Raw genomic sequence first — 57671 nt, forward strand, 5'->3', positions numbered from 1 at the left:
CACCTAAAGCATTATTAAATCGATGATCGGTTGAACTCATTTGTTCTAAATTCCAGATTCTGTTTAAAAAATCAGTGAGTTCTAATTTACCTTCTATATTACCCTTAGAATATAGTGCATCCATAATATTTTTTCTGGTTAATTCACTAATAGTGTAAAGACCATTATATGTTACTTTATATAAAACATTTTTTAAAAAGTCTGCCTTTAGATAATAATCATCTAACAATCTCCTTGCAAGATCTAGTAAAAACAGTTGATTTTTGCTCTCAAGTCTCTTTTTTATATAGATATTTTTATTTTTTGATGCTTCTAATGTATCTCCTATATCCAAACCGTATCTTAAGCAAATATTTGGCAAATCCTCTATACTTTCTTCAATTAAAATAGATATTATTGCATCTATTAATTCATTTGTTTTTTCTATTTTTCTCACCTCTATAATTTTAAATTCATTTTATACTAATATGGATAAAATTAATAAAAAAAGTAACACTATTGGTATTTTAAAGTATAATATACAATAAAGTTAACTATATTACAGGGGGATTAAATTAATGGAAAAAAAACAAGAATTTGCTTTGAGATGTCACGATATTACGATAGGTTTAGGAAACAAAGAGGTTCCAGATTTTGAGGTTATTACTGAAGTTGGGCTAATGGTAAAACTAGCATTACATATTAGAGGTCTATCACGCATACCATACGAGACTTTAAAATTAGCAGCCTCTCATTTTTTGGGAATATCGACTTTAATTTGTAGAAATATAGTCCTTAGCTTAGCTGAAATCGAATTTGTCCAAATTATTTCAGAAGGATCGACTATAAAAGCTATTGTACCTACTGTTCCATTTTATGAAGATTTATATGACCAGGTAGGAGAATTCGCAAGTACTAAAAAAGTCAATGAAACAGAGGAACTTGCAATTACAATTTTAAAAAAATTGACACATTCTCCAATCCATTCTTCTTGGATATACGAATTAGGGGCTGAGAAGAGTCTAGTTCAAAGAAATCTTTCAATAGGAGAGCAGGGAAACTATATTATTAATAAGAGAAGTAGGGGTAAGGATATTCTATTAAGTCCAGTGTATTTCTCTGAAAATGCCGACTTATTTTCTGATCTTGTTGCAAAGTCTGGAGCTAAAACGGTTCAAAAAATTTTAACTCTAATCAAGCAAGCTCAAGGAATACCTTTACACATAGTTGAAACTAGAAAAGAGATAAATGGAGTCAAACTTACCGACCAAGAAATTACTTTGTTAAAAAGTTTAGCTCATGATAGTGTCATTAAACCACCTTCTATAAAAACATCACATTCTGGAGAAAATTATTTTTTATTTACTCCAAAACCAGGAGAAGCTAGATTAAGCGCTACAAAAAGAGAAATTTATGAGAGGGCAATGGCACTTGTTTCAGCGGTTAGACAGGGACAATACTTACCAAAGGAATATGCAATTAGAAGCCCATATGCAATTTTAAGAAAATTGAGTAATGATAATGAGATAGGCGCAAGTACAGAAGCTCTTGAACAGTATAAACAATTAACAGTACTTCGAGTAGGCAGATTAGTTAAGCAATATAATGGTTGGATGAAATTTGTATTAAATGATACTGAAGAGAATAGAGAAGCTGTAAAATTAGCTTTAGAATTGATAGAACTAGGAGAAGGCAAAGGGTTAGAAATCGATGATGATGCTAGATTAGCAATTGCTCAAGGTCAAACTTATATTGAGTCATTAATTAGCGCTAATAAACTAAAAGAAAAAGAAACAGTATCACTTTCTGAAGAGCATCAAGAAGAAGTAGATAACCTATTTTTAGGAGGCGTTTCAAATAATTAAAGATAAAGGATTGAAGTTGAAGTTAATTAGATATTATGTTGCTAACGAATGGTTTCCTCATATGGAAGCAGAAATTTTTTTTTCAGAAGGTATCTCTGTTAAAAGAAAGGTTGTAACAGACCTAGATACAATTGCTTTGATACCTACGAATTTTGGGGAAATGTCATTTATGATAGGAGATTGTAAAACATTAAGGAATCAATCACCGATTTCTCGTTCTTTTTGGCTCAGTGGATTGATGGGACTGTTAAAGGCAGATAAAGGCTTAATTCTATTAACTAAAGAAATTGAGCGTGATCATAAGCAATTATCTTCAAATATGAATATTTCATTAATGTCTGAAAATGATTTTGAATTATATGTAAGTAAAACATGTATTAACTATAAAAATGTAGATAGTGCTTTATGTAATGGAGAAATATGGGATAATTTTTTTGAATTACATAAAAAATATCCTTCACTTAATAATGCGATTAAATATGTTAAAGATGAATTTTGGAATATAAATGATAGTAAACTTAAGTTGCGAAAGACATTATTCATCATTAGAGATATTCGCCGCGAATTGAATCCTGATAATAAGGAGCATCTGGCTTTGTTATTAGATTTAATAGCTTTATTTTCTATCGCTCTAAACAGAGTTGTACTAGATATATTTAATCAATATCTTTTACCAGAAACAAAAGAACACTTATCTCGCGAACTAAAAATATGGATATGGGGAGGTATGGATCAATTTAACTATTGGAACAAGCTCTATCAATTAGCAAGTCAGAAAGGGAACGATAGTGAAATTGAGTTGCCAGAATGGGATAATTTTGTACAACTTATTCGTCAATTATTAGAAGAACCTTATGCTACATCACACGTTCCCTTGTTATTAAGAGAGTTAGCTTTTTCGTCTATGGATGAGGGCGTTATACAATACTCGTTGTCTAATCAATTAGCTAAGAAGTACCCTCAGTCAGCAAAGTTTGCATTTCTTATTAGTTCTTATGTATGTAAAGCCGCATTATTACCAAAAGATTTTAATTCTGTAATAACTAAAAAAATAATGGATACTCAAGTCTATTAAATATAAAAAAAGTGAATCACAATAAATATAAAACTAAGATTTTTAATAATAGTAACTTTTTTTTAAAATAAAATGGATTATTGTGATTTTTAATTACTTAATAACAAATTTTCGAAAAAATATAAGAGGTAGTCAAGACAGTAGTTACTTGTCTTGGCTACCTTTTAATTAATTATATTAAATAAATCATAGATAAACAGAAATACGTTGAGAATAGTGTATTTCTATTTTTTAAGAACGTTCCAACACTGTCGCCAATATCTGATGAATGACGTCATGATCACGGACGTCATGGACACGATAACTGCCGGGTAACGTATAGACGTCTATTGCTCCGACATAAGCAATCTTTAGTTCCAACGTCCCGTCCTCCTGACAGGTCGTCCGGAGTTCGAGTTCACCGCTGATGACACCAACTTCTTGCGTCATGACACCATGTGTGGCGGTAAAGGTAGAGGTTTTCGTTTCCATCGAATCGACTCCTTTTTAGTATGTACATGTGTTCAACATCGTTTGTAAGGCGGTTTTTTCACTCGACTGTAAGCTGAGGTTCCAGCGGCTCTTCGTATTGATCCACATCTTCGAGTAAGCGCAGCTCGCACCTGATCGTGTCGGCTTCCATGTCGACGGATCCTGATCCCCTTTTGAACGGTTCGAGCTTGCAGAGACAGCGATCAATTGCGGACCTGTCAAATCGTTTGCGAATGCTTGACGTGTCGTCGTCGTCCAGCTGCTTGCTCCTGAGCGCCATGCTTCCGCAAGCGGTACGACGTGATCGATGTCGAGGTCAGACGGGTTCGTGAATGTCAGTCCGTCATAGTAACTATACCAAGAACCGGATGTAACAGGGCACGATCCGACATATGAATCGGCGTCACGTTTTAAGACGACTTGTCGTGTATCACAGCCGCCTCCTTGACTGCTCCAGTGCGGAAACAAATCACGCGAATAACCGGTCATGCTGCCTTCTGTTTTAACCGTTAAAGCATCGAGTTGAGACTGGGCCGTCGCTTTCGATGAGATGCCCGATGGTAACGCGGAAACAGACGTCGTATCGAATTGGAAAGCGGTCAGACAGACGAGCGTAGTGATGACGATGGACTTGATGGCTTTGAACACGTGTCATTCCTCCTATGTATGAGACGAGATGATGTGAAGACACCCTTCACAATTTTTAGTATGGCATCACTTATTTAGGAAAAAATGAATATCGTGTAAATGTTATTAAAATTAAACTTTTGTCATTATATAGAAGGGTCTGATGTTAGGATTTAGGTGGAGAAGAAAGGAGACTACATCATGAACGAACGAATTAGAGGATGGTTGATCGTGTTCGGCGGATTTTTAGTCGTAAGTGGCACATTGACGGAAGCGCAACGTTATTTCAACACAAAAGAACTAGATAATTGCATCGCGCAAGCTCGCGCTGCCCACCAAGAATATGAATATGAGATCGCTAATCCTGTCACACGCGCCTATTCATTCCGTGCGCATTGATTTTCTAAAAGATGTCGGGTCATCTCGCATATGGTACGCTTTTCAGGAAGCAGGATTTTAATGATTCGAGGAGCTGGTATGCATGAATAAAAAAGACATCGCCGACATCCGTCGTCACTTCAAGATGGATGCCGATTTACTAAAAATCCATGAAATCTACAACGTCTATATCCGAAAAGAGACGAGCGAAATCTATCATGAGGAAGCCCGACCATTTCCATTGCTTGATCCGGAGCAACAGGAACTGTTCCTCGCGAACTTCAAGAAAGTACTAGGTGGAAAACTCGACGTCAAGCTGTTCGAGGTCAAGTTCACGCATCCGGAAGAAGGGGAGACGGGTCATACGCAGCAGCTTCTTTATGAAGGACTGTATGCGGAAGAGCCGGAGGACTGGGTCGAACAGATGCAGACGATGGCGTTGAAGATGGTCCAGGACGTCCAGTACGAGAACGACCTCGTCGTCACGTTCATTCGCGGACAATACTATAAAACGACGAAGCGCCAAGCGGATGAGACGGAGATCGATCCGAATGACGACGTCTATACGACACCATTCATCCTCGGTAGCCTGAACTTAACGGAGTTACCGAAACAATCGCTCGTCTTTGATTTCGTCGAACGGGAATTCAAGTCGAACTTATTCATCAATCCGGTCATCAAACTGGCGTCGCCAATCGGTGGATTCCTCTTCCCGACCTTCACCGACAATGCAGCAGACGTCAATCATGTCTTGTATGCGGCGGGCAAACCGAATAAACCAGATTTCGGCTTCCTTGAAAACGTCTTGAACGGTCAACCAATCGTTACGGCAGATGAGGATAAAGCGATCTTCGAGGAGATCGTCAAATCGGTCGTTGGTGAATCGATGGATACGAAGACGTTAGCCGGTGTCTATGAAAACATCAACCAGTTGATCGTCGTCGAAGAGGATCAAGATGAGGAAGAAGTACCAATGCTCGACGTTCAGGAAGTCGAACGTGTCCTCAAGGCAAGTGGTGTCGAAGACGTCAGCACGGAGCAGGTCGAACGGGCGTTCAAGACGGTCGTTGACGACCCGACATACGAGATGAAGGCGAGTAACATCGTTCCGAACTATGAAGCGAAATCGATTAAAATCAATACGAAGGTCGCGAACATCGCGATCAGTCCGCAAGACTTGAAGTATGTCAAACAAGTCAACTATCAAGGGAAACGCTGCCTGTTGATCGAGGTCGAGGAAGACACGGTCATCGATGGTTTTACGATCGTTTCACAAGAACAATTACGATGAGGATCAGCGCAGGCGACTGCGCTGATTTTTTTAGGTGAAACATTTGCTTCTCCTGTCAAAGACAGGTATATTGTGATGTAAGCGGTCTCTTTTTTTAAAAAGAGGCATTCGAAATTTTTTTAACGGTTATCGAAAGCGCTTTCGATAACCGTTTGACAAGAAAGGAAGCGATCCATTTGTCTACCGTATCGATGCAAGATTTGCTACGAACGTTACGAAATCGTTCATCCATCCATCAAGACGGTCTTGAAATCGTCGATAAGCCAATTCCTGACGTCTCGACTCCGGGAACACTCGATCCGCGTGTCCGTGAGGTTGTTCTCACGCAACGTCCATCGGTCTCGATTCCAGAAGGAGCGTCGCCAGTCGAATTGGCACGTGCCGGCATGGGGTGGGACAACGAAGACGTGACGACTCGGCAAATTTCAACGGATGTCCTCGCGATCCCAAGACCCGGTACCACGATCGAAGCACGGCTGTATCGTCCGGAAGCGGCACGTCCGCTCCCGCTCGTCGTCTATTTCCATGGCGGTGGTTTTTTCGGTGGTACGCTCGAGACGGTCGAGAACCCATGTAAGGCATTAGCCGATAAAGGGAACGTCGCCGTCTTGTCGGTCGGCTACCGATTGGCACCCGAGCATCCGTTTCCGACAGGGCTTATGGATTGTCATGCAGCGATCGATTGGGCAGTCGAGCACGCTGATCGACTTGGGATTGATCCAGGTGCAATCGCTGTCGCCGGTGATAGTGCCGGTGGGAACTTAGCGACGGTCTGTTGTTTGCTCGACCGCGAGCGTCCGATACCGTATATCCGCTATCAAGTCTTGTATTATCCAGTCGTCAACGTTGGGGAACATCCAAATTCGGAATATGACTGGACGCTTGAAGCGTATGACCGACAAACGGAACCGCAGTTACTCGAACGGATCATTTTGTCGCTGCAAGATGAAGAAGGTGTCCTCGAGCAATGGTACGTTCAAGCAAGTGATTCGACGGATCGACGGATCTCACCGTTGTTCGCGACGCTCGATGATCTACCAGAGGCACTCGTCATTACAGGAGAGTTTGATTACTTACGTCTTGAAGGGGAAGCGTATGCGAAAAAACTGGCGCGCGCCGGCGTCAAGACTCGTTATCTCCAGTACCGCGGGATGGAACATGCCTTTCTTGATAAACTCGGTCTGTATCCGCAAGCCGAAGACAGCTTAGACGAAATCGCGAAAGACTTAAAACGACTTTTTTCTCAAACTAACTAACAAAGGTGGATGACGCATGACATACACGCTCGATTGGCAAGCCTATACAAAACTCGCACGACAAACCGTCGCGGAAGGGGCGGTCCTCTTACAAAATGATGGTGTGCTCCCGTTGCAACCCGCATCGACGGTCGCTGTCTTCGGACGTAATCAGTTCAACTACTATAAAAGTGGCACAGGATCAGGCGGGATGGTCAACGTCACGAACGTCGTCAGTCCGCTCGACATGCTACGCGAAGACGTAACGCTGAATGCAGACGTCCTCAAGGCGTACGAAAACTGGCTTGAAGACCATCCGTTTGACCAAGGTGAAGGTTGGGCAGCCGAGCCGTGGTCGCAAGAAGAGATGCCGCTTGACGCGACACTCGTTCAGCAAGCAGCGCTTGACTCCGATGTTGCCTTGATCATGATTGGTCGTACGGCTGGGGAAGACCGCGACAATACAGCGGATCCAGGGAGTTATTTTTTAACGGAGACGGAACAGGAGATGCTCCGACTCGTGACGACACACTTCAAACAAACCGTCGTCGTCTTGAACGTCGGGAATATCATCGATATGCGCTGGGTCGAAGAGACGGCGCCAAGTGCCATTCTTTACGCGTGGCAAGGAGGAATGGAAGGCGGAACTGGACTGAGTGATCTCTTGCTCGGACGTGTCTCGCCGTCAGGGAAACTACCGGATACGATCGTTCGTTCACTCGATGATTATCCGTCAACACCACACTTCGGTCATGCTGATCGCGCGTTGTATCAAGAAGACATCTATGTCGGGTACCGTTATTTCGAGACGTTCGCACCGGAAGCGGTCTTGTATCCGTTCGGTTATGGATTATCGTATACGTCGTTCGACCTTACGACAGACGTGACGACGTCAGCTGATGCTTGGACGGTGACGGCGACGGTGACGAATACCGGTCAGACGAGCGGGAAGGAAGTCGTACAAGGTTATCTCGAGAAACCACAAGGACAACTCGGGAACCCGACGCGTCAACTCGTTACGTTCGGTAAGACAAAAGAACTCGCACCAGGCGAGCAAGAATCTCTCACACTCGTCGTACCGTTCGCCTCGTTTGCGAGTTATGACGATAGTGGCGTTACCGGGCATAAGTCGTCTTATGTCGTCGAACCCGGCACGTATCAGTTGTATCTCGGAACGAACGTCCGGTCGGCGGTTCCAGTCGCAAGCCATTCCGTCGAGACGCTTGACGTCACGGACGTCTTAACGGAGAACATGGCACCGGTGACGGCGTTTGAACGCATCAAACCACAAGCGACCGAAACGGGATATACGGTGACGTATGAAGCGACACCACTACGGACAATCGATCCGGAACAACGTCGTCAACAGGAGCGTCCTGTTGAACGGACGCAGACGGAAGATGCCGGTTGGAAGTTACGCGACGTCAAAGAAGGACGGGTCACGCTCGAGACGTTTCTCGATCAATTGACGGATGCGGATCTCGCAGCAATCGTCCGGGGCGAAGGGATGAACTCACCGCGCGTCACACCGGGAACGGCGGGCGCCTTCGGTGGCGTGACGACAGAACTCGAAGCACTTGGCATTCCAGCAGGCTGTTGTGCGGATGGTCCGTCTGGGATCCGGATGGATATCGGAACGAAAGCCTTCTCGTTACCGAATGGAACGTTGCTTGCCTCGACGTTTAATACGACGTTGATTGCCGATTTATTTGAGATGACAGGTCTTGAGTTACGGAAAAACGAGATTGATACGTTGCTTGGACCCGGGATGAACCTCCACCGTCATCCACTCAACGGACGGAACTTCGAGTATTTCTCGGAAGATTCGTATCTGACTGGAAAAATGGCCGTGGCACAGCTCGACGGGATGCACCGGGTTGGTGTGACGGGAACGTTGAAACACTTCAGTGCCAACAACCAAGAGTTCCACCGACACGATCTGGATTCAATCGTATCAGAACGGGCGTTGCGTGAGTTGTACCTGAAAGGGTTCGAGATGGCCGTCAAGGACGGGAAAGCCTACTCGATCATGACGACGTATGGTGCCGTCAATGGGATCTGGACTGCCGGCTTATATGATCAGAACACACGTATTTTGCGCGATGAGTGGGGCTTTGACGGAATCATCATGACCGACTGGTGGGCGAAGATCAATGCGGAAGGAACGGAAGCAAATCGTCAGCAAACGGCGACGATGGTCCGTTCGCAAAACGATCTCTATATGGTCGTCGGTGAACCGGGAACGAATCCGTTTGAGGATGACACGTTGACGGCTCTCGCTGACGGAACACTTCGACGTTCCGAGTTACTGCGGAGTGCTGCGAACATCTGTCAGTTCCTGTTACGCTCACCAGTCATGGACCGTGTGATGGGAACAGGATCACCGGTCGAAGTTCTCGGAGCTCCGATTGAAGAAGAGACGCTTGAAGAGCAAGCGGTCTCGCACCAACGCCTCGTCAGTGGAGATGCGTTCCCGTTAACGGACGTCACGACGACAACAGGCAGCAGTCATGTCTTCGCTGTCACGGCGGAAGAGACAGGGATGTATCAGGTCACGTTGACGGCACGTTCGAATGCTGGTGAACTGGCGCAGATGCCAGTGACGTTGTTTGCGAACAACATGCCGGTCGCGACCTTTACCTTCAACGGAACGAACGGCGAGTGGGTCAGTCAGACGAAGGACGTCTTCGTCTTCAACCCACACAACTATCTGAAACTCTACTTTGCACTCGGTGGTCTCGAGTTAAAAGAGTTGACGTTTATGCTTGCGGAATCGTTTCATATGAAGAACGGCTGATTAGATTAGCCGGACGGAAAGGACGGATTGCGTGCAGTTTTCCATCATCAAAAAACGGGTCGAGCAACTGCTCGCCCCGTCGCTACAGGGACGGATTGCTTTTCATGCAGCTGTCTACCGGATTCAAGATAGTCCTAGTCGCGTTTGGATGACGTTTGACGGAGAAGAGATTCTCGGAGCAGACGACTTTCACTTCGAGCGGGAAGTCGAGCGGCGTTATGCATTACAAGCTGCACAGTTACCGGAAAAACCAGCCGGATCGTTATGGCAGTCCGACTGGTTGAAGCAGTCGCATGCGTTATCCGCTGAGATCGAACGACAGGTCAAACAAGACGGGTACATGGAGAACTACGAGATGCAACAGGACTTGTTGCAGTACCCGAACCTTGCGTTTGAACAAGCGATTGTTCATCCACATCCTTTCATTCGTGGTATCGCACGGCTCGATCGGCGACTCGGCAAACGGCGCTTCCTGTTGCTGACGCATCAGTCTGACTTTGAACAATGGTGTGCAGATACGCGGCAAACCGTCGAACACTGGTGATACGAAAAAAGCACGCTTCCTCAAGACGAGGAGGCGTGCTTTGCTGTTAAATTGAAAACGAGTTGACCTCGTGAATTCCTTCTTCTTCAACGAAGGCGTCGAGTAAGGCACGCACTTCGTCCGTTGAGTTCGTCTCCATCAATTTGACCCGCAGTTCACTCGCACCGCGGAATCCGCGGACGTAAATCTTGAAGAACCGGCGTAATGGCTTGAAGAGACGGGGCTCGAATTGAGCCGAGTAATGATCGTGCAGATCGAGCTGGAGACGTAACAAATCGAGGAGTTCTTGGCTCGAATGTTCTTTTTTCTCGACTTCGAATGCAAACGGGTTGTGGAAGATCCCGCGACCAATCATGACACCGTCGACACCGTACTTCTCGACGAGTTCAAGACCGTGTTGGCGATCGTTGATATCCCCATTGATTGTCAGTAACGTTTGTGGTGCGATCTCATCGCGTAACTTCTTGATTTCCGGAATCAATTCGAAGTGTGCTGGAACGGCGCTCATCTCTTTACGTGTCCGGAGGTGAATCGAGAGGTTCGCGATATCTTGTTCGAGGATGTGGCGCAACCAATCGTGCCACTCTTCGACCTTCGTGTAGCCGAGACGCGTTTTGACGCTGACCGGGAGACCGCCCGCTTTTGCAGCTTGGATCAGTTCAGCCGCGACTTCCGGACGATTGATCAAGCCGGAGCCTTTTCCGTTCACAGCGACGTTATGGACGGGACAGCCCATGTTGATGTCGATCCCGCTAAAGCCCATCTCTGCCATGCCGATGCTCATTTCGCGGAAATATTCCGGTTTGTCGCCCCAGATGTGAGCGACCATTGGTTGTTCATCCTCCGTGAACTCGAGACGTCCGCGGACGCTCTGCTTGCCTTTCGGATGACAATAGCTTTCTGTATTCGTAAATTCCGTGAAGAAGACGTCCGGACGCGCCGCTTTTGCGACGACATGGCGGAAGACGACGTCGGTGACGTCTTCCATCGGTGCTAAGACGAAAAATGGTCGTGGTAAGTCCTGCCAAAAGTTCTTTTTCATAGTATATTAAACCCTTTCCTTAAGGTAATGCACATGTGTGGTTAAAGAATTTCATCAACTATACACTTTAAGCGCTCTGGCTAAAAAGTGCAAGTAAGGGATGCGATTCACTAGATGCAGGAGGGAATGAAGGAAATAAGAGAAAGTTGGACGGAGGTAGTTTCCAGATATTGAATCTTTTCCGTCGATGATCGCGTAAATGAGACTATACACTAAAGGAGGAGACCGGGATGCATACACTCTATATGAAAGAAAAAGCGTTTAGTTTACGTGGACGATTCTCGATTCAAGACGAGGCAGGGCACGACGCCTATCACATCGAGGGCAGTTTTATGAAACTTCCGAAGTCGTTCAGCGTGACGAACCGAGATGGAGAGGAAGTCGCGGAAATCACGAAGAAGACGTTCAGTTTCCGACCGGTCTTTTATGTCGAAGCAGCAGGGCAATCGTTTGAAATCATTAAAGAGTTCACGTTCTTCAAGGACCGCTATACAATCAACTCGGATCAATTCGAAGTGACGGGCGACTGGTGGGATGTTGATTTTGAGGTCTTACAACAAGGGAAACGGATTGGTCGCGTGCAGAAGAAATGGATCTCTTGGACCGATCAGTACATCATTGAAGTCGAAGATGAAGCAATGGAAGAATTGTTGATCGCCCTCGTCGTCGCGATTGATTGCGTCAAGGCGGAGGAAAGTTCGAACTCTACATCTTTCATTGATTAAAAAGGAGCAGGATTTAGAATGGAACAGTGGGACGTATACACAGCAGATCGTAAGAAAACAGGACGGCTCTGGCAACGGGGAACGCCACATACAGCCGGCGATTATCACATGACGATTCACGTCTGTGTCTTTAACGCAAAAGGAGAGATGCTCGTCCAACAACGGCAACCGTTCAAATCCGGTTGGCCGAACATGTGGGATGTGACGGTCGGGGGCAGTGCGATCAGTGGGGATACGAGTCAGATGGCAGCGCAACGGGAACTGTCGGAAGAGCTCGGACTCGACATCGATTTCACAGGCATTCGTCCCCATCTGACGATTCCGTTTGAAATCGGTTTTGATGATTATTATCTCGTCGAGCAGGAAGTGGATTTGACGACGTTGACGCTACAGGAAGAAGAAGTCCAACGCGTCGCTTGGATGACAGAAGAAGCCATCGTCAACGGAATCGAAGAAGGATGGTTCATCGGTTATCATGAATCATTGATTCGACTGTTGTTTGCCCTTCGCCATAGTTACGGCGCGCATAACGAAGCATAAAAATAAGCCCTTCCGGTGATTCGGAAGGGCTTGTTGCTTGATTAAGCGGATTTTTGAAGTGTATCCGTCTGTTTTGGTTTTGTTTCTGGTAAGAAGAACGTGAAGAACAGATACACGGAACAGCAGAGGAAGAAGACGATCATTGAGACCGTATATCCCGCATGTCCGAGTGCGTAACTCCAAATGATCGTAAAGATCGTCTGCGTCGCATAAGCGATTGCCCAGAAGAGGCCGAATAAAACGGTGATCTTTTGCGGTGTCATCCCTTTTCGTTCGTGTGCCAAGTTCATGAAGATCGGATACTGGATGTACATCGCAAATCCAGAAATGAACGCAAAGACATATGAAACGAGTGGCGAGATGTTTCCGAACAAGACGGTGACGAGGAAACTCGCGATCATGACCGTCCCGCTGATCAACAGAATCGGTTTACGAGGTGTCCCTTTGTTACCGATCCGCAGACCGACGAACGTACCGACGATTCCGGCACCGGAGACCAACAGGTTGACGAGCGAACCGTTCAACTGCGTATACGTATCGAACACAGGTTTCAAGCCAACGAGCGATAAGATATAGAGCGTCAAGAAACCGCCGAAGGCAACCGCATATTTCCAGAGGAACGGATCGCGGACAGCATCTCCGTAACCGTAAGGCGTTTCGTCCGCGTCCGGAGCATCGTTCAACTCGAACGACTCACTACCGATCCACCACGCGAAGAAGAGGATCGCTGTTAGACTCGCGAAGATCGTCAACGTTAGTTTCCAGTCACTGACGAACTGATCAGCGAACAAGGTGAACAAGAGCGAAACAACGAATGCACCGACGTTATAGGAAACAGTGTTGAAGGCGTTGATCCGTAATTTTTCAGCCGGATCTTGGACGTAACGTGTCACGACCGGGTTCATGTAGACGATGACCATTGAACCACCGAGTCCCATGACCATGCGAGCGACCGTATACGCCCAGTAGTTCGGTAGGTAGATGGCGACGATCGACATCATCAGGAAGAACAGTGCGAGTAACGGTGCTTTTTTCGGACCGAGCTTCATCAAGATGAGCGCGGCGAGAATGTTGGCGAAGACACGCGCCGTCGTAATCGAATAATTGACGAGTTGTGAGATGAGGGGGTCAACGGTCTGATTGCCGAAGAAATGCGCCGTGATTTGTGGCGTCAATGATGAACCCGCGACCCAGTTCATGGCGAAGGTCGCATAGGCGAACCAGAGGACGATCATCATGAAATAGCCTTTTTTTGTGGTAGACATAAAAATCCCTTCTTTTCTGAAGTTCCGTTTCATACCTGAATCGAAAACTACTTAACTTTATTATCAATTCGTTTAATATAAAGCCGTTTCGAAGGGAAGTAAAATAGATAGTTCTTATGCTTTTCATAAGTAAAAAGAATAGATTATATCAAGTCATATGCCTAAAATGAATAGATTTTCAAAAAGCTTCCAAGTGTTCGACGATTGTTTGTTGCTGAATACGTGTCACCTTAAAAATATCCGGATTCTTCAGCTGTAAACTTTCTTCGAATCCAAACGTAGGGTCAATCGAATGCAGATATAAAGATAACAAATTCCCATGTGTCACGAGAATGGAACCATCATGCTGTTGCAACGCTTCTTCAACGACACGCGTGATGCGCTTAGTTGCTATCCAGCTAGATTCACCACCAGGACACGTATAGTCTGGATCGATGAACGTTCGACGAAGATGGTCCTGCCAATCGTCAAGTGGAACAGCACTTAACCGTCGCTCTTTTAAGTCCTCTTCTTGTGCAACGGGTAGTTTCAGAGCAGTCGCAAGTGGTTGAATCGAGTCGAGCGCTCGGCGATACGGACTCGAAATAAGGTGTGGGATTGGAAGATCAAATAACTGCGTACACAGTCGTTGCGCCTGTTCTTCTCCACGAGGTGTTAACGGGGCTTCCGGTGCTTGACCAGTCGTTTCACAGTGGCGAATCAAGTAAATCGTCGACATGAATGTTTCATCCTTTCGTGATCAAGTGGTGCTGTATGATTTCTGGAAAAGATGGTAAAGTCCTTTTCATAGATTGAAAAATCATTTTGAAAAAGGCGTTGACAAACGCTGTCGAGATTACTAGAATTAGAAACAATTCATCGATGCAGCGACGCATCGGATAATCAAATAAAGAGAAAGCTATGATTGTCATGGGTCACACTATGGCAGGAGCAGCTTCTGGAGAGACCGTGTCGACACGGCGCCGAAGGGTTCACAATCTCAGGCAAACGGACAGAAGAGTAATCACATGCAGCGACGGGCATTCATGGAATGTCGTAGTGGCGTGTATGGGTTATTCCTTTGATTTTGTTGAGATTGGACATTCGTCCAGTCTCTTTTTTCTTTTTCAGGACCGACAGAACGGTCTGAAGCGTAGAGAAACCATCACAAGGAGGAGTTCAGGTTTGGAACAGCAAGGATTAAAACGGGATTTATCGAATCGTCATGTACAGTTGATTGCCATTGGTGGAACGATCGGAACGGGTTTGTTTTTAGGATCAGGTAAAGCGATCCAACTCGCCGGCCCATCGATCATTTTTGCCTACTTACTCGTCGGGATCGCGATCTTCTTCGTCATGCGGGCACTTGGGGAATTGTTATTGTCAAAAGCAGGTTATCAGTCACTCACGGATATCGCAGAAGATTATCTCGGACCACGTGCCGCGTTCGTGACCGGTTGGACATATTGGTTCTGTTGGATCATGACAGCGATGGCGGACATCATCGCCGTCGGTCTGTACGTCAAGTATTGGTTTGATATCCCGCAATGGATTCCAGCCGTTCTTGCTCTCTTGATTTTACTTAGCTTTAACTTGTTGACCGTTAAATTGTTCGGTGAACTCGAGTTTTGGTTTGCCTTGATCAAGGTCGTGACAATCCTTGCTTTGATTGGTGTCGGAATCGTCTTGCTCGCGATTGGGTTTAAAACAGACGCGGGTCCGGTGACGGTGTCGAATCTCTGGTCACATGGCGGCTGGATGCCAAATGGAATTACAGGATTCTTGCTATCGTTCCAAATGGTCGTCTTCGCCTATGTCGGCGTTGAGCTCGTTGGGGTGTCGGCAGCAGAGACAGCGGATCCGAAGAAGAACATTCCATCCGCAATCAATAAGATTCCACTTCGGATCTTATTCTTCTATGTCGGTGCCTTACTCGTCCTCTTGATGATCAACCCATGGACAGGATTAAGTGCAACAGAGAGCCCGTTCGTCAAGACGTTCAGTCTGATTGGGATTCCGCTCGCAGCCGGAATCATCAACTTCGTCGTACTGACGTCTGCTGCTTCTGCGTGTAACAGCGGAATGTTCTCGACGAGCCGGATTCTGTATAACCTGGGAAATCAACAGCAAGCGTCGAACAAGTTCTCGAAGTTGAATAAAAATCATGTTCCAGCAAACGCCTTGTTCGTCTCGACGATCGTTGTCTCAGTCGGTGCTTTGCTCAGTAAACTGTTACCAGGGCAAGCGTTCAGTATCGTCACGACAATCAGTGCGATCTGCTTCATTTGGGTCTGGGGTGTCATCCTCGTCTGTCATCTCCGGTACAAGAAACAAAATCCGGAATTGCATGCGGCGTCGACATTCAAAGCACCATTGACACCACTCGTCAATTACCTCGTGCTTGGATTGTTTGCAGTCATTCTCGTCGTCATGCTATTTGCTGACGATACACGTCCAGCTTTGTTGCTGACACCGGTCTGGTTCCTTGGACTATTCGGACTGTATCACCTCCGGAAAAAGAAACAACAAGCAGCTAATCAAAAAAGTGCGTAAGCCAAAACAAGCCGGTTGGATCTAATCCGACCGGCTTGTTTCATGGTATATCGAAAGCTCCATCCTGTAGCTGTTTCCGAAGTGCTTTAGCTTTCTTTCGAATATCGCGTTTGCTGTCCGCATCGCGCTTTCCCCATTGCCGATACATCATCGACATCCGCTGATTATCAGCGAAGCGTTTTTCGTGCCGGTCGATGAAATCCCAGTACAAGGCGTTAAACGGACAGGCATCTTCTCCGAGCATGTCCTTTTGATGGAACGGACATCCCTTGCAATAATCGCTCATCTTATGGATGTAATTCGCCGAAGCGATGTACGGTTTAGTCGATAATGTTCCTCCGTCGGCATGAAGCGCCATCCCGAGGACGTTCGGTAAGACGACCCAGTCGTAGGCATCGATGTACATCTCGTTGAACCAATCTGCCGTCTGTTGCGGCGAGATCGCAAATAGATTAGCGAAGTTCCCGAGCACCATCAAGCGTTGGATATGGTGATTATGAGCATGCTCGACGACAGGACGTAACGATTCTGCGACACAGTTCATGTTCGTTTTCCCGGTCCAGAAAAAGTCTGGTAGATCCGCTTCATGACGTAGCGCATTGACAGAAGCATAGTCTGGCATCTCGGCTAGATAGACGGCGCGCATGTACTCGCGCCAGCCGAGAATTTGCCGAATGAAACCTTCGACCGCATTGAGCGGAGCATCTTGATCTTCAAGGGCAGCCTCGACTTGACGAATGACCTCTTCGGGTGTCAGCAAGCCGAGATTGATTGCTGCTGATAAGAGCGAATGCGATAACGTATCTTCACCGGTCAGCATGGCGTCTTGATACGTCCCGAACGTCTCGAGTCGTTCTTCGATGAAGCAATGGAGAGCCCGAGTCGCTTCCTGTCGCGTAACCGGCCAATGAAAGGAATCAAGTGCTCCCGGATGATTGGAAAAATCACGTTCGACCTTGTCGATGACATCCTTTGTGATGCGATCAGGGCGAAACTGAACGGGATCGGGAAACGTCGTCCCGGACTTCGCCGGTTTCCGGTTCTCGGCGTCAAACGACCACTTTCCACCGATCGCTTTAGAGCCGTTCATGAGAACGTTTCGTTCCTTGCGCAGTTTGCGATAAAAACGATCCATCTTGTATGGCTTGTCGCCGATTGCTTCGATCGCTTCTTCCTGTGTCAGTAAAAACAATGGTACGTCAGAACAGACTTCGACCGTGATCTTCTTCGGCAAGGCGTCTTGCCACTTGTGCATCGCCTTGCGCATCGGTTCGTCTGTGATCGCCGTATAGAATACATGGTCCGGATCATGATCTTTCCGGTGTGCCTTAAATGCCTGATCAAACGAATCGGCTTCTCGGTAATCGACGGTGAAGCCTTTTTCGCGCAGTTCTTCCGCAAAATGTCGCATCGCTGAGAAGACGAGGACAAGTTTTTGTTTATGGTACGTCTTCCACTTGGAGCGTGAGGTCGCTTCGACCATCAGGATGACGTCATCTTGTTTGTTTGCTTCCTGCAATAAGGGGAGATCGTGATTCAATTGATTACCAAATATCCAGCGTGTCGCCATGAGAGTCCCTCCTTTATCTTTGTTATATGATTACCGTTTTTGAATAAATTCATACGTTCGTGTGTGTTCCAAACGATACTTGCAGGACAATTAAATTTTGTTTATACTATAAGTATTTTACATTAAAAACCAATATAGTTGATAAATTGAATCACCTTTGAGGATGAGGAGTGAATCAAGTGAGGTCAAAGATTTCATCAGTACCAAAAGACTATGAGGTTTTAAATGCAAAACGTCTAAGACGTCATGTTGCTGTTACAGTCGTTATTCCAGTGTACAACGCGATTATCTATCTTGAACGAACGATTAACTCCGTTTTAGTACAGACGATCGGTATTCGAAACGTGACGATCATTGCGGTAGATGATAAATCCACAGATGGCTCACGCCGTCTGTTAAGACGCTTATCTTCCTTATATCCTCAACTTGTCAGCATACTGCTGAAAAACAATACGGGCACGCCTGCGATGCCACGTAATCTAGGTTTGGCTCTTGCACGATCGAAATATGTTACGTTTTTGGATGCGGACGATTGGTTAGCGCATGATGGATTACGAATTTTGAATGAGACGATGGATCGAACCGGAGTGGACTACGCCGTCGGACGTACAATTCAAGTGTCTACGAATCAACCGAACCGAATCATCGGTGTTCACGAATCGAATCGTAATCGTGATCACGTTTCTCCTTATACGTTAAAGCATGCGTTTTATCATCTCGGTCCACGTGCCCGTATGATGCGTCGAGACTTTCTGCTACGTCATGCGATTCAATTTCCTTCAATGAAATTCGCCGAAGATAAACAATTTTTTATCGATGTCTTAATACGAACGGATGCGATATCAACGGTCACGGCTCCCATCTATTATTTGAACCGTCTCGAGGAAAATGACTCATTAACGAAGCAGACTGATATCATGGAAAAGATGGAAACAAATCTTATCGTCTTACGACGTGTGTTGGAATATAAATTACCTGTTGAAAAGGAGCGTCTCATCCTCAATCGACTGATTGAGTTTGACTGCATCACACGCTTATATGATCGTAAGCACTTTCTCAAAAGTCATGATCCGTCAGCCTATCATCAAATGTTTGCGCGCGTCGTTGCCTTATTTACGCAACACCGTTCCTATCCCATCGATTCATTGATTGAAAAGCCGTTCAATCGTCTGTTGTATCATTACTGGAACACCGGACGTTTTGATGATTTCATGGATGCTGTCAAGTGGTCGAAATCGAAAGAAACAAAGGAAATCGAATGGGTGGATGATCAACCTTACTGGAGTATTCCATTAGGCAGTGGTCAGAAACAAATGCTAGCTCTCCCTCTATATGTGAAGGTGCACGAATTAGAACTGACAGAAAAGGGACTCGAGCTAACGGTTCAAACACTTGGAGATCGTCGAATTCGTGTAGAAGGGATTTCGTTACAACATCGTAATTGGATGGAAGAAACGCATCTTTTAAAGACAGATGTCATAGATCTTGAAAATCATTATTATCGCTTGCAGGTAGAACTACCCAAACAAATGGAGCGGGGGAGTTATCTTGTTTATCTACGTTTTGATGACTATGGACAGCAGGTCATGGCTATTTCGATGGAGGAGCCAGTGATTCAAAAAAGCCATCACACCTATCGTTGGTATGAAACCATTAAAGGAAACTTAGGATTACGCATCAAATGAGCGGAATCGTCTGCTTCGAAAAGAGGCAGACGATTTTGTAAAATCAGCTGCCGCGGCACATTTCTGAATGTAAAAGAAGTTCCTTTCTGTGCAAGCTATGATAGGGTTATAATGGAAAGGTAAGTTGTCGTCATGAGGGGGAAGTTTTTCATGACAGGTAGTCCATAATATCAACGGGGATAGGAAGGATATCATGAGCAGTATGCCTAAAAAAACAGACGTTATTTTAATTGGTGCCGGAGTCATGAGCGCGACGTTAGGGGTCTTATTAAAAGAACTCGCGCCTGAGATCAACATCAAGGTATTCGAGAAACTCGCGAGTGCCGGGGAAGAGAGCTCGAACGAGTGGAACAATGCAGGAACAGGTCACGCCGCATTATGCGAACTGAACTATACGACGGAAAACGCTGATGGTTCAATCGATATCAGTAAAGCGGTCAAAGTAAACGAACAGTTCCAACTATCACGTCAATTCTGGTCGCATCTCGTCAAGGAAGGTGTCTTGCCGAATCCGAAAGAATTCATCATGCCGATTCCACATATGAGTATGGTTGAAGGAACAGAAAACGTCGAATTTCTGAAAAAACGATTGGAAGCGCTATCAGCGAATCCGTTGTTTGCGGGAATGGAATATTCAGAGGATCCAGCGAAATTAGCCGAGTGGATTCCACTCATCATGAACGGTCGGACGTCACCCGAGCCGATCGCTGCGACGAAAATCGATTCAGGAACGGACGTCAATTTTGGTGCGTTGACACGAATCCTGTTTGAATATCTCGAACAGCACGATGTAGAGATTAACTATCAGCACGGTGTCGAGGATTTGAAGCGTGTTGACGGAGGCTGGGAAGTCAAAGTGAAGAATGAGCGCGATCACCGGATCGAGCATCATACGGCTCAGTTCGTCTTCATCGGGGGTGGTGGCGGTAGTCTACCGTTGCTCCAAAAAACAGGCATCGAGGAATCGAAGCAAATCGGTGGTTTCCCAGTCAGTGGCTTGTTCCTCGTCTGTAAAAATCCTGAAATCATTGAACAGCATCATGCGAAAGTCTACGGAAAAGCGAAAGTCGGAGCACCGCCGATGTCAGTACCACACTTGGATACACGATACATCGATGGGAAGAAATCACTCCTCTTCGGACCGTTCGCTGGCTTTTCACCGAAGTTCCTCAAGACAGGTTCAAATCTTGATTTGATCGCGTCCGTCAAACCGAACAACGTCTTGACGATGCTTGCTGCGGGAGCTAAAGAGATGGGATTGACGAAGTACCTGATCGAACAAGTCCTCTTGTCGACGGAACAACGGATGAACGAATTACGAGAGTTCATCCCGAATGCGAAGACAGAAGACTGGGATGTCGTCGTCGCTGGTCAACGTGTCCAAGTCATCAAGGATACACCACAAGGAAAAGGGACACTCCAGTTCGGAACAGAAGTCGTCAGTGCAGCCGACGGATCTGTCGCTGCCTTACTCGGGGCGTCTCCAGGTGCCTCAACAGCGGTACCGGTCATGCTCGAAGTACTCGCGAAATGTTTCCCGTCCGAACTACCGGCGTGGGAAGCAAAAATCAAGGAGATGATTCCGTCTTACGGGATCTCACTCGTTGAACATCCGGAGCTGTTCGAACAGATCCATGCCGAAACAGCAAAAACGCTCGAACTCGAACAAGGTCAACCGATTCGCTAAACGAAAACCGTCCGACTCTACGAGGAGCCGGACGGTTTTTTTGATTTAGCGGAAGTTACGGAAGAAGCGTGTTTTCTTTAATGCGATCCCGACTGGAATCGCGACAAGGATTCCGAGGACGTTTTGTGTGATGTTTCCTGGAATCGAAGCGGTTGGTGCGACCCAGTTACTGTAAAGAATACCTTCACAAACATAGTAAACAGCAAGCATGACGGGAGCAGAAACAATCATTGCAAAAATATTTAAGCCAGGGTTGTCTCCTTTGTATCGCGAAGACCAGGCGATACGCCCGACAATATATCCTTGGAGTCCTCGAGCTACGATTGTAAATGGAGCCCAGAGTGTCCATCCACTGATAAGATCAAATAATCCCATACCGATTGCTCCGGCAATCAATGCTGTCCGTGGACCGAATAAAATCGCGATGAGAAAGAGCATCGCTGTTCCCATATGAACGAGACCGCCGCTTGAAGCGATCGGCAGTTTGATATTGATGAATAGTGTCGCAACAAGAACAAGTGCGATTGACATCGCAGTGATGACGAGCTGGCGGGTACGAGTGCTAGAATACGGTGCTGCTTTTTGCATGTGGCTAACCTTCTTTATGATAGATTTTAAGATATCTTCAATCTATCAGATGACTGAACTAGTCAAAAGTGTCAACTTTGAATTATTTATAGGGGTCAGTTTTGAATACAAATCTTGATCTGTTCTTAATTCCATAAGAGTACGATCTATTGATACACTCTTGAATGAAAAAATCCATAAAACGGTTGTCGTTTTCGAATCTGTTCCTCGTTTTTTTCGTACAATGAACAGCGAAAGGGAGGGGAAGTCAGTGAAATATCAGATTGCGACAGCTGTTTTTTTATTCGCTTCATTGTCATCAGTCACATCGGAGGCAAAGGACCAGACGACACAACACCAACGTTATTACGCAGCATATGAAAAAATCGTGGAAAACATAAATCGGACACATGAAAATGCGGACGTCACGTTGCTTGCAGCAAATCAATTCGCAGACGAGGACTGGGTTTCGCCGGAACGTTTTCAAGAACGGGCACTCGAACGGTTGAAGCCGCTACGTGTCCAAACGAGCTTAGAGTGGGATAGTGAACGAACGCTTGAACGCACAGAACGTGGAAACGATGTCCGGATCATCGGAAATTTCGAGACGGAACTCTTGGAACAGAGTAAACGCCAACGATTATCCGATGTCTTTTCGATGACGTCTCTTGCAATCGATGGTGGAAAATGGACGCAAACCGGATTCTCCGGTACTCCAATCGATGCTTGGCAAACAATGGTCGTAACAGTCAGTGGTACATACGCGAAGCAGGGCATCTTAACAAAACACCACATCACAAAAGAATATCATTGTACATGGTACGGTGAAATCTACTATTGAGACAGAAAAAGAGCGAAACTCGTTTGAGTTCCGCTCTTTTTCATTAATTCCGGATCAAGTGATCGAAAGCACCGAGTGCAGCTGTTGCACCAGATCCCATCGAGATGATGATCTGTTTATACGCGCTATCCGTGCAGTCTCCTGCAGCGAACACGCCTGGTACGTTCGTTGCACCATGACGATCGACTTGGACTTCACCGAACTTGTTACGGCTCACCGTTTCACCGAGCCAGTCCGTGTTCGGTACGAGACCGATCTGGACGAAGACACCCTCGAGCTCGACGTGACGTTCGACGTTCGTTTCGCGCTCGATATACGTGATACCGTTCACTTTGTCCGTTCCTGTGATTTCCTTCGTCTGTGCGTTGACGACGACCGTGACGTTCGAAAGGGAAGCGAGGCGTTCTTGAAGAACAGCATCCGCTTTTAGTTCCGGTGCGAATTCAAGGACCGTGACATGCTTGACGATTCCTGCGAGATCGATGGCTGCTTCGATCCCTGAGTTTCCGCCACCGATGACTGCGACACGTTTTCCTTCGAACAATGGACCATCACAGTGTGGGCAGTAGGCGACGCCTTTGTTCTTGAATTCGAGTTCGCCTGGGACACCAACGTTACGCCAGCGTGCACCTGTTGAAAGGATCAAACTCTTCGTTTTCAAGACAGCACCGTTCTCAAGCTCGAGCTCAAGGAGGTCCTTCTTCTCAAGGCGAGTTGCCCGTTGTAGGTTCATGACGTCGATGCCATATTCCTTGACGTGCTCCTCAAGACTTGCGACGAGTTTTGGTCCTTCCGTGTACTTCATGCTGATGAAGTTCTCGATGCTCATCGTATCCATGACTTGTCCACCGAAGCGTTCTGCGACGATTCCTGTCCGGATGCCTTTACGGGCTGCATAGATGGCAGCACTCGATCCAGCTGGACCACCACCGACGACGAGGACATCGTATGGATCTTTATCAGCGAAATCAGAAGCATCGGCACCTGTACCAAGCTTCGCCAAGATTTCTTCGAGTGACATCCGTCCGTTACCGAATGCTTCGCCATTGACGAAGACCGTCGGAACAGCCATGATCTCTTTTTGTTCGACTTCTTCCTTAAATGCCGCGCCATCAATCATCGTGTGACTGATGTTCGGGTTGAGGACGCTCATGACGTTCAATGCTTGTACGACATCCGGGCAGTTGTGGCAGCTCAAGCTGATGTACGACTCGAAATGGTACGTTTCTTGAATGCCTTGAATCTGCTTGATGACGTCCGCATCGACCTTCGGTGCTCGACCGCTGACTTGTAGCAGAGCGAGAACGAGGGACGTGAACTCATGACCGAGTGGGATTCCCGCGAACGTGATGCCGCTTGTCTCACCGACACGGTTGACTGAGAAACTTGGTGTCCGGGGAAGGCTTGCCTGCTCGACGGAGATGCGTGGTGTCATGCTTGCGATCTCTTCGACGAGTGCGCTCATCTCAAGCGAGACGGCGTCTGTCCCAGCGCTAACCGCTAGGACGAGATCGCCTTCGAGAAGCTCGAGGTATTGCGCGAGTTGTGCTTTAATGTCTGGTGCTAAAGCCATCGCGAATCCGCTCCTTAAATTTTTCCGACGAGATCAAGGCTTGGTGTGAGTGTTGCAGAGCCTTCTTCCCATTTCGCTGGGCAGACTTCGCCTGGGTTGTTACGTACGTATTGTGCTGCTTTGATTTTGTTGACGAGCGTGCTTGCATCGCGACCGATACCGCCTGCATTGATTTCAACCGTTTGGATGACGCCGTCTGGATCGATGATGAACGTACCGCGGTCAGCAAGACCATCTTGTTCGTTCAAGACTTCGAAGTTACGTGAGATGACGTGTGATGGGTCGCCGATCATGACGTACTCGATTTTACCGATTGTTTCTGATGTTTCGTGCCATGCTTTATGTGTGAAATGCGTATCTGTTGAAACAGAGTAAACTTCAACGTCAAGCGCTTTGAGTGTTTCGTATTGGTTTTGAAGATCTTCGAGTTCTGTCGGGCAAACGAATGTAAAGTCTGCAGGGTAGAAACATACGACACTCCATTTACCGCGAAGGTTGGCATCCGTTAGGTCAACGAATTCTCCGTTGTGGAATGCTGATGCACTGAATGGTTTTACTTCACTTCCGATTAAAGACATGATAAAAATCCTCCTCAAGGGTTCTATTTTTAGAATCTGTTCTAGTGCATACAAGGAATCTGTATTTATCACACTAGAATAATTCTAATCTAATACTAATTTCATATAGACCAACACTTTTGTCAAGGTATAATCGGCAATTTCTTATTTCAGGAAAGATTGTGTGAACAAAAAAAGAAATCCCGACTCCTAAATGAAACAGGAGTCGGGAGCTGTATTCTTTATTGCCAGTCCGTGTGGAAGATCCCTTCGCGGTCTGTCCGTGCATACGTGTGAGCACCGAAATAATCGCGTTGTGCTTGCAACATGTTGGCATTCGAATTCGCTGTCCGGTAGCTATCGTAATACGTCAGTGACGTCGATAGAGATGGGAGTGCAAAACCAGATAATGCACCCTCGGCAACGACGTGACGTAACGATTCTTGATACGCCTGTACTTTCTCAGCGAAGAACGGGGCGAGCATCAAGTTCGAGAGGTTCGCATCATTTTTGAACGCTTCACTGATGACGTTCAAGAAGTCGGCCCGGATGATACATCCACCACGGAAGATCAAGGCGATTTCCTCGAGGCGTAAGTTCCAGTCATACAACTCAGACGACGTTCGGTACTGGGTGAAGCCTTGCGCGTATGCGGCAACTTTCCCCATATAAAGCGCTTGACGAATCCGTTCGACCCACGCGTCTCGCTCAAGCGTTGACAAGTCTTCTGGTCCCTTTAGGACAGCAGACGCTACGACGCGTTCTTCTTTGATAGCTGAAAGGTAACGCGCGAACAGGGCTTCTGTAATGATCGAAGAGGCGATCCCATTATCAATGGCTTGCAGGCTCGTCCATTTTCCAGTTCCTTTTTGACCGGCTTGATCGAGAATGACATCAATCAACGGTTGCCCTGTCTCGTCATCCGTTTTTCGGAGGATATCCGCTGTGATCTCAATCAAGTAACTTTTCAGTTCACCTTCGTTCCATTCAGCGAAGATATCCGCGACTTCCGTGACGTCGAGTCCGAGACGGAAACGGAGGAAGCTATACGCTTCAGCGATCAATTGCATGTCCGCATACTCGATTCCGTTATGGACCATCTTGACGAAGTGACCAGCGCCTTTCGGACCAATATAAACACAACATGGATCTCCTTCGACGTGAGCGGCGATCTTCGTCAAGATCGGTGCGACATGTTCGTAAGCTTCTTTCGATCCACCAGGCATGATCGCAGGACCGGTCCGCGCACCGACTTCACCACCCGATACACCGACGCCGATGTATTCGATCCCATGGCGTTGTAACTCGTCGAAACGACGCTCTGTATCGAGGAAGTGAGAGTTCCCACCATCCATGATGATATCGCCTGTTTCGAGATGCGGAAGCAACGATTCGATGACTGAATCAATCGCGCTACCAGCCGTGACCATCATGAAGATTTTACGTGGGCGAGCGAGTGATTGAACGAATGCTTCAATGTCGTAGTACGGATGAAGGGGTAGTCCTTCATCATGTGCGACGAGATCGTCTGTTAAATCACGTGTGTAGTTATAGATGGCGACTTCTTCTTGATGACTTGCCATATTCAGTGCCAGGTTGCGTCCCATGACGCCAAGCCCGATGACTCCGATAGAATGTTGCATAAGTAGAACGACTCCTTTTCTTAGACGACGAGGCTGAGGAGAAGAACGAACCCAAGTCCACAAACGGAAATGATCGTCTCAAGCACAGTCCATGTCGCAAACGTTTCTTTTAATGATAACCCGAAATACTCTTTAAACATCCAGAAGCCTGCATCATTGACGTGTGAAGCGATCAGACTACCTGCACCAGTCGCGAGAACGACGAGCGCTAAGTTGACGTCGGATTGCTCCAGTAACGGAATGACGAGACCTGCCGTTGAGAGGGCAGCGACTGTAGCGGAACCAAGTGAGATCCGGAGAATCGCAGCAATCAACCAAGCGAGTAGGATTGGGGATAACGCTGATCCATCAAATAAGTGCGCAACGTATTTCCCAACACCACCGTCAATCAAGACTTGTTTGAAGGCACCGCCACCACCGATGATCAATAGCATCATCCCGATTTGGGCGATCGCCGTCGTACAAGATTCCATGACCGTTTGCATCGGAATCTGACGCGCGATCCCCATCGTGTAGACCGCGACGAGTAGTGAAATCAACATCGCCGTTGAAGCGTTCCCGATGAATTCAATCGCCGAGATGACACTGTTTTCACCCCAACCGAGTGTTTCTTGTAAGAGCGTGAAGATCGTTGCGACCGACATCAAAAGAACCGGTAGCATCGCCGTGAAGACACTGATGCCGAAGCCTGGTGTCTCGTCTAAATCAAATTCTTTTTGTTCCCCGAGTGACGCGATGTTTCCTGTCCGTGTAAACGATTCAGGAACGAGTCGTTTCGCGATTTTCGTAAAGATAGGACCGGCAATAATGACCGTCGGAACAGCAACGATGAAACCATACAATAAGACTTCCCCGATATTGGCTTTATATTCCCCAGCGATGACGGTCGGACCCGGGTGAGGTGGTAAGAAGCCGTGCGTGACAGACAGGGCTGCGACCATCGGGATTCCGAGATATAGAATCGAGACACGAAGCTGACGTGAAATCGCAAAGACGATTGGAATCAACAGGACGAGTCCGACTTCGAAGAAGAGGGCGATCCCGATGATGAATGAAGCGACGACGACTGCCCACTGGATGTTCTTTTCCCCAAACCGAGCGACAAGCGTCATGGCGATTCGCTGCGCCCCCCCGGCGTCAGCAATCAGCTTTCCAAGCATGGCACCAAGACCAAAGATCAATGCGAGGTGACCAAGCGTTCCTCCGATACCAGCTTCGATCGTTTTGACGATCTGATCGAGCGGCATGCCGAGTAGTAGTGCAACGCCAAAGGAAACGATGATGAGTGAGACGAACGTATTTAATTTCAACCCCATGATGAGAACGAGCAACGCGACGATCCCAATTCCTACGATGACTAAAGGCATGATGACTTCCCCCAAAAGATTAAGTTAGTTTTCTTCTTGAATCAAGCTCCGTTGATACGTAGCGATTCGTTTATGATCCTCAGACAATGTTCGAGCCAAACTAATGAAAATCGGTAAGAGCTGACGATATTCATGCATCGCTTCTTCATTTGGTACATGACGATGCGTTTCCCCAATCATCTCGGAGACGACTTCGAACGAATCGACTTCCCCTGTCGCATACAGTCCGAGAATACACGCACCGAGACATGAACTTTCAAAACTTTCCGGAATGACGACTTCCGATTCAAAGATGTCCGCCATCATTTGGCGCCAGACTTCGGACCGGGCAAACCCACCCGTCGCCTGAATCCGTGTCACAGGACCGTCCATACACTCGACGAGTGCGAGGAAGACGGTATACAGATTGTAGATGACGCCTTCTAGTGCTGCCCGGATCATATGCTCTTTTTTGTGCGAAAGCGTTAAACCGAAGAACGAACCGCTGACATCCGGATTCCAGAGCGGCGCTCGTTCACCGGACAAGTAAGGATGGAACAATAGCCCGTCGGATCCAGGACGGACGCGTTCGGCAATCTTCGTCAAAACAGCGTACGGATCGATGCCAAGGCGTTTTGCTGTCTCGACTTCGGCTGACGCGAGTTCGTCTCGGATCCACCGTAAGACCATTCCGCCATTATTGACGGGCCCACCGATGACCCAGTGGTCCTCGGTCAGCGCGTAACAGAACGTCCGTCCTTTTTCATCGGTCTGCGGACGATCAATGATCGTTCGGATGGCACCGCTCGTTCCGATCGTGATCGCAATTTCCCCTTTGCGAATCGCGTTGACACCTAAGTTAGAAAGAACACCGTCACTGGCACCGACTAGGAACGGCGTATCGATGGAGAGTCCCATTTGTCGTGCGTAATCAGTATTCAGTCCGGTACATGACGTCGTCGTCGGTACGGGTTCCGATAAATAGCTGGCATCGATTCCTGCGACGTGTAACGCGCCCGTATCCCAGCCTAATTCATGAATGTTGAAGAGACCGGTTGCTGAAGCGAGAGAGTGGTCGATGACGTATCTGCCGAACAGTCTTTGGAACACGAATTCCTTGATCCCGACATATTTTTTCGTTTGAGCATGGAGCTCCGGACGATCTTCGACGAGCCAACTGATTTTGCTGAGCGGTGACATCGGATGGATCGGTGTTCCGGTCCGGTGATAGATTGATAGACCATATTGTTCCTTGATCTTGTTCGACCATGCTTCACTCCGACTGTCTGCCCATGTGATGCAGGCAGTCAATGGTTGATGTTGTGCGTCCATCGCGATCAAGCTGTGCATAGCACTACTGAACGCGACGAACTTCGGTGGCATGCTCGGATGACGTTTCGTGATCAAACGGATCGATTCGAGTACAGCATCGAAAATTTCTTCTGGATCTTGCTCCGCTGTCGACCGGTTCGGTGTATGAAGCGGGTAACCGACGTTCGTTTGTCCGATGACCTCTCCTTTTGTCGTAAAGAGGACCGCTTTCGTACTCGTCGTTCCGATATCGACGCCTAACATGTATTCAGTCATGTGAATCGACTCCTTTCGACATCATTTGTTGCGTTTTCCAGAGATCTTCGACTTCCTGGACGTCATCAAAGTTCTGATGTAAGGAAGCGACCATCCGTTCACGATCCCCTGTCTCGATCGCTTCGATGTACAAGGCGTGGTTCGCGAGGATGCGTTCGAAGTCTTCGATGTCTTCCTCGAATCGTACCCGCATCGATAGGAGGATGAAACTTTCCATGACCGGTTTGAGATTTTGCCAAATCATGCTGACATATCCATGATCAATCGAGCGGATGATCGTTTCGTGAAACAGTACGTCCTGGAAGGAGAATTCATCGGCATCCTTGTATTTGATGGCAACTTTCATCATTTCGAGAATTTTACTGAGTTCACGGACGAGTTCTGCCCGTTCGATTTTGACGAGTCGTTCGAAGACGAACGTTTCAATGAGTAGCCGGACATCATAGATTTCCTGAATGTCGCGCTCAGACAAACCGACGACGACCGCTCCCATTCGTTCGAGACGAATCAATTGTTCGGATGCAAGGACCTTTAACGCATCACGGACGGGCGAGCGACTGACTGAAAAATCAGAGGCTAATTTGTTTTCGGATAAAATGGTACCGCTTTCAATCTTTCCTGAAATGATGCGCATCCGTAGCTCGTGTGCGACACGATCTCCAGCGGAAGCTTTTGCTAACCACTTCAAGGGGTATAACAGTTCTGACATGGAATCACCTGATTTCTAAAGTGAGTATACTTGTATACAAGTTAGTATAAACGTTTTTTTCTAAAATGCAAACGCTTAACTTACATTTTAGTGATTCAAGCAGGAATCAGGAAAATGGTTTCCGATATGTTAGGGTGAAGGAGTAAGTAACGAATCGATTAGTTAAAAAGGAGGTAATGCATATGCATGTTTTAGTCGTAGGTGCCGGAGCAGTTGGAGGTTATTTCGGGGGACGTCTTGCTGAGCAAGGGGAACAGGTGACATTCCTTGTTCGTCCGAAGCGCTATGAACAATTACAAAAGACAGGGTTACAGATCACTAGTCCTCATGATGATGTTATGATCACGCCTCAGTTAGTGACACGAGACATGCGACTGAATCACACATTTGATGTCGTCTTACTTTCGACGAAAGCCTATCACTTGGATGATGTCCTACAGGATCTTGCGCCATTTGTTTCGAGCGAGACGTACATCATTCCTTTGTTGAACGGCATGCAGCATATACGACGGTTAACAGAAGTCTTCGGAGAAGATCGAGTACTGGGCGGACTTTGCTTCATTGAATCGACGCTTGATGCAGAAGGGCGTATTATACAGACAAGCCCGTCGCATCGGCTATTGTTTGGTTCACGAACCGGTAAACCAACATCGCGTTTAGAGGAGATTGCAACACGTTTTGCGAAAGCGAAGGCACCGATGGCGTACTCGATGCATATCATGGATGACATGTGGCAAAAGTACCTCTTCATTTCGACATTTGCGGGCGTGACGACACTATTTCGCTCTGCCATCGGTCCAATTCGCAAGGACCCAATTGGTCATCAGATGATTCAAGACGTCATGAAGGAAGCGAAGCAAGCGATGGAAGAACAAGGCGCAGTCTTTAATGACGATGTAGAAGCGGTCTTGCTGAAGCAGATGCATGCAATGGAAGACACTATGAAATCGTCAATGTTACGGGACATGGAAAAGGGTCAGCCCGTCGAAGTGAAACATTTCTTTAGTACGTTGCTCGAAACACGCTCTTCACGTCATCTTCAACTGATTGAATCTAATTTATGGATCTATCAAAAAAATCGGGAAATGCCTGTTGACTGAATTATCTGCATTCTGATATGGTTAGGAACAATTACATACTTATCCAGAGAGGTGGAGGGACTGGCCCTATGAAACCTCAGCAACAGGTCGAAAGATACTGTGCTAATTCCTGCGGGTGCTGCACCCGATCGATAAGATTTCCGAATTGTCGACCGACGCATCCGTGAGGATGCGTTTTTTGTTTGAAATAGGTGGAACGAGGAGGAAATGGATTCATGAAAACGAGCGGAGCATTTCGACGCAAGATGGAATCACGTCATCTGATCATGCTGTCGTTAGGTGGTGTCATTGGAACAGGATTATTTTTAAGTACAGGTTATACGTTGGAACAAGCAGGACGTGTCGGAACGATTTTATCGTATTTGATCGGAGCCGTCGTCGTTTACTTAGTCATGTTAAGTCTCGGTGAACTCGCCGTGCACATGCCGGAAACCGGATCATTCCATAAGTACGCAACGAAGTACATTGGACCCGGCACCGGTTATACAGTAGCCTGGCTCTACTGGCTGACGTGGACGGTCGCCCTTGGTTCAGAATTCACGGCAGCAGGCATTTTGATGCAACGTTGGTTCCCATCGATTCCGGTTTGGGTGTTCAGTGCCTTATTCGCTGCGATGATCCTTGGTATCAACGTCTTGAAGGTTCGCGTGTTCGCTGAAGTCGAGTTTTGGTTCTCCGCCATTAAGGTCGTGACGATTATTGCGTTCATTTTACTTGGTGCGGGAGCGATCGTCGGCTTCATTCCACTGCAAGATGGTAGCCCAGCCCCATTCTTTTCTTCCTTAACGGAAGGTGGATTATTCCCAAATGGTGCTTTCGTCATCTTCATGACGATGCTTGCCGTGAATTTTGCTTACTCGGGAACGGAACTGATCGGTGTCGCAGCGGGTGAAGCAGTCGATCCGAAACGGACGATTCCGCTTGCGATCCGGACGACGATCTTGCGACTCGTCCTCTTCTTCGTCGGTACGATCATCGTGTTAGCCGTCTTATTGCCAACGGATGGGAAAGGTGTACTCGAAAGTCCGTTCGTCGCCGTGTTCGAACGGATCGGAATTCCCTACGCTGCAGACGTGATGAACTTCGTCATTTTGACAGCGATCTTGTCGGCAGCGAACTCTGGACTTTACGCCGCCTCTCGGATGCTCTGGTCGCTTGCGAACGAACGTATGATTCCACGCTTCTTCGCCCAGGTGACACCAAGTGGGGTTCCACTTCGAGCTGTATTGTTCAGCATGCTTGGCGGAGGACTTGCCTTGCTGTCTAGCATCTATGCAGCAGGGAGTGTCTATATCGCGCTCGTCTCGATTTCCGGTCTTGCTGTCGTCGTCGTTTGGATGAGTATCAGCGTTGCCCAGTATCGCTTCCGGAAGCAATTTCTTCGTGAAGGGCATACGGTCGACGAATTGGTCTATCGCACACCACTCTTTCCATTCGTACCGATCGCCGCTTTCGTCGTTTGTTTGATTTCTCTGATTGGTATCGGATTTGATCCGACACAACGAATTGCCTTGTACTGTGGTATTCCATTCATCGTGATCTGTTATATCGTTCATGCGTTCACGAATTCTTCTCAGAAACGGAGTGTTGAAGATGTCCCGAATCAAAAATCCAGTTGATCAACGATTACAGGAAGTTCCCTTTCTCATTTTAGACGGTGCCCTTGCAACCGAACTTGAACAGAAGGGATTCGATCTGAACGACCCGCTTTGGTCAGCACGTCTCTTGATCGAAGCACCGGAACAGATCGAGCGTGTCCATCACGATTACTTTGAAGTAGGTGCTGATGTCGCCATCACTTCAAGCTATCAAGCAAGTATCGAAGGCTTCAAGCAACGTCATATCACGACAGAGGAAGCACAGTCGCTGATTCGACAAACCGTTACCTTGGTCCAAAATGCACGCACGCGTAGCGGAAAGAGTGACGCATTAATCGCAGGATCAGTGGGTCCTTATGGTGCCTACTTAGCAGATGGTTCTGAGTATCGCGGTCATTATGGGGTGTCAGCAGATGTGCTAGAAGCCTTCCACAGACCACGGATCGAAGCATTGATTGAAGCGGGGGCTGATCTGCTGGCATTTGAGACGATTCCGTCGCTCGAGGAAGCTGTCGTGTTGTTCCGGATTCTCGAAGCGTATCCGGAAGTGTCTGCTTGGCTGACGTTCTCGCTTCAAGATGCGACACACATTAGTGAAGGAACGGCACTTGCGACGTGTATTGAAACGGTCGGACAACATCCACAGCTCGCAGCAATCGGTGCAAATTGTTTTCCGGCATCTTACGCGACCGACTTTATCCGTCACGTCAAGGCGTTGACGAATGTGCCAATCATCGTCTATCCGAACTCCGGTGAGGTCTATGATCCGGTCGCAAAAACATGGTCGGGTACGAATCAGTGTACGTCGTTCCAAACCGTCGCGAAGACATGGTATGAGGCAGGGGCACGATTGATCGGCGGTTGTTGCCGAACGTCACCTGAACATATCGCACAAATTCGTTCGGTTTGTCAGGTTTCTCATACATCATGAATAATGACGAAAAAACGGACGCGAAATCGATTGATTTCGCGTCCGTTCCTTTAAATGGTGTGATTTCGTTACCGCTCGCGCAAGGCACGGTTGAATTGTTGCAATAGACGTCCAAAATCTTCGGCATCATCCGATGGCCAGTCCGTCAGTAGACGTTCGATGCTCGCGAGGCGCGCTGTCCGGTAAATCGTGAGCTCTTCTTGTCCTTTATCCGTAATATGATAGAAGAAGGCACGACCATCTGTCGGATCTTTTACTTTTTCCACAAGTTGCTTTTGATCGAGCGCTGCAGCTTGGCGACTGACGGTCGAGACATCAAGCTGGAGTTCACGAGCAAGTGTTTTGACACCGACGTTGCCGGAATCCGCTAGTTGTCGCAGTAAAAGGTAGGAAGCACGATCCAAATTACGATTGTCTGCCGTCGCTGTCGTCAAGCGCCGGATCAGAATTGCTAACTCTAATTCAATGGTTTCGAGTGCTTGTTGAGACATCGGGTATCTCCCCTTTCAATAAGGTCTCTCTGTCCCTCATGATTACCCAATGTGGATAAGCTGTCAATGCGAAAAGCAGGAGGCTTGACAGAGTTGTAGTTGTATTATACAATCATTTTTGTTCTTTTAATTGTATCATACAACTTTTTCATATGAGAAACGAACGACAAAGGAGAATTCAGATGAAAGCTTATGAGTCGATGAAACAAGAGGTCATCACAGTAAACGATACAGATCTGATTCGTACGGTCATCGAACGATTCATTCAATCTGGTATTAGCGGCGTACCTGTCATTAATGCTGAGCAAGAGGTCGTCGGGTATATCAGTGACGGAGATATCATGCGCGCGATTGGAAAACACAAGGACATCATCGTCGATACATTCTTATATGTAGATGTCATCAAAGGAGACGAAGAAGATTACGAAGATCGGATTCGTCATATCTTGAATCGACCTGTCATGGAACTGGCACGTCGGAAGGTCGTAACAGCGGACGCTGAAACAGAAATAGAAGAGATTGCGGCGACACTTGGCGCAAAACGGATCAAAAAGCTTCCGATCCTGAAAGCAGGACGGCTTGTTGGGATCATTAGTCGAGGCGACGTCATTCGCCATTCGTTTAAACAGTTCATGTAACACATTCAATAGAAAGAAGGGACACTATGGCACTTGCTGAAAAAACAACGACGCTTGAGCCGGAAACGGTATTAGCAGAAAGCAAACAGGGATTATTCCATCAACCGGTTGCTGTCTGGGCAGTCTTTTTCGCCAGTATTACAGCATTCATGGGAATGGGGCTCGTCAATCCCGTCTTACCGACGATTGCCGAGAATTTAGAAGCATCAAAAAGTGAAGTAACGCTCTTATTTACAAGTTATAACGCCGTCATGGCATTCGCGATGTTAATTACAGGCGCGATCTCATCACGGATTGGTCAAAAAGGAACATTGATGCTCGGGATCGCCGTCATCGCAACCGTTGCTGGTTTTGCTTCACAAGCAGATAGCATTTGGACGCTCGTCGCGTTACGCGGTGGATGGGGACTTGGGAACGCTTTGTTCGTCGCAACCGCACTTGCTGCGATTGTTTCGCTGTCGTCAGGCGGAACAGCAAAAGCCATCATTTTGTATGAAGCAGCCGTTGGTCTTGGGATTTCGATTGGACCACTGTTAGGCGGAACGCTCGGTTCAATCACATGGCGCGCGCCATTCATGGGTGTTGCAACAATCATGGTCATCGCGTTCCTCGTCTTGCTCTTCTTGATGCCAAAACCAGCAGCATCTGCAGCACCGAAACAGAAGTTATCATTAAAAGCACCGTTCCAAGCGATGAAGCATCGTTCGCTCTTGACGCTCGGAATCGTAGCGGCACTTTATAACGTTGGGTTCTTTACGATCATGGCCTATGCACCATTCGTCATGAAACTACCAGCGCAAGGACTCGGATTCGTTTTCCTCGGCTGGGGAATGTTGCTTGCGATCACATCGGTCTTAACGGCTCCGAAACTGAAACAATGGTTCGGAACAATCAAAGCGATGGTCATGATGTTGATCATATTCGCAATCTTGCTTCTGTTAATGGGGATCTTTACGGAAACACCAGCCGTCGTCATCGTCTGTGTCATTTTGGCGGGAGCCGTGCTTGGGAATAACAACACGCTCATCACGACAGCTGTCATGGACGCAGCACCTGTTGAACGTTCGACAGCATCTGCGGCATACAGTTTCCTACGTTTTCTCGGGGCAGCCATTGCGCCATTCATGGCCGGTAAATTGGCTGAAATCTTCAACGCAAACTTACCGTTTTATGTCGGAAGTGGCTTTGTCCTCTTATCCGTCATCATCATCGGGGTCAATCTCAAACACATTCGCCATATCGATCGGACAGAAGGCGGACATTAATTTCAAAAACAGCCGAAGCGAATCCGCTTCGGCTGTTTTTGATTGAAATCAAGACGGGTACATGTCTCTTAACGTGCGAATCGAGTGCTCAATCATTTCCCGAAGGACGTTTAAATCGATGTCAGTCAGTCGTTTTACGTAGAGGCAGGACTTACCACGTCGATACGTACCAAGAGTGGCAAGCAGTCGTTCCGATACATCGTCTTCACCAAGCGCGAGGTAAAGGACGAGGTTCGTCTTGCGTGGAGAAAAGCCAACATAAAAGCTGTCGCCCTCGTGACCGGAGGCATAGTGATAATGATAGGAACCAAAACCAATCAAGGAAGACCCCCAAATGACGGCTTCGTATCCCGTGACATCTTCGAAGAACTGACGTAACGTGATACCATCTGCTTGACGTAGTGGCGGTTCGACTTGTGCCAGAAAGGCATCAACGGACTGTTCAGTAGGACCTGTCTTTGGCGTATCAGACATAAGCAGACTCCTTTCGGATGAAGAAGATATCGGTTACTTTCGAAAAAAGAAAGCGAAAATCCTTGTACATAAAGGAGGAAATCGAATGAAGCATCGCATCGTGTTTCGAGGAGAAGAAAGCAGCGTATCGTGGGACATCTTACACGTATATCCAAAGCAAGAGGAACTAACGATTCAAATGACGGGAGAAGATAGTGAACACGAGTTTTCAGTTACATTTAATCAATATGATGCGTTCATCCGTAACTTTGCTCGCGTCCATGAGTCGTTATACGGTGAAGTCGTATTCGAGCAGGGCGTGATTCGTCTCCGTTTACGATATGACCGCCTTGGTCGTGTCTTCATCAGTTGGTCTGACGGACAAACGAGTCATCAGTTTCGCAGTGATCAAAGTTATTTAAGTGAGGCGTTGGCACAGCTTGGTGTGTACTAAACTAAACACAGTAAAAGTAGAAGGGACGACTCTGGGTATTGCACCCGAAAGTCGTCCCTTTTTTATTTAAAGTGATGGAAGCGATTGATGTAATGGTGTGTTGATCAAGTTAAAGCAAAACGCAATCGTTTGTTCATACTCGGATAACAGAATTGACTCATCGACTTGATGCGCAAGGCGGAAATCATGGAAAGAAGCGATTGCAATCGGAAATGACTTTTTCGCTTGGCTGAACATCGCACCATCCGTTCCACCTGGGATGGCGATTTTTCGTGGTGTCACGCCGCTGACCTGCTCCATCGTATCTGCGACCTGTTGCAAGAAAGGCGCTTGTTCATCGGTTTCACAAGAAGGAATATCCTTGATGACGGTCACGCTCATGTCAAAGTTAGGATCTTCTGCAACAAGTCGACGCTCAATATCCGTAAAGGCAGCAAGAACGTCCGCCCGACCGAATCCAGGAATCGTCCGGATGTCCATATAAAAAGAAGCCTGACTCGGAACGACATTCGGTCCTTCGCCTCCTTTTATGGATGTGATTGACGCGACGACCGGACCGAGTGCCGGGTGATGATTCGTTGTGATCGAGAAACGTTCTGACTTCACTTCTTGAATGATGCGATACACGTCATCAATCGCGTTACGACCGAGTTGCGGAGCAGAGCTGTGCGCACTTTTCCCGCGGCACGTCACTTCAATCCCAACGACTCCTTTTTGTGCATATCCAATCATCCCGCTCGTTGGTTCTGTGATCAGTAAAGCATCTAAATCATCCGCGTGTCCTTGTTCGGTCAAATGACGAGCACCCGTCATGCCATTCTCTTCATCGGATGTAATCAGAAGTTTGACGGTGTTCGGACGGTCTTGACGTTCCTTGTATTGAATGAGCGCTTGCACCATCGCCATGACACCTGATTTCATATCCGAAGCCCCACGACCATAAATGCGTCCGTCTTCGATTTCACCACCGTATGGATCTTTCGTCCAGCCGTCTCCTTGGACCGGAACCGTATCGAGATGACCAGATAGCCCGAGTACGGAAGGGCGTGAAACCTCTTCACTCGCAGGAACGGTCGCGACGAGACAAATCCGTTTCGGTGAGACTTCGATCCATTCTGTCGAGATGTGATGATCAATCAGTACATCGTACACATAACGTGCGACGTCTTCCTCTCCGTCCGTCGGATTAACGCTTGGAATTTGAAGACATCGTTGTAAGTAAGTAATTGCTGTTTGCATAAGTATTTCCTCCTTTACCTATCCTGTACCCTGATAAAAATACTTCAGGGAGGTAAACGAATTCGGAAAATAATTTACGGAGCTGAACGTCTTGAGATAAAAGAAAACGGTGCAACCAGAAGGTTACACCGTACCTTACTCATTCACTTTTTTCTGCTTCGTCTTTCCACTTCGAATCGATTAACATCTCTCCCGGCCATGTATAAGCCATGATGCCGCCGTCTGCTGTGATATCCTCACCTGTAACATATGAGCTGTCGTCAGAAGCGAGGAAGAGGGCGACTGTTGCCATCTCGCGTGGTTTACCGAGTCGTCCGAGTGGTGTAATCCAAGCGTTCGCATCGCGGAACTGTTTGCCTTGCTCTTTTTCTTTTTCACCGACGAGTGTATCGATGAGTGGTGTTTCGATTGTTCCTGGTGATAACGAATTGACACGAATGCCATGACGCGCATAATCGATTGCCATCGCGCGCGTGAAGTTCGCAATCCCACCTTTCGCTGCGTTATAACCGGATCGGTTCAAGTCAGCTGCGCGACCAGACATCGATGATGTATTGATGATTGAACCACCGTTATCAAGCATGAGTGGAATCAAGAATTTACTGACGAGGAATGTACCGCGCAAGTCGACCGCGATGATCCGGTCGAAGAGATCGATTGGATACTCGTGGACTTTCCCGCCTTGTTCATCGATTCCGGCATTGTTGAAGAGAACGTCGATCGTACCGTATGTCTCTTTGACGTGCTTCGCAAGTTGCTCGACACTCTCGACGTCTGAGACATCGACATGGACGGCTTCCGCTTTCCCACCTTGTTGTGTAATCTGTTCTACTGTTTGTTGTGCTTTTTCAAGTGAGACATCGGCACAGACGACCGTTGCTCCCTGTTCTGCGAAGACAAGTGCAGTCGCTTGTCCAATCCCTGTTGCCGAGCCGGTAATGACAGCTACTTTTTGATCGAGTCTACCCATTATTAAATCCCTCCTAAGTCGTATCGTTCACCTTATGAAACATTCCCGGAGAAATGGAGATTAAACCCATCGATGCGTCTAGTGTTAGAGGATAGGGGGTACATCTACAACAGCACAATCGCTGTATAGAGGGAGATGAGAACGCTGACATCCGATCAATGGCAACTTGCCAAAAAATTATTACACGAAGCCGTCCAGTACCAAATGACACTCGAGAAGAGTGCATTTGCAAGTGAATTGATCGACCAAACGACACCTGTCCTCTGGTTTGGTGATGCGACGCGTAGCAGTTGGGTGACGATCGCGACGAACCCATCCCGATCGCAGTTTTTAGACCGAACAGGTGCATTACGATTTGACGAGCACGGTCCACTTTTCATACGTCCACAATCCATGACGTGGAATGCGTATTTACAAGAAGAGACATTGACGGAATCGATCCGACGCTTCAATCGTTACTTCAAACAACCAAATGTGTACCGAACCTGGTTCGGTCGACCAGGTGGCGGTAAGCTCGAAGGATTCTTGAACGGACTCGGTGCGTCGTTTTACGAGACGACGTTTGATCCGGTCATTCATCTGGATTTTTTCCCGTTTCCGACACACCACTACATGGGAGCGATCAAAGAACGCAGCGTGTTGGAAGATAGTCCGTTCGGTCAGACATTTTTGTTACGCCTGCTTGAACTGTTCTCGATAAAAGGAATCATCCTGCTCGGTAAGGAACACACGGAACGATTTGCGAAGCTCGAACCAGACATCGCTTGGACGACCTATCGACCAACGGATTATCTGGACGCGATTTTTCAAATCGGCTTCTCGTCACGATTTCAGGTATCCGTCGTCGGACTCCACTTCAAACCGAGTGAGCAGTTCATCGGTCTCGGTAATCGAAAGGATGAAAACGGTGTCAGCCATGGCACCTATGGGTCAGCAGAACACTTACGTCAAATCGGAAAAATCGTCCGTGAAAAAGTCGTGACATACAGTGAAAAAGGTGATTGACAGATATTTCGAACTCCCTAATAATAGGAGATGAATTAGCACTCTGTATGATTGAGTGCTAAAAAAGGGAGGCAGAATGAGCATGGAAACGAAACAATTTAAGGCGGAATCAAAACGATTGCTGGAGATGATGATTCATTCCATCTATACGCATAAGGAGATTTTCCTGCGCGAATTGATCTCGAATGCAAGTGACGCCATGGATAAGATGTACTACAAAGCATTGACGGACGAGACGATTTCGTTCGAAAAGGAACACTACAAAATTACGATCGAACCAAATAAAGAAGCGCGTCAACTCATCATTCGTGATACGGGAATCGGAATGACGAAGGAAGAACTAGAAGAAAATCTCGGTACGATCGCGAAGAGTGGATCGCTTGCCTTCAAAGCAGAAAACGAAGCACAAGATGGTCATGATATCATCGGTCAATTCGGTGTCGGATTCTATTCTGCATTCATGGTCGCAGACGTCGTCACTGTTGTTACGAAACCATTCGGCGGTGCGGTCGCTTATAAATGGGAATCGCGTGGTGTCGAAGGTTATACGATCGAGGAAGTCGACAAGGAAACCGTCGGAACGGAGATTACACTCCACATCAAGGCGAACGAGGAAGAAGAATCGTATGATGAATACCTCGAGACATATCGTCTGCGTAGCATCATCAAAAAATACTCGGATTTCATCCGTTATCCGATCGAGATGAAGGAACTCGAACGTCAGCCGATCGAAGGCAGTGACGAGACGGAAGAGGTCGAAGTCGTCAAGACGATCAACAGCATGGTGCCGATCTGGCGGAAGAATAAACGGGAATTGACAGACGAAGACTATACGAACTTCTACCAAGAGAAGCGGTATGGTTTCGACACACCGGCGAAACATATTCATATCAGTGTCGACGGCGCTGTTCGTTATCAATCGATCTTATTCATTCCGGAGCAAGCACCGTACGATTATTATTCGAAGGAATTTGAAAAGGGTCTTGAACTCTATGCCAATGGTGTCTTGATCATGGAAAAATGCAGCGACTTGTTGCCGGATCACTTCAGTTTCGTCAAAGGGATGGTCGATTCGGAAGACTTATCGCTCAACATCTCGCGTGAGTTACTGCAGCACGATCGTCAATTGAAATTGATCGCGAAAAACATCCAAAGTAAGATCAAGACACAACTCGAAGCACTTCTGCGCGAGGATCGCACGAAGTACGAAACGTTCTATCAAGCGTTCGGACGTCAGCTGAAGTTCGGTATGTACAATGATTACGGCATGCATAAAGAACAGGTGCAGGACCTCATCCTCTTCTACTCAGCGAAGGAGAAGAAGTTGATCACGCTTGCGGAATACGTCGCAGCGATGCCGGAAGATCAAGCACATATTTACTACGCCGCTGGTGAGAGTACGAATCGTTTAGACAAGTTACCACAATCCGAACTTGTGCGTGATAAAGGGTACGACATCTTGTACTTCACCGAAGAGATCGATGAGTTCGCGATCCAGATGCTCGTGACATATAACGAGAAGACGTTCAAGTCAGTCACGAGTAGCGATCTAGGGATTGAAGCAGAAGCGGCAGAGACGACGGACGCACAAGCGGAGATGTTCCAAGCAATGCAGGAAGTGTTAAGTGGACAAGTCAAGGAAGTCAAAGCATCAACGCGTCTAAAATCGCATCCCGTCTGTTTTGCGACGGACGGCGCCGTCTCGATCGAGATGGAGAAAATCTTGAAGGCGATGCCGAATAACGAAGGGGTAGAAGCGGTCAAGATTCTTGAATTGAATCCGTCACACGCGGTGTTCCAATCTCTTGAAGCAGCGTATCAAAACGATCGTTCGAAATTCGAGCGCTATACCAAACTGATGTATCAACAAGCATTACTTGTCGAAGGGCTTCCACTCGAGGATCCGGTAGCGTTCGCGAATGATGTGTGTGAACTTATGGTATAAGACATGACATGAAGTCGAAAAAAGGGGCTGACTCAAAGTTGGTCTCTACAAAGATAAGGGTGGCAGAATGATGATCTGCCACCCTTATCTCGTAACAAAAAGAATGGCGCGTCACACGCCACTCCTACAGGAAAAGCGCATTTATGCGCTGTCAGAGACGAATGAGATCCGTTTTCCTGCTTCATTTAAGCAGGAAAACAGGCTTGTGTCTCGCCTGAGGAAAGGGCGTGAAAAGACGCGTCATTCTTTTTTGAGTCAGTCCCTTTTTCATTTCATCAATCCGTTTGTAAATCCGAAGCAGTTTCGCCTTTTTTCGAGAGAACGTTCAAGACGACGACGAAGAGTACGAATGTGACAAGAGCTCCGATGAAACCGAAGACCGAAGACTCCGTGAAACCGATGACTAAATAACCTACTGCCGCAGTGACGGCACCGACTAGCGCATACGGTAACTGTGTCGTAACGTGATCGATATGATGGGATCCAGCCCCTGTCGAACTGAGGATCGTCGTATCGGAAATCGGTGAACAATGGTCACCGAAGACAGATCCAGCAAGAACAGCAGCAAGCGTCGGTAATAAGAGTGAGGCATCGACAGCCATGACGAGATCCGCACCGATTGGCAACATGATCCCGAATGTGCCCCAACTTGTTCCTGTCGAGAATGCCATCAAGCCGGCAATCAAGAATAATAAGAACGGCAAGTACGAAGCAGAAATCGAGTTGCTGATGAAGCTTGCGAGATAATCGCCTGTTTTCATATCACCAATAACAGCGATGATCGTCCAAGCAAATAATAGAATCACGACTGCTGGCCACATCGAACGCATACCAGCGACGATGCTTGCACGGTAATCGCGACCCGGAATTTTTCGTCCGATCAGCATCAAGAAAGCGACGATTAAACTGATGACGACACCTGCGACAAGTGAGCGTGTGACGTCTGTTGCCTCAAATGCTCCAATTAAAGTAAACGGACGGTTGTCGGCTGCAAGTGCCTGAGCACCTGTCCCGAGTAACGCACTGATCGTAGCAATGACGAGAACGACGATCGGAACGACGAGATCCCGGACTTTTCCGTTCGTATGTTCGTTGACCTCTTTTGCCATCCCCATCGGTGTTCCTTTTGACGCATCAAAAAGTTCACCATTCGCAGCGCGGCGTTCATGCTGTTTCATCGGTCCGACAGAGACGCCAGAGTAAGCGATGTAAAGTGTTAAAAGTAACGCGAAAATCGCATAGAAGTTCATTGGAACGATCATCATGAAAGCACTAAACGCTGAGTAATCCGTAATCGAGTGCGTCGTTAAGATACCGGCGATGATGGAAATGATGAATGCGCCCCAACTCGAAAGCGGACTGATGACACAAACAGGCGCAGCTGTTGAGTCAATCAAATAGGCAAGCTTCGCACGTGAGACACCACGGCGATCCGTTAGCGGACGACTGACATTGCCGACAGCGAGACTGTTGAAGTAATCATCGATGAAAATCAAGATACCGAGACCGAAGGCGACTAAGCGTGCACCACGCGCTGTCTTGACGTGTGTAGAAGCCCATTCACCGAAGGCGCGAGCGCCACCAGATGTTTGAATTAATGTGGAAAGGACACCGAGCAATAACAAGAAAACAAGTAATAAAACGTTCCACTCGTTCAAGGCACCATCCGCCCAAAAGAGGCTAAAGATATTCTTGCCGAGATAGGTTACCGTATCGATCGGGTTAAAACGGTGAAGTAACAGGGCACCGACGAGAATGCCGACACCTAACGAAAGAACGACCTTTCGGGTAAAGATGGCTAATAAGATAGCTAGTAAAGCAGGTACAAGGGCAATAATGGAATCTGAATAGTTGACCATGAAGAATATCCTCCTCTTTAAAAATGGCTTAAAGATGAGACCCCGCGGCACAAAAAAAGCAAGGGCACCGGCAACAAAGCCGACACCCTCGCTGGATGCGTCTTTCTTAGCCGAATTGGAGCGCTCCATACAACTGTTATGTATGGCAATCGATCGGGTATTTCCCGAATCGACCAACGACGGCATGCTCGACGCATACTGTCATTTCGGCGATGTCACCTTTCCTGTAGTCGTCTTCGTTGTCATCCTCGGACCAAGTACTGATTGAAATCGCGCCTCTACCTCATCGATAGAATAGTCATATTCTGTTCTTATAGACACTTTATCACGTATTTCAAAAAAGATTCAACCATATATTCTGATAATTTAAGACAAAGTTGCTCATTCGGCAAAATGTTGAATGAGCTGTTTCATCAAATAGGCTTGGTTTTCTTCGAATTGTTTTTTTCGATGACCGTTCGCGCCAGATGGATGGGGGAAGTTGGAAAGAAGCTGATGCTGTTCGATTCGTCCATCCTGAATCAATCCACGGACTTGCGTCTCGACGACCCGACCGAGTGGAATTAATAACGCTGGTTTTTGTAACTGATTGATCTCAGCGACGAAGTGTTCTTCCGCGTAGTGCCTCAATAAAGGACTGCGATTGATCTTCGGTTGATGACCCGAGTAATTCTTTTCGCGATAAAAGACGGGTTGCTTTAACAGCGACGTCGGATGTAACAATTCCTGGTGTTGATGAAATAAGCTAGCTGTTGTCTCGATTCCGAGCAATGCTGGAAGCTCGAGTGTATCAAGCATCTGGACGAGGTTACGTCGCATCGTTCCGGCAAAACTGGCTGCATATTTGACGATGCGTGCCGTCCCTTCTAGTGAAGCCCCATGATGGAGGGCATCCGTTGCTTCTTCGAAAGCGATTCGCATCTGTTCAAAACCTGGTGTGATCCCGATGATGACGACTTTTGCTTCAGTATTGACATATTCGCCAATCGGAGAGTAATAGACGGTCAGCTCGTTCTCCTGTTGCAATAAAAAATCGTCCGTCCATAATTCATCACGTCGTAACGTACGATCATCAGGTAAGCTACGAATGGCTTGTTCAAATATAGTTAATGAATTCATGAAGAACCCTCTCTCTCTGTATTGGCACTATAATAACAAATAATACCATTTGAGACAATTACACCCTTTCACTATTTGTGTATAGGTATATAAAAAAGGACTCGAGACGAGTCCTTTTCGTGCATCATGCGCGTTCTTTGACCGAAGCAACTTCATATGTCAGAATCTCGCTGCCGAGCATTGGCGATTCTCCTGCCTCACTACTCGCAGGTCGACTATGTGACGCTTTGAAGTCGTCACTCTCCCGCCATGCTTGAAAACTCTTCATGTCTTCCCAATACATGTTGACGTTCATTTCATCATGTTCTTCGATGTTTTGCGTCAATAAGACCTCGACGCGGATGAATCCGTCCATCGTATCAAGTCCACTTGGACGCGTAAAACGAGGAGCGAGAGCTGCAGCCATCCCTTTTTTGACTTTAATCCGGTTCGTAACGACGATCATCATAAAATCCCCTTTCAAAAAACGAGTAACGTACTTCTTCAGTATAGTACGATGAAGGCAAGAATGCCGGAAAGAAGGAACAAACGACAATGAATGAACAGGAATACGATCAACGATTACGAATCGAGACCATTGAGATGCAACACCTCTATGGTGTGTTTAGTCACTACAATCGATATGAACCAACGCCTTATGCGGCACTAGACGAATTATGCGAAACGTATTTGTTTCAAAAACAGGACACGGTCATTGATTTCGGGTGTGGGAAAGGGCGTTTGAACTTTTACTTACACGACCGATTCGATTGTTCCGTCATCGGAATCGAGATGAACGGACAATTTTACGAGGACGCACTCCGGAATATGGCGAACTACCAAAGTCGACGGAAGCGGCGTTCCGGAAGTTTGCGATTTGAACAGACGTATGCCGAGCAGTATGCCATTCCGGATGAGACGAATAAGTTTTATTTCTTCAATCCATTCTCTTCACAAATTTTCATGAAAGTGATTGATCACATTTTAAGTTCGGTCGAACGTTCCCCGCGTTCGGTTGATCTCATCTTGTATTACCCGACCGATGAATACCGGGAGTACCTGGAGCGTCATACCATATTCGAGCAAGTCGATGAGATTCGATTACGAGACCTCTATGAAAAAAATCATGACGAGCGGTTCGTCATCTATCGCTTTGATCCGAACAAACTGCTTCAAAACGGGTATGAATACAGTGAGGAAAGAAATAAAAGATAAGGAGGTCGGATGATGATCCGTTTAGAGCATGTCACGAAAGAGTTTGCACCGGGGCGTGGAATATTCGATGTCAGTTTTACAGTTGATCCGGGTACGATATTCGGTTTCATCGGACCAAATGGATCTGGAAAATCAACGACACTCCGACATTTGATGGGACTATTGGCTGCGGATGGTGGAAAGGCGACGATCGGTGGTTTTGATTGCTGGAAGCAAAGTAAAGAAGTGAAGAAATTGGTCGGTTATTTGCCGGGGGAGATTAGTTTACCTGGAGACATGACGGGAGCAGACATGCTCGATTTGATGCAACGACTACACGGTAGCGATCCGGCACGGCGACAACTGTTGTTGAAACGATTTCCTTTTGAGACGAAGACGAAAATCCGCAAAATGTCAAAAGGGATGAAACAAAAACTGGCACTAGTCGGTTGCTTCATGAAGGATGCACCCGTCTATCTACTTGATGAGCCGACCAGTGGACTCGATCCTTTGATGCAAGAGCGTTTTTTAGAGTGGATCGAACAGGAGAAACATGCTGGAAAAGCGATTCTGATGAGTTCACATCACTTTCCGGAGATGGAAAAATCGTGCGATCGAGCGGCTTTAATCAAAGCAGGACGCATTATCGTCGAATCGGATATTCATGAGTTGGTTCGATCGAGTCGAAAGACGTACACGATCTTCTTCCGAACAGAGGTGGAGGCGGCACAGTTCGCGATGCAAGTCGGTGTTGAACCGAAGCGGCTGGAAGTCAGTTTTCAAACGGACGAGACGCTGAGCTTAAATCAGGTGATCGCTTATTTAACCCAGTATGATGTACGGCTGATTCGTCCGTCAGCAGATGATTTAGAACAGGTCTTCTTGCATTATTATGGGGAGGAGGAATCGTCGTGATATTGCTGATCCGCTCTTTATTCAAGCAGGTCAGAAAGCCCGTGCTTGCTTATGCGATTGGAACGAGTCTCTACTTATTGATGCTTGCGTTGCTATATCCATCGATGATGAAGACCGGTTTACTAGAAGCAAAACTAGAAGCGTTACCTCCGGAAGTCTTAAAAGCATTTCAATACGATAAGGTGACAGGGTTCGAGAATGTACTGGATCTGCTCGGGGGAAACTATTACGGACTGATTTTTCAAGTCATTGCGAGTCTATTCTTGCTCTCATTAGCAGCGCGACTCGTTGCGCGACCAATCGACAATGGAGAGCTGATTGTCTATCTCGCAGCCCCGATCACCCGGAATGCGTATACGTTTGCTGTCGCGATCGTCATTGGTATCGCAAGTATAGTTCTCGTAGGACTGAATGGACTTGTCTTGATGGTATCCGACTGGTGGATGACAGATATTTCGATCAATGACGTCATCTTATGGCGGATTCAACTCAATGCGCTATTGTTACTCTTGGCGATCGGTGCCTTTACGTTATTCGTTGCGACGTTATTTGACGAAGAACGTCGTGCTTTTTCGCTTGCCGGTAGTGTGCTTGTCCTATCGATCGTCTTGACGATTCTGTCGGAACTAAGTGACAAGACGGAGTGGCTCCGTTATCTATCCGTCTTCTCCTTATTTAACACGACGCAATTACTAGAAGGAACGAATCATTTTCTTCTTCATTCGATTCTTTTACTTGTCCTCTGTCTCGTGTTCTTGACTGGAGCAGTCGTTCAATTCGGGCGTCGGAGTCTGTCGATTTGATCGAAAGTGGCGCAAAAACTTTACAGAAAGTGAACATTTAGGATTTGAACGTTGCGTCACGCGCTGATTTTTACTAAGATAAAGGAATGTTGTAGTTCTGGAAAAAGAAATGAGGTCTTTCGAAATGAATAAACCATCCATTTATGGATTAACGCTTGAGCAGATGACAGAATGGTTATCGAATCAAGGGCACAAACCATTCCGTGCCAAACAAGTATGGGATTGGCTCTACCGTAAACGTGTCACGACTTTCGCGGAAATGACGAATGTCAACAAGGATTGCCTTGAGTTGTTAGATCAGAGTTTTACGATTGACTCGATGACAGAAGCGGTCAAGCAAGAATCAGCAGACGGAACAATCAAGTTCCTTTTCAAATTATATGATGGCAACTTGATTGAAACGGTTCTAATGCGTCATAAGTACGGTCTTTCTGTCTGTGTTACGACACAGGTCGGCTGTAACATCGGCTGTAGCTTCTGTGCAAGTGGTCTAATCAAAAAGAGCCGCGACTTGTCAGCAGGCGAAATCGTTGAGCAAATCATGAACGTCCAACATCACCTCGATGCAGTCGGTAACGAAGAACGTGTCAGCCACGTCGTCGTCATGGGTATCGGTGAACCGTTCGATAACTTCGACAACATGGTCGATTTCTTGAACGTCATCAAGGACCACAATGGTCTTGCAATCGGTGCACGTCACATCACGGTTTCAACAAGTGGTTTGGCAGACAAGATCTACAAGTTCGCTGACTTGAAACTCCAAGTCAACTTGGCGATCTCGCTTCACGCACCAAACAATGAATTGCGTACGCAAATCATGAAAATCAACCGGGCGATCCCGCTTGAGAAATTGATGCCAGCAATCGACTATTACGTTCAAACGACGAACCGTAAAATCACGATCGAGTACATCTTGCTTCGTGGCGTCAACGACCAAAAGGAACACGCAGTCGAACTCGCAAAACTGTTCGAAGACAAACGTCACCTGACGTATGTCAACTTGATTCCGTACAACCCAGTCGATGAGCACGGTCAATATCAGCGCAGTACGTCTGAAGATATCACGACGTTCTACGATACGTTGAAAAAGAACGGCTTGAACTGTGGTGTTCGTCTCGAGCACGGAACAGACATCGATGCGGCATGTGGTCAATTACGTAGTAAGCAAATCAAAAAAGATAAAGTAGCATCCAAATAATTCGTTGGGCTTCTCATCGTTTCGGTGGGAAGCTTTTTTTACGATAAGAAATGAGGACATTCTATGACACGTACACGATTCAATGATTTTAACTTAAGCACACCGATTCTCGATTCAATCGAGCAACTCGGCTACACGATACCAACCGAAGTCCAGCAATCCGTCATTCCGGTCGTACTATCTGGAAAAGATGTCATCGTCAAATCACGAACGGGGAGCGGAAAGACGGCATCGTTTGCGATCCCACTGTGTGAACTCGTCGAGTGGGAAGAAAACAAACCACAAGTCTTAGTCTTGACACCAACACGTGAGCTGGCCTTGCAGGTCAAAGAAGATATCATGAACATCGGACGTTATAAGCGGATCAAAGCGACAGCTGTCTTCGGCAAGCAACCGTTCCGTGGGCAAGTCACGGAGCTCAAGCAAAAGACACACGTCGTCGTCGGAACACCGGGACGCGTACGCGATCATATCGAGCGGGGCACGTTATCGCTTGAGAAAGTCCGTTACGTCGTTTTAGATGAAGCGGACGAAATGCTGAACATGGGCTTCCTCGATCAAGTCGATGCCATCTTGTCTGAGTTACCGAAGGAGCGGATGACACTATTGTTCTCTGCGACCTTCCCAGAAGACATCGAACAGTTGAGTGACCGTTACATGGAGGCACCAAAACGGATCGAAGTGGGTGAAACCGTCGTCTCAACGATTACGCATAGTTATATTCCGGTGACGGATAAGACGAAGTTTGCCATTTTAAAAGATGTCCTGGTCGCTGAAAACCCGGATCGTTGCATGATCTTCTGTCGGACGAAAGAACACGTTGATTTCGTCGCGAATGGTCTACGCGCACATGACTATCCGGTTGAAGCGATCCATGGTGGGATGGAACAAGACGATCGACTCGATGCGATGAAAGCCTTCCGTGCCGGGAAGTTCCGAATTCTTGTCGCAACAGATGTCGCGGCACGTGGGATCGATATCGAGAACATCACGCACGTCATCCAGTATGATCTCCCTGTCGAACGAGAAAGCTACGTTCACCGGACCGGTCGGACGGGGCGTGCAGGAGCAGCAGGACAAGCAATCAGTCTCGTCACGCCGGCAGACGAACGTCGCCTAAAGGAAATTGAGCAGTATCACGGGAAGCTGACACGTCGCCAAGCACCGACAGAAAAGGACTTGATGCGGACAGCGGATGCATTCGAGGAGAAGATGGCGACGGAAGATACGCGTTCTTCGAAAACGGAACAGCTTGATGCGGACATCATGAAATTGTTCTTTAACGGCGGGAAAAAGAAAAAACTCCGTGCCGTCGACTTTGTTGGAACGATTGCTAAGATTGAAGGCGTCACGGCAGACGACATCGGTATCATCTCGATTCAGGATACGTTGACGTATGTCGATATCCTCAACGGGAAAGGTCCGCTTGTCCTCCGGGCGATGAAGACGACGAAGGTCAAAGGGAAACAATTGAAAGTGTACGAAGCATTCAAGAAATAAGACAAGCCGGTCATTCTCCGCTTAAGCGAAGAGGGACCGGCTGTTTTGCGTCAAGGCATGGCCAAGATGGAGTCCGCTAGCAGCTGCTTGGGCAAGCGAGTGTGTCGCACCGGAACAATCACCAATCGCATAGACACCGGGACATGTCGTCTCAAACGTCTCTGACGTCTCAAGCATCGGTGCGTAAAACTTGCCATCTAATCCGTAAAGCAACGTATCTCCTGGAAGTTCCACTTCAAGGAGTTGCTCAAGGCGCTCTAAAAACGCTTCTAAGACAAGCAGGTCTTCTGCAGGTACTTCTGCATGCAAATTACCGGGAGACGCGGTTAGTGAAGGGATGACCGTGTTACGACTCAATTGATCGTGTGCCGTCGCTCGCGATGTTCGGAAATCACTGAGTCGCTGAATGAGAATGCGATCACCACCTTGGTTGATTCCGCCAATGATGCGCGCGGCATACGCATTCGCTTTCGCTAGTGTCGAAAAATACCGCGGGAGAAATAGTGTAAAGTTCAGATTCGTCGAGCCGTCTGCCGTCTCGTGGACGTTTTGACCGTCCGGCATGACGAGTCCTTCTTGATATTTGCGGATGATCCGTCCGCGCGGATTCATGCAATAGGTGACTGCTTGACCGTAAGGCGAGTCGTAACCGAGCTTCGTCTCGAACGTCTCCTGTAACAATGTCCGAAATAGTCCCTCATCCGTCTCAATTCGCACCCCGAGATCGAGTCGAGTTCGCTGTGGGGTGACACCAAGCGTCGCTAACTGGTGCAACGTAAAGTCTGCACCTGAACGACCTGTCGCGAACACGATCCGTTGACTGACGAAGGTCTCGTCCGCTGTTTTGATCGTAAACGACTTCGACTTCGTGATCTGCTCGATTGTCGTTTCGAATCGGGCATCGAGACGCGGTAATAAGGCGTCCTCAAACGCCGTGAAGACAGCAGCTGTCCGTACTGTGCCTAAATGACGGACGGTCGTCTCGACCGAATGTAGACCGGCGCGGCGGGCGCGAGACGCTACAATAGGGGAATGCGTCGAATAGGTCTCAACTGTATCTCCACCATATGTACATAAAAGATCATCGACTTCTTGGAACAGTCGTCGAGTCGTCTCTTCACCGATTTTTGAGACGAGTTCTCCACCGAATCCCGTCGCATAATTAAACTTTCCTTCTGATTTGCCAAGCCCTGCGAATCCAAGATACGCATCTTCTGCTGTTCGTTCGCGAATCGGTTTTCCGGCATCGAGCAGTAGGACGCGTTGTCCGTCTTCAACGAGCTGATGGGCGAGGAAAATTCCTGCTACACCAGCTCCGATAATCGTCACATCATACATCGCTGACACCTCCTTTTCTTTGAGTATACAAAAAAGCCGGATTCCTATGAAAGGAATCCGGACTAGGTGAAATCGCTTATTTCCACTCTGCGATGTCAGCGATTGGTAGACGAACCGATGGGTATCCTGCGTCCACTGCTTTACCGATTGAAAGCAACATGACTGGGAGGTAACGTTCTTTTTCAAGACCGAATGCTTCTGCGATTTGGTCTTTTTCGTAACCACCGATTGGGTTTGTATCGTAACCGTGTGCACGAGCAACGAGCATCAATTGCATCGAAACGAGACCTGAGTCGATCAAGATGCTATCACGTAATGTTTCAACGTCTTCTGGACGGTAGAACCCTTTGATAGCTGGTACTTGGCGATCACGTACTTCTTGCGGCATAAGACCTTTTTCCACAGCCATATCATAGATTGTCTCGATGCTATCGACTGCGTTCATGTCACCGAAGACGGCGATGACAGCAGAAGATGTCTCGACTTGAACTTGGTTGAATTTTGCGAGTGGTGCGAGTGTCGCTTTACCTTCTTCGCTATCGATGACGAGGAAACGCCATGGTTGCATGTTAACTGAAGATGGTGCAAGTGTTGCTTCTTCAAGGATTTGTGTCATTTCTTCTTTTGAAATTTTTACGTTTGTGTCGTAGTTACGAATCGAGCGGCGTCCTTTGACGATTTCCATGAAGTCCGTTGTTGTTTGAGTAGTCATAATTATTCAATCTCCCTTGTGTGTGTTTTCTTTTTTTATAGTGTAAAAAAACTTATTTCCAGTCTGCGATGTCGTTGATTGGTAGGCGAACTGATGGATATCCAGCGTCCACCGCTTTACCGATCGATAGCAACATGACCGGTACATAACGATCTTTTTCAAGACCGAATGCTTCCGCGATTTGATCTTTCTCGTAACCACCAATTGGATTTGTATCATATCCGTGTGCACGAGCGACGAGCATCAATTGCATCGAGACGAGACCCGAGTCAATCAAGATGCTGTCTTTCAAATCGTTCGCCGATACACTGCTGTACATCCCTTGGATCGCTGGTACTTGGCGATCGCGTACTTCTTGTGGCATGAGTCCTTTTGCGACAGCTGTATCGTAGATGTTCTCGAGTTGATCAACAGCGTTCATGTCACCGAAGACCGCGATGACAGCAGAAGATGTCTCGACTTGGACTTGGTTGAATTTCGCGAGTGGTGCAAGTGTTGCTTTGCCTTCTTCGCTATCGATGACGAGGAAACGCCATGGTTGCATGTTGACAGAAGAAGGTGCGAGTGTTGCCTCTTCAAGAATTTGTGTCATTTCTTCTTTTGAGATCTTCACGTCTGTATCGTAGTTACGGATCGAGCGACGTCCTTTGACGATTTCCATGAAGTCTGTTGTTGTTTGCGTTGCCATATTAAATCGACTCCTCTTTTAATTTAGGTAATGTGTCGGCGTTCGCTTCGATGCGTTGAATCATCTCAGCTAGCGTCCGTTGTTCTTCAGCGGAGAATCCTTCGAGTAAGTTCTCGAGGAACTCATCTTTTTGTTCGCGTAATCGTGCAATGCGCGTCGCCCCTTGTTCCGTTAAGGAAACAAGAATCACCCGATTGTCAGCGGCTGACCGCTCGCGAGCAATCATCCCGGTCGATTCCAGATGTTTGAGATGACGGGTCACTGCTGCATGATCGACATTGACACGTTTTTGCAATTCTTTTTGACTGATCGTTTGATCGACTTGTAGTTGAGCAAGTAGGTCCATTCGAGTCTGACTGAAACCATCCGTACAGAGATCGAATTTTTGAGCAATCGTCTTATTGACGGAGACGAGTGCATAGATCAAACGTCCTTTTTCGGTGCAGGAAATACTCAATCCATCACATCCTTCCCTTCGTTCGAAGAAACCTTTGACGTATCAAAGATTGATATGTAAACGAATATAACGTGTTTATTTTGATGGCGCAACTTATCTGCTTCTGACATAAAAAAAGATATCATTCACGCAGAATGATATCGAGTCAGGCGACTTAGCTAATTTGGCGTTCAGACGCTGGAATTCCTTTTGCATCAATCGCTGCAATGATCCGGCGGAAATAAAACAACCAAAATTGCAGAAACGGTCCAATCAGGAAAATCGAGAGGATCGTACCGAAGAAAACAGGTCCCCCAAGCAACCAACCGATGCCGCATGCCGTGACTTCCATGATCGTCCGCATCAGACGAATCGACGTTCCGAAGCGCTCTGCAAGTGTCAGCGTTAACCCATCACGTGGACCAGCCCCGTATCCGACAGCGACATACAGACCAGCGCCCATCCCAATGATGAAGATACCGAAAATCAGCCAGAGCGTATTCAACCAGATCGATTCAAAAGAGGGTAAGAGATGAGAACCAAGCACAAGATTCATGAAGACACCAACGAAAATCGCGTTGACGAGCGTTCCGATTTGCGGTGTGACGCGGTCTAATGCGTACTTAACGAAAACGAGTAATAGACCGACAAGCAAGATGATCGTTCCGACGGATAGCGGCGTCTTTTTTTGGAGACCGAGATGCAATACATCCCACGTCGAGACACCGAGTTCAGCTGTGATCATCATCGATGAGCCAAGGGCGAGTAAAAATAAACCAAGTAGGAAGAGCCCCCACTTTAACGTAGCGCGTAACAACCAGGAAGCACGATGACGCGTCATGTCTGGCACCTCATTTCTTAAAAATAATTGATTTGTTAACTGTATCATGAGGAAAGTGGAAGAAGAAAGACGAAATTTTCCGTTTTTTACATCCTAAGTAGGAGGGGAAGGATAAAAGAGAAACGTATACTGAAGAAAAAGGAGGGAGAAAAATGAAAGCGATCCGGCACCTGATTCGTTTTACATACATAGAAGCCATCTGTTGCGTCTTTCCCGTGATGATTTTTGCGGCGCTTGCTCTTTCACGTTATCTTCCTACTGAACCGGTTGCTCGATATGATCTTTTGTTGCTTTGGTGTATTCTCGTCCAAATCGTCTTACTCGTCACGCGTTATGAAACGATGGAAGAATTCAAACTGATCTTATTGTTTCACGTCATTGGTCTAGCCCTTGAACTGTTTAAAGTGAACGTCGGATCTTGGAGTTATCCGGAAGACGCTTTGACGAAAGTGGCTGGTGTTCCCTTGTATGCAGGATTCATGTACGCAAGCGTTGCGAGTTATGTCTGCCAGGCGTTTCGGCGATTTCATTTACGATTTATAGCATTTCCACCACCTTGGCTTGCGATCAGCGTCGGGAGTCTCGTCTATCTCAACTTCTTCACCCACCACTGGATCTTCGATGCACGCTGGCTATTGATGGTCCTCGTCGTTCTCGTCTTCTATAAGTCATGGGTTCATTTTACGATCGAGCAAACGATCTACCGGATGCCGCTCGTCCTGTCCTTTTTATTGATCGCCTTTTTCATTTGGATCGCGGAGAACATCGTAACGTTCTTTAAAGGCTGGGTCTATCCGCATCAAGAAGGCGGATGGGCAGTCGTTGATCTTGGAAAATTGTCTTCTTGGTTCCTGCTTGTGATCATCACGGTTTTGATCGTCATCGTCGCAAAATATAAGCGTCAGGATCCGGCTGTGGAAATTCAACAACGTACCTAAACAAAAAAACAACCAGGCTGTTTTTTTGAACTACTTCCGCGTTTTTTCGTTGCTATAGTGAAAAAAACGCAAAGGAAGTGGTCATGGATGATGCAACAGGTGATGGAACGAGCAACTGAATTGGTACAGATGAAATTAGCGGCCGTGGAGCGGTATGAAGATTGGCAACTCTGGCTCGACGAAGTAAACGGAATCGATGAATGGGTCAAGATGTCAGCGTATTATGCACCGCGCGACGTTCAAGAAACATTGGTCATCGATGAAGCAATAGAGCTAGAGCAGACCATCGTCATGCCACCGCAAGTACCGGTCGAGCCAGTACGCAAGCAACGTTATGCCTATACGTTTCAGCGGGGGTTAAAAGGCGGTACTTTACTAGAATGGTCGGGCAGTCATATTTCTGAACGAGACGTCCGCGATTGGAATCTCGAGCACGGCATGGAAGTCCGGGTCCGTGTCGATCGTCAGGATGATCAAAAAACGATATGTCGTATCGAAGCCGTCGTCTCGACGGAGCGAATGAGAGAGAATCCGGAACGTGTCGTGTTTGAACAAGCAATCGTCAAAGCACATGGAATCATTGAGGAAACGGTGAATGGTCCACTGCAAGATGAGTCGGGTAGATCGTTCTATTATGTTGTACCGGTAGAAGACATGCGCTATTTCCGACTAGAAGCAGGGCAACTTGTCGATCTCGTCATGTGGCGGGGACGGAAGGATACATTAACGATTGCTTGGAAGCATCCGTTCACGTTTGAAGAGCCGATCGTCAACGCATCATCCAACCGTCCGTCAGCGATAGAACAACAGGTAGTGAAGACGCCTGTGACAACAAAAAAGTCAAATCGGTATGCACGAAAAATGAAACGGCAACCGGTGCCGAAAGCTAAAAAAGCGCAGCGTCGCGTCCGTATGCCAAAAGAGCAAACGATTGAACCGATCGTAACAACAGCCGTACCGGGACAATTGATGGATTTCGTTGATAAGACACCGTTAGATTTCACGCGCTTCACAGGCATGCGTCTTGTTATCGTTGGAAACGAACAACAGACCGCTGTCTATCGTGAGTTCTTTGCGCCGACGGGGATCGAATTAATTCATCTAGCAGGGGACGCACAGTCCGCGAAAAAGATTGCTTATCTCGCCAAAAAGACGGACGCGATCGTCGTCGTGACGAGCCGTGTCTCTCATGCAGCGAGTGCACATGTCATCGCTCAGGCGAAAAAGCATGGTATTCCATTCGCGATGGAACGCCTCGACGGTCGACGTTCGTTATATACAGCGTGTGAGCGGCAACTTGAGCGCGCTTGGTTGAAACAGAAACAAGAGGGGAAATTATTGAAAAATCAGTGAAACATTAGAAGTTATTAGCCGTAGAGTAAGGTGAGAACTTATTTTTCAAGGAGGACCTTACTCATGTCATCTCAATTAAAAAAAGCAGCGAAGGAGTCGCTCAGCGGTCGTTGGGGATTCGCAGTCCTAACAGTTATTCTGTTTAGTATCATTCAAGGTGTGCCTGGATTATTTGGATCAGATATAGATGAACCAGCTAATACGATGGATCTCGTCGTATCGTTGGTATCGATTTTATTAATCCCGGTCGGAGTCGGTTGGACTTGGATTGCGATGTCGATTGCTCGCGGAGAAGAAACGAAAGTGACGGATTTATTTGAACCATATGGTATGTTTTTCAAAGTGATTGGTCTAGCCATCGTACAACTCTTTTTTATCTTCTTATGGTTACTGCTATTAGTCGTACCGGGAATCATTAAATCATTTTCTTACATGCTAACGTTCTATATTTTGCGAGATGAACCATCGATTGGTATCTTAGAGGCCATTACACGCTCCCGAAAAATGATGGACGGGCATAAAATGGAAGCATTCCTTCTTCTACTGTCGTTTATTGGTTGGGCTCTTTTAGGAATCGT

At 47.1% G+C, this 57671-nt stretch carries 55 protein-coding genes and 3 riboswitches (1 of these 58 running past the window's edge); of the genes, 29 read left to right on the top strand and 26 right to left on the bottom strand.

Features of this window, described 5'->3' with window-relative positions; genetic code table 11:
• On the bottom strand, window positions 1-436 hold a 436-nt coding region (locus tag N179_RS17090), incomplete at its 3' end, for an AbiJ-related protein (protein ID WP_479723698.1).
• Window positions 437-557: 121 nt separating this feature from the next.
• On the opposite strand from N179_RS17090, the gene N179_RS10825 reads away from it, so the two are divergent.
• Together N179_RS10825 and N179_RS10830 are read left to right on the top strand one after the other, a co-directional pair.
• Entirely contained in the window at window positions 558-1844 is a 1287-nt protein-coding gene (locus N179_RS10825) for a hypothetical protein (RefSeq protein WP_075642859.1), read from the top strand.
• Between the two features lie 61 nt (window positions 1845-1905).
• Window positions 1906-2919 (top strand): hypothetical protein, encoded by a 1014-nt coding sequence (locus N179_RS10830; RefSeq protein WP_143404474.1) that lies wholly within the window; start codon window positions 1906-1908, stop codon window positions 2917-2919.
• 231 nt (window positions 2920-3150) lie between these two features.
• Here the strand turns inward: N179_RS10830 and N179_RS10835 are convergent, their stop codons facing one another.
• Window positions 3151-3390 (bottom strand): hypothetical protein, encoded by a 240-nt coding sequence (locus tag N179_RS10835; protein WP_075642861.1) that lies wholly within the window; start codon window positions 3388-3390, stop codon window positions 3151-3153.
• A gap of 15 nt (window positions 3391-3405) precedes the next feature.
• Window positions 3406-4026: an HNH endonuclease family protein gene (locus N179_RS10840; protein ID WP_421018219.1), complete on the bottom strand. Its 621-nt coding sequence runs from the start codon at window positions 4024-4026 to the stop codon at window positions 3406-3408.
• A 192-nt stretch (window positions 4027-4218) separates the two neighbouring features.
• Between N179_RS10840 and N179_RS10845 the strand changes: the two genes are divergently transcribed.
• The 5 genes from N179_RS10845 (at window position 4219) to N179_RS10865 (ending at window position 10262) form a co-directional block, all read left to right on the top strand.
• Window positions 4219-4416 carry a hypothetical protein gene (locus tag N179_RS10845; protein WP_075642863.1) on the top strand — a complete coding sequence of 66 codons (198 nt, stop codon included), beginning with the start codon at window positions 4219-4221 and terminating at the stop codon, window positions 4414-4416.
• A gap of 82 nt (window positions 4417-4498) precedes the next feature.
• On the top strand, window positions 4499-5686 hold the full coding sequence (locus N179_RS10850) for a DUF4317 domain-containing protein (protein ID WP_035395462.1): 1188 nt from the start codon (window positions 4499-4501) through the stop codon (window positions 5684-5686).
• A 176-nt stretch (window positions 5687-5862) separates the two neighbouring features.
• Window positions 5863-6942: an alpha/beta hydrolase gene (locus N179_RS10855; RefSeq protein WP_244150232.1), complete on the top strand. Its 1080-nt coding sequence runs from the start codon at window positions 5863-5865 to the stop codon at window positions 6940-6942.
• Window positions 6943-6958: 16 nt separating this feature from the next.
• A complete protein-coding gene (locus N179_RS10860) occupies window positions 6959-9718 on the top strand; it encodes a glycoside hydrolase family 3 protein (RefSeq protein WP_075642865.1) in 2760 nt (919 codons plus the stop codon).
• A 31-nt stretch (window positions 9719-9749) separates the two neighbouring features.
• Window positions 9750-10262: an SF0329 family protein gene (locus tag N179_RS10865; RefSeq protein WP_058713702.1), complete on the top strand. Its 513-nt coding sequence runs from the start codon at window positions 9750-9752 to the stop codon at window positions 10260-10262.
• A gap of 46 nt (window positions 10263-10308) precedes the next feature.
• Here N179_RS10865 and N179_RS10870 read toward each other — a convergent pair whose 3' ends face one another.
• The gene (locus tag N179_RS10870) at window positions 10309-11304 is read right to left on the bottom strand and encodes a tRNA dihydrouridine synthase (RefSeq protein WP_029343007.1); all 996 of its coding nucleotides are present in this window, start codon (window positions 11302-11304) and stop codon (window positions 10309-10311) included.
• A 230-nt stretch (window positions 11305-11534) separates the two neighbouring features.
• On the opposite strand from N179_RS10870, the gene N179_RS10875 reads away from it, so the two are divergent.
• Window positions 11535-12029, top strand: coding sequence for an LURP-one-related/scramblase family protein (locus N179_RS10875; protein ID WP_075642866.1), 495 nt, complete (start codon window positions 11535-11537; stop codon window positions 12027-12029).
• Window positions 12030-12047: 18 nt separating this feature from the next.
• A complete protein-coding gene (locus N179_RS10880) occupies window positions 12048-12569 on the top strand; it encodes an NUDIX hydrolase (RefSeq protein WP_075642867.1) in 522 nt (173 codons plus the stop codon).
• 41 nt (window positions 12570-12610) lie between these two features.
• Here the strand turns inward: N179_RS10880 and N179_RS10885 are convergent, their stop codons facing one another.
• Together N179_RS10885 and N179_RS10890 are read right to left on the bottom strand one after the other, a co-directional pair.
• The gene (locus tag N179_RS10885) at window positions 12611-13834 is read right to left on the bottom strand and encodes an MFS transporter (RefSeq protein ID WP_075642868.1); all 1224 of its coding nucleotides are present in this window, start codon (window positions 13832-13834) and stop codon (window positions 12611-12613) included.
• A gap of 178 nt (window positions 13835-14012) precedes the next feature.
• Entirely contained in the window at window positions 14013-14552 is a 540-nt protein-coding gene (locus tag N179_RS10890) for a histidine phosphatase family protein (RefSeq protein WP_075642869.1), read from the bottom strand.
• A gap of 209 nt (window positions 14553-14761) precedes the next feature.
• Window positions 14762-14839: riboswitch (glycine riboswitch) on the top strand.
• A 159-nt stretch (window positions 14840-14998) separates the two neighbouring features.
• Between N179_RS10890 and N179_RS10895 the strand changes: the two genes are divergently transcribed.
• Entirely contained in the window at window positions 14999-16366 is a 1368-nt protein-coding gene (locus tag N179_RS10895) for an amino acid permease (protein WP_075642870.1), read from the top strand.
• Between the two features lie 40 nt (window positions 16367-16406).
• Here N179_RS10895 and N179_RS10900 read toward each other — a convergent pair whose 3' ends face one another.
• Complete coding sequence (locus tag N179_RS10900; RefSeq protein WP_075642871.1) at window positions 16407-17936, bottom strand: cryptochrome/photolyase family protein; 1530 nt, start codon at window positions 17934-17936, stop codon at window positions 16407-16409.
• A 179-nt stretch (window positions 17937-18115) separates the two neighbouring features.
• On the opposite strand from N179_RS10900, the gene N179_RS10905 reads away from it, so the two are divergent.
• Window positions 18116-19621, top strand: a complete 1506-nt coding sequence (locus N179_RS10905) for a glycosyltransferase family 2 protein (protein ID WP_158024762.1) — start codon at window positions 18116-18118, stop codon at window positions 19619-19621.
• A gap of 193 nt (window positions 19622-19814) precedes the next feature.
• Window positions 19815-21308: a malate:quinone oxidoreductase gene (locus N179_RS10910; RefSeq protein ID WP_075642873.1), complete on the top strand. Its 1494-nt coding sequence runs from the start codon at window positions 19815-19817 to the stop codon at window positions 21306-21308.
• 45 nt (window positions 21309-21353) lie between these two features.
• Here N179_RS10910 and N179_RS10915 read toward each other — a convergent pair whose 3' ends face one another.
• Window positions 21354-21896, bottom strand: a complete 543-nt coding sequence (locus N179_RS10915; RefSeq protein WP_075642874.1) for an ECF transporter S component — start codon at window positions 21894-21896, stop codon at window positions 21354-21356.
• Window positions 21897-22146: 250 nt separating this feature from the next.
• Here N179_RS10915 and N179_RS10920 point away from each other — a divergent pair, with 250 nt between their 5' ends.
• Entirely contained in the window at window positions 22147-22716 is a 570-nt protein-coding gene (locus N179_RS10920; protein ID WP_075642875.1) for a hypothetical protein, read from the top strand.
• 43 nt (window positions 22717-22759) lie between these two features.
• Here N179_RS10920 and ahpF read toward each other — a convergent pair whose 3' ends face one another.
• From ahpF to N179_RS10950, 6 genes are all read right to left on the bottom strand, one after another.
• On the bottom strand, window positions 22760-24289 hold the full coding sequence (gene ahpF, locus N179_RS10925; RefSeq protein ID WP_075642876.1) for an alkyl hydroperoxide reductase subunit F: 1530 nt from the start codon (window positions 24287-24289) through the stop codon (window positions 22760-22762).
• Window positions 24290-24303: 14 nt separating this feature from the next.
• Window positions 24304-24867, bottom strand: coding sequence for an alkyl hydroperoxide reductase subunit C (ahpC, locus tag N179_RS10930; RefSeq protein ID WP_023469815.1), 564 nt, complete (start codon window positions 24865-24867; stop codon window positions 24304-24306).
• A gap of 221 nt (window positions 24868-25088) precedes the next feature.
• Window positions 25089-26489 carry a decarboxylating NADP(+)-dependent phosphogluconate dehydrogenase gene (gene gnd / locus N179_RS10935; protein WP_075642877.1) on the bottom strand — a complete coding sequence of 467 codons (1401 nt, stop codon included), beginning with the start codon at window positions 26487-26489 and terminating at the stop codon, window positions 25089-25091.
• 20 nt (window positions 26490-26509) lie between these two features.
• On the bottom strand, window positions 26510-27856 hold the full coding sequence (locus N179_RS10940) for a GntP family permease (RefSeq protein WP_035395491.1): 1347 nt from the start codon (window positions 27854-27856) through the stop codon (window positions 26510-26512).
• A 24-nt stretch (window positions 27857-27880) separates the two neighbouring features.
• Window positions 27881-29422, bottom strand: a complete 1542-nt coding sequence (gene gntK / locus N179_RS10945; protein ID WP_075642878.1) for a gluconokinase — start codon at window positions 29420-29422, stop codon at window positions 27881-27883.
• Window positions 29415-30131: a GntR family transcriptional regulator gene (locus tag N179_RS10950; protein ID WP_023469811.1), complete on the bottom strand. Its 717-nt coding sequence runs from the start codon at window positions 30129-30131 to the stop codon at window positions 29415-29417. Before N179_RS10950 ends, gntK begins: the two co-directional genes overlap by 8 nt.
• A 182-nt stretch (window positions 30132-30313) precedes the next feature.
• Between N179_RS10950 and N179_RS10955 the strand changes: the two genes are divergently transcribed.
• The 3 genes from N179_RS10955 (at window position 30314) to mmuM (ending at window position 33760) form a co-directional block, all read left to right on the top strand.
• The gene (locus tag N179_RS10955) at window positions 30314-31231 is read left to right on the top strand and encodes a ketopantoate reductase family protein (protein WP_075642879.1); all 918 of its coding nucleotides are present in this window, start codon (window positions 30314-30316) and stop codon (window positions 31229-31231) included.
• A 36-nt stretch (window positions 31232-31267) separates the two neighbouring features.
• A riboswitch (SAM riboswitch) is annotated at window positions 31268-31369 on the top strand.
• Window positions 31370-31446: 77 nt separating this feature from the next.
• Window positions 31447-32850, top strand: coding sequence for an amino acid permease (locus N179_RS10960; protein WP_058265628.1), 1404 nt, complete (start codon window positions 31447-31449; stop codon window positions 32848-32850).
• Window positions 32825-33760, top strand: a complete 936-nt coding sequence (gene mmuM / locus N179_RS10965; protein WP_058265629.1) for a homocysteine S-methyltransferase — start codon at window positions 32825-32827, stop codon at window positions 33758-33760. Before N179_RS10960 ends, mmuM begins: the two co-directional genes overlap by 26 nt.
• 68 nt (window positions 33761-33828) lie before the next feature.
• Here the strand turns inward: mmuM and N179_RS10970 are convergent, their stop codons facing one another.
• Window positions 33829-34251 (bottom strand): MarR family winged helix-turn-helix transcriptional regulator, encoded by a 423-nt coding sequence (locus N179_RS10970; RefSeq protein ID WP_035395500.1) that lies wholly within the window; start codon window positions 34249-34251, stop codon window positions 33829-33831.
• 182 nt (window positions 34252-34433) lie between these two features.
• Between N179_RS10970 and N179_RS10975 the strand changes: the two genes are divergently transcribed.
• Window positions 34434-34889 (top strand): CBS domain-containing protein, encoded by a 456-nt coding sequence (locus N179_RS10975; protein ID WP_055969726.1) that lies wholly within the window; start codon window positions 34434-34436, stop codon window positions 34887-34889.
• A gap of 26 nt (window positions 34890-34915) precedes the next feature.
• Window positions 34916-36154: an MFS transporter gene (locus N179_RS10980; RefSeq protein ID WP_055969723.1), complete on the top strand. Its 1239-nt coding sequence runs from the start codon at window positions 34916-34918 to the stop codon at window positions 36152-36154.
• Window positions 36155-36202: 48 nt separating this feature from the next.
• Here the strand turns inward: N179_RS10980 and N179_RS10985 are convergent, their stop codons facing one another.
• Complete coding sequence (locus tag N179_RS10985; protein ID WP_050678548.1) at window positions 36203-36628, bottom strand: DUF1801 domain-containing protein; 426 nt, start codon at window positions 36626-36628, stop codon at window positions 36203-36205.
• A gap of 85 nt (window positions 36629-36713) precedes the next feature.
• Here N179_RS10985 and N179_RS10990 point away from each other — a divergent pair, with 85 nt between their 5' ends.
• Window positions 36714-37061 (top strand): hypothetical protein, encoded by a 348-nt coding sequence (locus N179_RS10990; RefSeq protein WP_035395505.1) that lies wholly within the window; start codon window positions 36714-36716, stop codon window positions 37059-37061.
• A gap of 66 nt (window positions 37062-37127) precedes the next feature.
• Here N179_RS10990 and N179_RS10995 read toward each other — a convergent pair whose 3' ends face one another.
• Entirely contained in the window at window positions 37128-38300 is a 1173-nt protein-coding gene (locus tag N179_RS10995) for a M20 family metallopeptidase (RefSeq protein ID WP_075642880.1), read from the bottom strand.
• 139 nt (window positions 38301-38439) lie between these two features.
• A complete protein-coding gene (locus N179_RS11000) occupies window positions 38440-39270 on the bottom strand; it encodes an SDR family oxidoreductase (protein ID WP_023469801.1) in 831 nt (276 codons plus the stop codon).
• A gap of 135 nt (window positions 39271-39405) precedes the next feature.
• On the opposite strand from N179_RS11000, the gene N179_RS11005 reads away from it, so the two are divergent.
• The gene (locus tag N179_RS11005; RefSeq protein ID WP_075642881.1) at window positions 39406-40275 is read left to right on the top strand and encodes a PDZ domain-containing protein; all 870 of its coding nucleotides are present in this window, start codon (window positions 39406-39408) and stop codon (window positions 40273-40275) included.
• 82 nt (window positions 40276-40357) lie between these two features.
• Complete coding sequence (gene htpG / locus N179_RS11010; protein WP_075642882.1) at window positions 40358-42220, top strand: molecular chaperone HtpG; 1863 nt, start codon at window positions 40358-40360, stop codon at window positions 42218-42220.
• Between the two features lie 275 nt (window positions 42221-42495).
• On the opposite strand, the gene N179_RS11015 is transcribed toward htpG, so the two are convergent.
• The 3 genes from N179_RS11015 to N179_RS11030 all read right to left on the bottom strand — a co-directional run bounded on the left by N179_RS11015 (window position 42496) and on the right by N179_RS11030 (window position 45643).
• Window positions 42496-44079, bottom strand: coding sequence for a Na+/H+ antiporter NhaC family protein (locus N179_RS11015; protein ID WP_035395513.1), 1584 nt, complete (start codon window positions 44077-44079; stop codon window positions 42496-42498).
• Window positions 44080-44189: 110 nt separating this feature from the next.
• Window positions 44190-44368: riboswitch (Lysine riboswitch) on the bottom strand.
• A gap of 92 nt (window positions 44369-44460) precedes the next feature.
• Window positions 44461-45198, bottom strand: coding sequence for a uracil-DNA glycosylase family protein (locus N179_RS11025; protein ID WP_023469798.1), 738 nt, complete (start codon window positions 45196-45198; stop codon window positions 44461-44463).
• Between the two features lie 124 nt (window positions 45199-45322).
• On the bottom strand, window positions 45323-45643 hold the full coding sequence (locus tag N179_RS11030; protein WP_023469797.1) for a heme oxygenase: 321 nt from the start codon (window positions 45641-45643) through the stop codon (window positions 45323-45325).
• A gap of 89 nt (window positions 45644-45732) precedes the next feature.
• Here N179_RS11030 and N179_RS11035 point away from each other — a divergent pair, with 89 nt between their 5' ends.
• The 5 genes from N179_RS11035 to N179_RS11055 all read left to right on the top strand — a co-directional run bounded on the left by N179_RS11035 (window position 45733) and on the right by N179_RS11055 (window position 50787).
• Window positions 45733-46392, top strand: coding sequence for an SAM-dependent methyltransferase (locus N179_RS11035; RefSeq protein WP_075642883.1), 660 nt, complete (start codon window positions 45733-45735; stop codon window positions 46390-46392).
• A gap of 12 nt (window positions 46393-46404) precedes the next feature.
• Window positions 46405-47286 (top strand): ABC transporter ATP-binding protein, encoded by an 882-nt coding sequence (locus tag N179_RS11040; protein WP_035395518.1) that lies wholly within the window; start codon window positions 46405-46407, stop codon window positions 47284-47286.
• Entirely contained in the window at window positions 47283-48089 is an 807-nt protein-coding gene (locus N179_RS11045) for an ABC transporter permease subunit (protein WP_075642884.1), read from the top strand. Before N179_RS11040 ends, N179_RS11045 begins: the two co-directional genes overlap by 4 nt.
• Before the next feature lie 124 nt (window positions 48090-48213).
• Complete coding sequence (gene rlmN / locus N179_RS11050; RefSeq protein ID WP_023469793.1) at window positions 48214-49287, top strand: dual-specificity RNA methyltransferase RlmN; 1074 nt, start codon at window positions 48214-48216, stop codon at window positions 49285-49287.
• Window positions 49288-49350: 63 nt separating this feature from the next.
• Window positions 49351-50787: a DEAD/DEAH box helicase gene (locus tag N179_RS11055; protein ID WP_075642885.1), complete on the top strand. Its 1437-nt coding sequence runs from the start codon at window positions 49351-49353 to the stop codon at window positions 50785-50787.
• A 21-nt stretch (window positions 50788-50808) separates the two neighbouring features.
• Here the strand turns inward: N179_RS11055 and N179_RS11060 are convergent, their stop codons facing one another.
• The 5 genes from N179_RS11060 to N179_RS11080 form a co-directional block, all read right to left on the bottom strand.
• Window positions 50809-52125 carry an NAD(P)/FAD-dependent oxidoreductase gene (locus N179_RS11060; protein WP_075642886.1) on the bottom strand — a complete coding sequence of 439 codons (1317 nt, stop codon included), beginning with the start codon at window positions 52123-52125 and terminating at the stop codon, window positions 50809-50811.
• Window positions 52126-52201: 76 nt separating this feature from the next.
• A complete protein-coding gene (locus tag N179_RS11065; protein ID WP_023469790.1) occupies window positions 52202-52837 on the bottom strand; it encodes a nitroreductase family protein in 636 nt (211 codons plus the stop codon).
• Between the two features lie 52 nt (window positions 52838-52889).
• Window positions 52890-53525, bottom strand: coding sequence for a nitroreductase family protein (locus tag N179_RS11070; protein ID WP_055969693.1), 636 nt, complete (start codon window positions 53523-53525; stop codon window positions 52890-52892).
• A 1-nt stretch (window position 53526) separates the two neighbouring features.
• The gene (locus N179_RS11075) at window positions 53527-53982 is read right to left on the bottom strand and encodes a MarR family winged helix-turn-helix transcriptional regulator (protein WP_023469788.1); all 456 of its coding nucleotides are present in this window, start codon (window positions 53980-53982) and stop codon (window positions 53527-53529) included.
• Between the two features lie 154 nt (window positions 53983-54136).
• Window positions 54137-54802, bottom strand: a complete 666-nt coding sequence (locus N179_RS11080; protein ID WP_023469787.1) for a YczE/YyaS/YitT family protein — start codon at window positions 54800-54802, stop codon at window positions 54137-54139.
• A gap of 152 nt (window positions 54803-54954) precedes the next feature.
• Between N179_RS11080 and N179_RS11085 the strand changes: the two genes are divergently transcribed.
• The 3 genes from N179_RS11085 to N179_RS11095 form a co-directional block, all read left to right on the top strand.
• On the top strand, window positions 54955-55740 hold the full coding sequence (locus tag N179_RS11085) for a DUF817 domain-containing protein (RefSeq protein WP_023469786.1): 786 nt from the start codon (window positions 54955-54957) through the stop codon (window positions 55738-55740).
• A gap of 87 nt (window positions 55741-55827) precedes the next feature.
• The gene (locus tag N179_RS11090) at window positions 55828-57093 is read left to right on the top strand and encodes a DUF2325 domain-containing protein (RefSeq protein WP_075642887.1); all 1266 of its coding nucleotides are present in this window, start codon (window positions 55828-55830) and stop codon (window positions 57091-57093) included.
• Between the two features lie 63 nt (window positions 57094-57156).
• Window positions 57157-57671, top strand: the 5' portion of a protein-coding gene (locus N179_RS11095) for a DUF975 family protein (protein WP_023469784.1). It continues 124 nt past the right edge of the window; only the first 515 of its 639 coding nucleotides appear in the window; its start codon is at window positions 57157-57159; its stop codon lies off the right edge, out of view.

It is taken from the genome of Exiguobacterium indicum HHS 31, from assembly GCF_001939065.1.
Classification (GTDB): Bacteria; Bacillota; Bacilli; order Exiguobacteriales; family Exiguobacteriaceae; genus Exiguobacterium_A; species Exiguobacterium_A indicum.

Bases quoted from the DNA above. Each gene is read 5' to 3' on its own strand.
- N179_RS10825 (WP_075642859.1), top strand. From the start codon at position 558: ATGGAAAAAAAACAAGAATTTGCTTTGAGATGTCACGATATTACGATA.
- N179_RS10830 (WP_143404474.1), top strand. From the start codon at position 1,906: ATGGAAGCAGAAATTTTTTTTTCAGAAGGTATCTCTGTTAAAAGAAAG.
- N179_RS10835 (WP_075642861.1), bottom strand. From the start codon at position 3,390: ATGGAAACGAAAACCTCTACCTTTACCGCCACACATGGTGTCATGACG.
- N179_RS10845 (WP_075642863.1), top strand. From the start codon at position 4,219: ATGAACGAACGAATTAGAGGATGGTTGATCGTGTTCGGCGGATTTTTA.
- N179_RS10850 (WP_035395462.1), top strand. From the start codon at position 4,499: ATGAATAAAAAAGACATCGCCGACATCCGTCGTCACTTCAAGATGGAT.
- N179_RS10860 (WP_075642865.1), top strand. From the start codon at position 6,959: ATGACATACACGCTCGATTGGCAAGCCTATACAAAACTCGCACGACAA.
- N179_RS10870 (WP_029343007.1), bottom strand. From the start codon at position 11,304: ATGAAAAAGAACTTTTGGCAGGACTTACCACGACCATTTTTCGTCTTA.
- N179_RS10875 (WP_075642866.1), top strand. From the start codon at position 11,535: ATGCATACACTCTATATGAAAGAAAAAGCGTTTAGTTTACGTGGACGA.
- N179_RS10880 (WP_075642867.1), top strand. From the start codon at position 12,048: ATGGAACAGTGGGACGTATACACAGCAGATCGTAAGAAAACAGGACGG.
- N179_RS10885 (WP_075642868.1), bottom strand. From the start codon at position 13,834: ATGTCTACCACAAAAAAAGGCTATTTCATGATGATCGTCCTCTGGTTC.
- N179_RS10890 (WP_075642869.1), bottom strand. From the start codon at position 14,552: ATGTCGACGATTTACTTGATTCGCCACTGTGAAACGACTGGTCAAGCA.
- N179_RS10900 (WP_075642871.1), bottom strand. From the start codon at position 17,936: ATGGCGACACGCTGGATATTTGGTAATCAATTGAATCACGATCTCCCC.
- N179_RS10910 (WP_075642873.1), top strand. From the start codon at position 19,815: ATGAGCAGTATGCCTAAAAAAACAGACGTTATTTTAATTGGTGCCGGA.
- N179_RS10915 (WP_075642874.1), bottom strand. From the start codon at position 21,896: ATGCAAAAAGCAGCACCGTATTCTAGCACTCGTACCCGCCAGCTCGTC.
- ahpF (WP_075642876.1), bottom strand. From the start codon at position 24,289: ATGGCTTTAGCACCAGACATTAAAGCACAACTCGCGCAATACCTCGAG.
- ahpC (WP_023469815.1), bottom strand. From the start codon at position 24,867: ATGTCTTTAATCGGAAGTGAAGTAAAACCATTCAGTGCATCAGCATTC.
- gnd (WP_075642877.1), bottom strand. From the start codon at position 26,489: ATGCAACATTCTATCGGAGTCATCGGGCTTGGCGTCATGGGACGCAAC.
- N179_RS10940 (WP_035395491.1), bottom strand. From the start codon at position 27,856: ATGCCTTTAGTCATCGTAGGAATTGGGATCGTCGCGTTGCTCGTTCTC.
- gntK (WP_075642878.1), bottom strand. From the start codon at position 29,422: ATGACTGAATACATGTTAGGCGTCGATATCGGAACGACGAGTACGAAA.
- N179_RS10950 (WP_023469811.1), bottom strand. From the start codon at position 30,131: ATGTCAGAACTGTTATACCCCTTGAAGTGGTTAGCAAAAGCTTCCGCT.
- N179_RS10955 (WP_075642879.1), top strand. From the start codon at position 30,314: ATGCATGTTTTAGTCGTAGGTGCCGGAGCAGTTGGAGGTTATTTCGGG.
- N179_RS10960 (WP_058265628.1), top strand. From the start codon at position 31,447: ATGAAAACGAGCGGAGCATTTCGACGCAAGATGGAATCACGTCATCTG.
- mmuM (WP_058265629.1), top strand. From the start codon at position 32,825: ATGTCCCGAATCAAAAATCCAGTTGATCAACGATTACAGGAAGTTCCC.
- N179_RS10970 (WP_035395500.1), bottom strand. From the start codon at position 34,251: ATGTCTCAACAAGCACTCGAAACCATTGAATTAGAGTTAGCAATTCTG.
- N179_RS10975 (WP_055969726.1), top strand. From the start codon at position 34,434: ATGAAAGCTTATGAGTCGATGAAACAAGAGGTCATCACAGTAAACGAT.
- N179_RS10980 (WP_055969723.1), top strand. From the start codon at position 34,916: ATGGCACTTGCTGAAAAAACAACGACGCTTGAGCCGGAAACGGTATTA.
- N179_RS10985 (WP_050678548.1), bottom strand. From the start codon at position 36,628: ATGTCTGATACGCCAAAGACAGGTCCTACTGAACAGTCCGTTGATGCC.
- N179_RS10990 (WP_035395505.1), top strand. From the start codon at position 36,714: ATGAAGCATCGCATCGTGTTTCGAGGAGAAGAAAGCAGCGTATCGTGG.
- N179_RS10995 (WP_075642880.1), bottom strand. From the start codon at position 38,300: ATGCAAACAGCAATTACTTACTTACAACGATGTCTTCAAATTCCAAGC.
- N179_RS11000 (WP_023469801.1), bottom strand. From the start codon at position 39,270: ATGGGTAGACTCGATCAAAAAGTAGCTGTCATTACCGGCTCGGCAACA.
- N179_RS11005 (WP_075642881.1), top strand. From the start codon at position 39,406: ATGAGAACGCTGACATCCGATCAATGGCAACTTGCCAAAAAATTATTA.
- htpG (WP_075642882.1), top strand. From the start codon at position 40,358: ATGGAAACGAAACAATTTAAGGCGGAATCAAAACGATTGCTGGAGATG.
- N179_RS11015 (WP_035395513.1), bottom strand. From the start codon at position 44,079: ATGGTCAACTATTCAGATTCCATTATTGCCCTTGTACCTGCTTTACTA.
- N179_RS11025 (WP_023469798.1), bottom strand. From the start codon at position 45,198: ATGAATTCATTAACTATATTTGAACAAGCCATTCGTAGCTTACCTGAT.
- N179_RS11030 (WP_023469797.1), bottom strand. From the start codon at position 45,643: ATGATCGTCGTTACGAACCGGATTAAAGTCAAAAAAGGGATGGCTGCA.
- N179_RS11035 (WP_075642883.1), top strand. From the start codon at position 45,733: ATGAATGAACAGGAATACGATCAACGATTACGAATCGAGACCATTGAG.
- N179_RS11040 (WP_035395518.1), top strand. From the start codon at position 46,405: ATGATCCGTTTAGAGCATGTCACGAAAGAGTTTGCACCGGGGCGTGGA.
- rlmN (WP_023469793.1), top strand. From the start codon at position 48,214: ATGAATAAACCATCCATTTATGGATTAACGCTTGAGCAGATGACAGAA.
- N179_RS11055 (WP_075642885.1), top strand. From the start codon at position 49,351: ATGACACGTACACGATTCAATGATTTTAACTTAAGCACACCGATTCTC.
- N179_RS11060 (WP_075642886.1), bottom strand. From the start codon at position 52,125: ATGTATGATGTGACGATTATCGGAGCTGGTGTAGCAGGAATTTTCCTC.
- N179_RS11065 (WP_023469790.1), bottom strand. From the start codon at position 52,837: ATGACTACTCAAACAACAACGGACTTCATGGAAATCGTCAAAGGACGC.
- N179_RS11070 (WP_055969693.1), bottom strand. From the start codon at position 53,525: ATGGCAACGCAAACAACAACAGACTTCATGGAAATCGTCAAAGGACGT.
- N179_RS11080 (WP_023469787.1), bottom strand. From the start codon at position 54,802: ATGACGCGTCATCGTGCTTCCTGGTTGTTACGCGCTACGTTAAAGTGG.
- N179_RS11085 (WP_023469786.1), top strand. From the start codon at position 54,955: ATGAAAGCGATCCGGCACCTGATTCGTTTTACATACATAGAAGCCATC.
- N179_RS11090 (WP_075642887.1), top strand. From the start codon at position 55,828: ATGATGCAACAGGTGATGGAACGAGCAACTGAATTGGTACAGATGAAA.